General features: G+C 60.0%; 54 protein-coding genes and 1 pseudogene (1 of these 55 cut by a window edge). 20 read left to right on the forward strand and 35 right to left on the reverse strand.

From position 1 onward, the window contains the following. The 12 genes in view from tssK to tssA are tightly spaced (at most 59 nt apart) and all read right to left on the reverse strand, a layout consistent with a single transcriptional unit that may run on beyond the window. On the reverse strand, positions 1-446 hold the 5' portion of the coding sequence (gene tssK / locus ACDZ94_RS14200) for a type VI secretion system baseplate subunit TssK (RefSeq protein WP_221294562.1). Its footprint begins 883 nt before the window's first position; only the first 446 of its 1329 coding nucleotides appear in the window; its start codon is at positions 444-446; its stop codon lies off the left edge, out of view. 1 nt (position 447) lies between these two features. After that, complete coding sequence (gene tssJ / locus ACDZ94_RS14205; RefSeq protein WP_432750329.1) at positions 448-930, reverse strand: type VI secretion system lipoprotein TssJ; 483 nt, start codon at positions 928-930, stop codon at positions 448-450. A 5-nt stretch (positions 931-935) separates the two neighbouring features. After that, complete coding sequence (tagH, locus tag ACDZ94_RS14210; protein WP_432750330.1) at positions 936-2111, reverse strand: type VI secretion system-associated FHA domain protein TagH; 1176 nt, start codon at positions 2109-2111, stop codon at positions 936-938. Between the two features lie 14 nt (positions 2112-2125). Then, complete coding sequence (locus ACDZ94_RS14215) at positions 2126-2257, reverse strand: type VI secretion protein (RefSeq protein WP_407017359.1); 132 nt, start codon at positions 2255-2257, stop codon at positions 2126-2128. A 59-nt stretch (positions 2258-2316) separates the two neighbouring features. Then, positions 2317-3846: a sigma-54 interaction domain-containing protein gene (locus ACDZ94_RS14220; RefSeq protein ID WP_432750331.1), complete on the reverse strand. Its 1530-nt coding sequence runs from the start codon at positions 3844-3846 to the stop codon at positions 2317-2319. Beyond that, positions 3843-6398 (reverse strand): type VI secretion system ATPase TssH, encoded by a 2556-nt coding sequence (gene tssH, locus ACDZ94_RS14225; protein WP_432750332.1) that lies wholly within the window; start codon positions 6396-6398, stop codon positions 3843-3845. Before tssH ends, ACDZ94_RS14220 begins: the two co-directional genes overlap by 4 nt. 12 nt (positions 6399-6410) lie before the next feature. Next, positions 6411-7403 (reverse strand): type VI secretion system baseplate subunit TssG, encoded by a 993-nt coding sequence (gene tssG, locus ACDZ94_RS14230; protein ID WP_432750333.1) that lies wholly within the window; start codon positions 7401-7403, stop codon positions 6411-6413. Beyond that, positions 7367-9154 carry a type VI secretion system baseplate subunit TssF gene (tssF, locus tag ACDZ94_RS14235; RefSeq protein WP_432750334.1) on the reverse strand — a complete coding sequence of 596 codons (1788 nt, stop codon included), beginning with the start codon at positions 9152-9154 and terminating at the stop codon, positions 7367-7369. The genes tssG and tssF overlap by 37 nt, the downstream gene beginning before the upstream one ends. Further along, positions 9144-9545 carry a type VI secretion system baseplate subunit TssE gene (gene tssE / locus ACDZ94_RS14240; protein WP_432751502.1) on the reverse strand — a complete coding sequence of 134 codons (402 nt, stop codon included), beginning with the start codon at positions 9543-9545 and terminating at the stop codon, positions 9144-9146. Before tssE ends, tssF begins: the two co-directional genes overlap by 11 nt. A 14-nt stretch (positions 9546-9559) precedes the next feature. After that, complete coding sequence (tssC, locus tag ACDZ94_RS14245) at positions 9560-11035, reverse strand: type VI secretion system contractile sheath large subunit (protein WP_221294557.1); 1476 nt, start codon at positions 11033-11035, stop codon at positions 9560-9562. 27 nt (positions 11036-11062) lie between these two features. Next, positions 11063-11560 carry a type VI secretion system contractile sheath small subunit gene (tssB, locus tag ACDZ94_RS14250; protein ID WP_221294556.1) on the reverse strand — a complete coding sequence of 166 codons (498 nt, stop codon included), beginning with the start codon at positions 11558-11560 and terminating at the stop codon, positions 11063-11065. A gap of 32 nt (positions 11561-11592) precedes the next feature. Further along, on the reverse strand, positions 11593-13146 hold the full coding sequence (tssA, locus tag ACDZ94_RS14255) for a type VI secretion system protein TssA (protein ID WP_407017354.1): 1554 nt from the start codon (positions 13144-13146) through the stop codon (positions 11593-11595). Positions 13147-13623: 477 nt separating this feature from the next. Here tssA and ACDZ94_RS14260 point away from each other — a divergent pair, with 477 nt between their 5' ends. Then, positions 13624-14139 (forward strand): Hcp family type VI secretion system effector, encoded by a 516-nt coding sequence (locus ACDZ94_RS14260; protein WP_432750335.1) that lies wholly within the window; start codon positions 13624-13626, stop codon positions 14137-14139. Between the two features lie 57 nt (positions 14140-14196). Here the strand turns inward: ACDZ94_RS14260 and ACDZ94_RS14265 are convergent, their stop codons facing one another. Next, positions 14197-15018 (reverse strand): aldo/keto reductase, encoded by an 822-nt coding sequence (locus ACDZ94_RS14265; protein WP_221294555.1) that lies wholly within the window; start codon positions 15016-15018, stop codon positions 14197-14199. 106 nt (positions 15019-15124) lie between these two features. Between ACDZ94_RS14265 and ACDZ94_RS14270 the strand changes: the two genes are divergently transcribed. After that, entirely contained in the window at positions 15125-15619 is a 495-nt protein-coding gene (locus ACDZ94_RS14270) for a DUF1543 domain-containing protein (protein ID WP_262667713.1), read from the forward strand. Positions 15620-15623: 4 nt separating this feature from the next. Here the strand turns inward: ACDZ94_RS14270 and ACDZ94_RS14275 are convergent, their stop codons facing one another. Beyond that, positions 15624-16169, reverse strand: coding sequence for a GNAT family N-acetyltransferase (locus ACDZ94_RS14275; protein ID WP_432750336.1), 546 nt, complete (start codon positions 16167-16169; stop codon positions 15624-15626). A gap of 172 nt (positions 16170-16341) precedes the next feature. Between ACDZ94_RS14275 and ACDZ94_RS14280 the strand changes: the two are divergent. Beyond that, positions 16342-16704: pseudogene (locus tag ACDZ94_RS14280) on the forward strand (hypothetical protein). Between the two features lie 5 nt (positions 16705-16709). On the opposite strand, the gene ACDZ94_RS14285 reads toward ACDZ94_RS14280, so the two are convergent. Then, positions 16710-17918, reverse strand: a complete 1209-nt coding sequence (locus tag ACDZ94_RS14285; protein ID WP_221294553.1) for a TPM domain-containing protein — start codon at positions 17916-17918, stop codon at positions 16710-16712. Between the two features lie 133 nt (positions 17919-18051). On the opposite strand from ACDZ94_RS14285, the gene ACDZ94_RS14290 reads away from it, so the two are divergent. Together ACDZ94_RS14290 and ACDZ94_RS14295 are read left to right on the forward strand one after the other, a co-directional pair. Continuing rightward, positions 18052-18864, forward strand: a complete 813-nt coding sequence (locus tag ACDZ94_RS14290; protein ID WP_262667708.1) for an alpha/beta fold hydrolase — start codon at positions 18052-18054, stop codon at positions 18862-18864. Next, a complete protein-coding gene (locus tag ACDZ94_RS14295) occupies positions 18854-19987 on the forward strand; it encodes a PAS domain-containing sensor histidine kinase (protein WP_407017349.1) in 1134 nt (377 codons plus the stop codon). The genes ACDZ94_RS14290 and ACDZ94_RS14295 overlap by 11 nt, the downstream gene beginning before the upstream one ends. Here ACDZ94_RS14295 and dapF read toward each other — a convergent pair. After that, on the reverse strand, positions 19984-20787 hold the full coding sequence (gene dapF, locus ACDZ94_RS14300) for a diaminopimelate epimerase (protein WP_432750337.1): 804 nt from the start codon (positions 20785-20787) through the stop codon (positions 19984-19986). The genes ACDZ94_RS14295 and dapF overlap by 4 nt on opposite strands. A 109-nt stretch (positions 20788-20896) precedes the next feature. Between dapF and ACDZ94_RS14305 the strand changes: the two genes are divergently transcribed. Both ACDZ94_RS14305 and ACDZ94_RS14310 read left to right on the forward strand, forming a co-directional pair. After that, entirely contained in the window at positions 20897-21937 is a 1041-nt protein-coding gene (locus ACDZ94_RS14305) for an alginate lyase family protein (protein ID WP_432750338.1), read from the forward strand. 42 nt (positions 21938-21979) lie between these two features. Beyond that, the gene (locus ACDZ94_RS14310; RefSeq protein ID WP_432750339.1) at positions 21980-22477 is read left to right on the forward strand and encodes an AAA family ATPase; all 498 of its coding nucleotides are present in this window, start codon (positions 21980-21982) and stop codon (positions 22475-22477) included. Here ACDZ94_RS14310 and ACDZ94_RS14315 read toward each other — a convergent pair. Next, entirely contained in the window at positions 22474-24060 is a 1587-nt protein-coding gene (locus tag ACDZ94_RS14315; protein ID WP_432750340.1) for a L,D-transpeptidase family protein, read from the reverse strand. The genes ACDZ94_RS14310 and ACDZ94_RS14315 overlap by 4 nt on opposite strands. 40 nt (positions 24061-24100) lie before the next feature. Between ACDZ94_RS14315 and ACDZ94_RS14320 the strand changes: the two genes are divergently transcribed. Together ACDZ94_RS14320 and ACDZ94_RS14325 are read left to right on the forward strand one after the other, a co-directional pair. Then, positions 24101-24814 carry a murein L,D-transpeptidase catalytic domain family protein gene (locus ACDZ94_RS14320; protein ID WP_064452097.1) on the forward strand — a complete coding sequence of 238 codons (714 nt, stop codon included), beginning with the start codon at positions 24101-24103 and terminating at the stop codon, positions 24812-24814. Between the two features lie 30 nt (positions 24815-24844). Then, positions 24845-25591, forward strand: coding sequence for a creatininase family protein (locus ACDZ94_RS14325; RefSeq protein WP_064452096.1), 747 nt, complete (start codon positions 24845-24847; stop codon positions 25589-25591). Positions 25592-25657: 66 nt separating this feature from the next. Here ACDZ94_RS14325 and ACDZ94_RS14330 read toward each other — a convergent pair whose 3' ends face one another. After that, positions 25658-25999, reverse strand: coding sequence for a hypothetical protein (locus ACDZ94_RS14330; RefSeq protein ID WP_128590602.1), 342 nt, complete (start codon positions 25997-25999; stop codon positions 25658-25660). 45 nt (positions 26000-26044) lie between these two features. Next, complete coding sequence (locus tag ACDZ94_RS14335) at positions 26045-26689, reverse strand: ATPase (RefSeq protein WP_432750341.1); 645 nt, start codon at positions 26687-26689, stop codon at positions 26045-26047. A gap of 143 nt (positions 26690-26832) precedes the next feature. On the opposite strand from ACDZ94_RS14335, the gene ACDZ94_RS14340 reads away from it, so the two are divergent. Further along, a complete protein-coding gene (locus tag ACDZ94_RS14340; RefSeq protein WP_064452093.1) occupies positions 26833-27108 on the forward strand; it encodes a hypothetical protein in 276 nt (91 codons plus the stop codon). Here the strand turns inward: ACDZ94_RS14340 and yfcF are convergent. Next, positions 27083-27715 carry a glutathione transferase gene (gene yfcF, locus ACDZ94_RS14345; protein WP_407017345.1) on the reverse strand — a complete coding sequence of 211 codons (633 nt, stop codon included), beginning with the start codon at positions 27713-27715 and terminating at the stop codon, positions 27083-27085. The genes ACDZ94_RS14340 and yfcF overlap by 26 nt on opposite strands. Positions 27716-27891: 176 nt before the next feature. Between yfcF and ACDZ94_RS14350 the strand changes: the two genes are divergently transcribed. Beyond that, positions 27892-29331, forward strand: a complete 1440-nt coding sequence (locus ACDZ94_RS14350; RefSeq protein WP_432750342.1) for a hypothetical protein — start codon at positions 27892-27894, stop codon at positions 29329-29331. Here ACDZ94_RS14350 and ACDZ94_RS14355 read toward each other — a convergent pair. Continuing rightward, the gene (locus tag ACDZ94_RS14355) at positions 29328-29870 is read right to left on the reverse strand and encodes a DUF924 family protein (protein WP_064454922.1); all 543 of its coding nucleotides are present in this window, start codon (positions 29868-29870) and stop codon (positions 29328-29330) included. The genes ACDZ94_RS14350 and ACDZ94_RS14355 overlap by 4 nt on opposite strands. Positions 29871-29998: 128 nt before the next feature. On the opposite strand from ACDZ94_RS14355, the gene ACDZ94_RS14360 reads away from it, so the two are divergent. After that, positions 29999-30154 carry a hypothetical protein gene (locus ACDZ94_RS14360; protein ID WP_432750343.1) on the forward strand — a complete coding sequence of 52 codons (156 nt, stop codon included), beginning with the start codon at positions 29999-30001 and terminating at the stop codon, positions 30152-30154. A 28-nt stretch (positions 30155-30182) separates the two neighbouring features. Here the strand turns inward: ACDZ94_RS14360 and metE are convergent, their stop codons facing one another. The 3 genes from metE to ACDZ94_RS14375 all read right to left on the reverse strand — a co-directional run bounded on the left by metE (position 30183) and on the right by ACDZ94_RS14375 (position 34122). Next, positions 30183-32471 (reverse strand): 5-methyltetrahydropteroyltriglutamate--homocysteine S-methyltransferase, encoded by a 2289-nt coding sequence (metE, locus tag ACDZ94_RS14365; protein ID WP_432750344.1) that lies wholly within the window; start codon positions 32469-32471, stop codon positions 30183-30185. 103 nt (positions 32472-32574) lie between these two features. Next, positions 32575-33174 carry a LysE family translocator gene (locus tag ACDZ94_RS14370; protein ID WP_064452089.1) on the reverse strand — a complete coding sequence of 200 codons (600 nt, stop codon included), beginning with the start codon at positions 33172-33174 and terminating at the stop codon, positions 32575-32577. Between the two features lie 72 nt (positions 33175-33246). Continuing rightward, a complete protein-coding gene (locus ACDZ94_RS14375) occupies positions 33247-34122 on the reverse strand; it encodes a LysR substrate-binding domain-containing protein (protein WP_221294545.1) in 876 nt (291 codons plus the stop codon). A 116-nt stretch (positions 34123-34238) separates the two neighbouring features. On the opposite strand from ACDZ94_RS14375, the gene ACDZ94_RS14380 reads away from it, so the two are divergent. The 3 genes from ACDZ94_RS14380 (at position 34239) to ACDZ94_RS14390 (ending at position 38353) form a co-directional block, all read left to right on the forward strand. After that, positions 34239-35528, forward strand: a complete 1290-nt coding sequence (locus ACDZ94_RS14380) for an NAD(P)/FAD-dependent oxidoreductase (RefSeq protein WP_432750345.1) — start codon at positions 34239-34241, stop codon at positions 35526-35528. 19 nt (positions 35529-35547) lie between these two features. Then, positions 35548-36636 (forward strand): polyamine ABC transporter substrate-binding protein, encoded by a 1089-nt coding sequence (locus ACDZ94_RS14385; protein WP_432750346.1) that lies wholly within the window; start codon positions 35548-35550, stop codon positions 36634-36636. A gap of 73 nt (positions 36637-36709) precedes the next feature. After that, positions 36710-38353, forward strand: a complete 1644-nt coding sequence (locus ACDZ94_RS14390; protein WP_432750347.1) for a diguanylate cyclase — start codon at positions 36710-36712, stop codon at positions 38351-38353. Positions 38354-38509: 156 nt separating this feature from the next. On the opposite strand, the gene ACDZ94_RS14395 is transcribed toward ACDZ94_RS14390, so the two are convergent. From ACDZ94_RS14395 to ACDZ94_RS14430, 8 genes are all read right to left on the reverse strand, one after another. Then, complete coding sequence (locus ACDZ94_RS14395) at positions 38510-39829, reverse strand: OprD family porin (RefSeq protein ID WP_432750348.1); 1320 nt, start codon at positions 39827-39829, stop codon at positions 38510-38512. Positions 39830-39965: 136 nt separating this feature from the next. After that, a complete protein-coding gene (locus ACDZ94_RS14400) occupies positions 39966-40799 on the reverse strand; it encodes a phosphodiesterase (protein WP_259762634.1) in 834 nt (277 codons plus the stop codon). Between the two features lie 9 nt (positions 40800-40808). After that, positions 40809-41840, reverse strand: a complete 1032-nt coding sequence (locus tag ACDZ94_RS14405; protein ID WP_064452082.1) for an ABC transporter ATP-binding protein — start codon at positions 41838-41840, stop codon at positions 40809-40811. Further along, complete coding sequence (locus ACDZ94_RS14410; protein ID WP_064452081.1) at positions 41837-42631, reverse strand: ABC transporter permease; 795 nt, start codon at positions 42629-42631, stop codon at positions 41837-41839. The genes ACDZ94_RS14405 and ACDZ94_RS14410 overlap by 4 nt, the downstream gene beginning before the upstream one ends. After that, positions 42628-43446, reverse strand: coding sequence for an ABC transporter permease (locus tag ACDZ94_RS14415; RefSeq protein WP_432750349.1), 819 nt, complete (start codon positions 43444-43446; stop codon positions 42628-42630). The genes ACDZ94_RS14410 and ACDZ94_RS14415 overlap by 4 nt, the downstream gene beginning before the upstream one ends. After that, positions 43447-44451 (reverse strand): ABC transporter substrate-binding protein, encoded by a 1005-nt coding sequence (locus tag ACDZ94_RS14420; protein WP_064452079.1) that lies wholly within the window; start codon positions 44449-44451, stop codon positions 43447-43449. It lies immediately after the preceding gene. Then, positions 44435-45454, reverse strand: coding sequence for a LacI family DNA-binding transcriptional regulator (locus tag ACDZ94_RS14425; protein ID WP_064452078.1), 1020 nt, complete (start codon positions 45452-45454; stop codon positions 44435-44437). Before ACDZ94_RS14425 ends, ACDZ94_RS14420 begins: the two co-directional genes overlap by 17 nt. 164 nt (positions 45455-45618) lie before the next feature. Then, on the reverse strand, positions 45619-46002 hold the full coding sequence (locus ACDZ94_RS14430; RefSeq protein WP_082895873.1) for a c-type cytochrome: 384 nt from the start codon (positions 46000-46002) through the stop codon (positions 45619-45621). 489 nt (positions 46003-46491) lie between these two features. Between ACDZ94_RS14430 and ACDZ94_RS14435 the strand changes: the two genes are divergently transcribed. Both ACDZ94_RS14435 and ACDZ94_RS14440 read left to right on the forward strand, forming a co-directional pair. Further along, positions 46492-47589, forward strand: a complete 1098-nt coding sequence (locus tag ACDZ94_RS14435; protein ID WP_064452077.1) for a carboxynorspermidine decarboxylase — start codon at positions 46492-46494, stop codon at positions 47587-47589. Positions 47590-47617: 28 nt separating this feature from the next. Continuing rightward, positions 47618-48862 carry a saccharopine dehydrogenase family protein gene (locus tag ACDZ94_RS14440; protein WP_064452076.1) on the forward strand — a complete coding sequence of 415 codons (1245 nt, stop codon included), beginning with the start codon at positions 47618-47620 and terminating at the stop codon, positions 48860-48862. Positions 48863-49278: 416 nt separating this feature from the next. Here ACDZ94_RS14440 and ACDZ94_RS14445 read toward each other — a convergent pair whose 3' ends face one another. Continuing rightward, entirely contained in the window at positions 49279-49971 is a 693-nt protein-coding gene (locus tag ACDZ94_RS14445) for a M24 family metallopeptidase (RefSeq protein ID WP_407017336.1), read from the reverse strand. 367 nt (positions 49972-50338) lie between these two features. Between ACDZ94_RS14445 and ACDZ94_RS14450 the strand changes: the two genes are divergently transcribed. Continuing rightward, complete coding sequence (locus ACDZ94_RS14450; protein ID WP_262667688.1) at positions 50339-50674, forward strand: DUF6124 family protein; 336 nt, start codon at positions 50339-50341, stop codon at positions 50672-50674. 70 nt (positions 50675-50744) lie between these two features. Further along, entirely contained in the window at positions 50745-51248 is a 504-nt protein-coding gene (locus ACDZ94_RS14455; protein ID WP_407020839.1) for a signal peptidase II, read from the forward strand. A 44-nt stretch (positions 51249-51292) separates the two neighbouring features. Here ACDZ94_RS14455 and glsB read toward each other — a convergent pair whose 3' ends face one another. Both glsB and ACDZ94_RS14465 read right to left on the reverse strand, forming a co-directional pair. Then, positions 51293-52201 carry a glutaminase B gene (glsB, locus tag ACDZ94_RS14460; protein WP_064452073.1) on the reverse strand — a complete coding sequence of 303 codons (909 nt, stop codon included), beginning with the start codon at positions 52199-52201 and terminating at the stop codon, positions 51293-51295. Positions 52202-52255: 54 nt separating this feature from the next. Continuing rightward, on the reverse strand, positions 52256-52600 hold the full coding sequence (locus tag ACDZ94_RS14465) for a hypothetical protein (RefSeq protein WP_064452072.1): 345 nt from the start codon (positions 52598-52600) through the stop codon (positions 52256-52258). A gap of 91 nt (positions 52601-52691) precedes the next feature. Here ACDZ94_RS14465 and ACDZ94_RS14470 point away from each other — a divergent pair, with 91 nt between their 5' ends. Continuing rightward, entirely contained in the window at positions 52692-53039 is a 348-nt protein-coding gene (locus tag ACDZ94_RS14470; RefSeq protein WP_221294536.1) for a hypothetical protein, read from the forward strand. Positions 53040-53125: the final 86 nt, after the last annotated feature.

Raw genomic sequence — 53125 nt, forward strand, 5'->3', positions numbered from 1 at the left:
CGCAAATCAGGACGTGCACAACTGATCTGGCAAACAGAGTCCAGCCCGGCATTCGAGTCACCGACTTCGACTTCGCAGGCGATATAGCGCGCCAACACATCGGGCTCACCCTGCGTTCGGGTTTCAACCTGGTTGTTGGTCTCCATCGGTAATGCAAGGTAAACCGATTGTTTTCCCGAGTTGGCCGGGACTTCCAGCACCAGCGGCGCCATGGCGGTAGTCAGTTCGAAAAGACTGCCGTCCGGTAAAACTCCACTGGCCTGGTTGACCACCAGCTTGCCCAGGTTGAGGTACTGCAAGTCGACGTCCAGGGCCAGGAAACCCCAGGCGTCACGGCCAAGCAAGCGGGTTCGATTGAGCTGATGGTTGTAGTAACGGTCGTTGTGTTGCAGGTGCTGGGGGCGCAGCAACATGCCTTCCTGCCAGATGACTTTATGAACCTGCATATCAATTCTCCACCACGCCAACGATTGGGTCGGCAACGCGAACACCCGACTGGTCAAGCACCAGATGAGCTCGCGTCACTTGCTGCGGGGCCAGCGGTACCACCCATCGCCACTGCACGTGGGGCAAGTCGCGGTACGCCGCCACGACCCCCACGTAGCGACTTTGCGGTTGGCTCCTGAGCTTGATAGACACCTGCTCGCCGGGACGTAATTCCAGTTCCTCGCTGCTCACCCAGTCTTTGGGCAGCGCCTGCTCGGCACGGCCATAAAGACTGAAAAAATCCGCATGCTCGAATGCGACCGGGTGCTTCAGTTCAAGCAGGTGCACCACCACCGGCGAGGGACGCCCATGAAGGTCAGGGTTAACCTGTTCGCTGGCTGTTAACGTCAGGTCCAGCTTGGTTAACGTGGAAAACGGTGACACGCTGCTACAACCAACCAGCAGGCTCAGTACAACCAACAGGGGTAAGGCGACACGGGGCATGAACATCATCCTGGGTATCCGGCGAATAAAGCCGAGGCCAGGCGTACCTGTTCCTCATATGCCCTGGCAAAGTCGCCGTGCAATGGGCGTGCGCTCACGGCTTCTGCGTCGATCAGCCGTTGGTAATGACGCCGGTAGGCTCGCCAATGCGCCCTGTCGCTGAAGAACCTCGGCGCCTTGTCATGGCGCTCAAAGCTGAGCAGCAGGTGGCCAGGTGCAAACGCCGCCTGTTGAGCACGCATCGCCGTGCGGCACGCCACCAGCAAAGCAACCTGATGCACTTGCAATTGCCGATAGAGCTGAGCAATTGCGTCCTCGGCGCTGGATTGCCCCAGCTCGCTCATTTCCAGCAACGATGCCAAGGCTGCGTCGATGCCCGCGCTGTCTTTAAAACCGTTCGGGATCTTGATTGACGCGCCAATACCCAGGCTCCACTCGTTGCTCAGTTCATCGTGAGTACGCAGGTTCTGTTGCAGCCCACTGATAGCGTACCTCAGCAAACTCGCCACCTTGATCGCCAACGCCTCACGGCCAGAGGCATCCAACGTGACACCCAGCGCTTCGGCGAACTGCGCCCAGAACGCCTCATCGACGGGGGCCGAATGCACAGCAGGCTGAATGGGCTCTACCACGTCTTCGAGAGGGTTCGCCGGTGTCGGTATAACCAGATGATCCTGCTCCACAGAACCGCGATACATCCATGCCTCAGGAGCGTCTGTTGTGTCATGCAATGCATCCAGCTCATACGACGACGCTCCGTGCATCTGCTTACGGTCCAGCTCGCGGACAGGGTCCAGGCCCAGATAGGCATCGTCGGGTATCACCTGGCTCTCGGCGGACTGCACCTGACGGTGAGATGCCACTGGCTCATTCAATCGCGCCCTTACAGCGAATGGCCCCAATTGGAAGACATCCCCATCAACGATCAAGCGCGCCTGCCCCTTTTGCAGAGCCTCGCCGCTGCTCACCTGGCAGATACCGTTGCTGCTGATATCCGTCAGGAAATACCGCTCGTCACGGTAACCAACCAACCCGTGGTGGCTGGAAAGCAATCGACTGGGATCAGGGATAACCCAGTCGCAACCCACCCCACGGCCGACTACGCCGCCAATACCGTCGAACACCTTGCGTGTTGGCGGCTGACTGCACCCGTCGTCACACACCTCAAGCACTAATTGCATGGCAGGCTCCCTTTTCACTGACCACGACGGGTCGCTTGGGGGTCACCCAAAGGACGGTAGTCAGCATCATCAAACACGTAATTGGCGTTACAGCCGGTCAACAAACACAGCACAAGCGCCATGACTTGCCATGGACGGTCAGGCATCAGGTTTCTCCCAGGAAGATAAGGCAGGCGGCGAATCGCAGCGTCCACAGGTACGCCATTCAGCATTCCCCACGGGACGCGCTGAAAGGGATGTTCAAACGCGCAAGCCGGTAGAGCAGCGTGCGACGAGCGACCCCGAGTTCCCGAGCAGTACGTGTTCGATTACCTCGGTTCTTGTGCAGGCAATCAATCAGAAATACCCGCTCTACCCGCTCCAGACGCTGGCGTAGCGTGGCGTCGACAGTTGCATGAGCGGGCGCCGACAACAGCGACAGATGGGCAGGCAAAACCACACCGTCATCGCACAGCAACACTGCGCGTTCGACCAGGCATTTGAGTTCACGGACGTTGCCTGGGAACGCATGACTTGTGAGCTGATCAAGCGCAGCGCTGGACCAACTGACCACGGGTTTTGCGAGCGCTGCACACACATTTTCTGCGAAGTGTCGTGCGAGCAGCAGTACATCACCCTCCCGTTCCCGCAACGCCGGCAATTGGATTGGAAACTGCGCCAATCGGTAATACAGGTCCTCGCGAAACGTACCCTGGCTCACCATTGCCTTCAGGTCGCGGTGGGTCGCGGCGATAATTCGGACATCGACTTTGTGGGCGGTATTGGCACCCAGGGGACGCACCTCGCCCTCCTGTAAAACCCTCAGCAGCTTGGCCTGCAAGGACAGTGGCATATCACCAATTTCATCCAGTAGCAGTGTGCCGCCGTGGGCTGCGTCAAACAGCCCGGCATAGTTACGTTCCGCACCGGTAAACGCGCCTTTGCGGTAGCCGAACAGCTCACTCTCCAGCAAGCCCTCGGGAAAGGCCGCGCAGTTTTGCACCACAAACGCCTGCGTACTGCGTGGGCCCGCGGCGTGAATGGCGCGGGCCACAACCTCTTTGCCAGTGCCCGTTTCACCACTCAACAGAACGGTAAACGGAGCCCGCAAGACCTTGCCGATCAAGCGGCAAGTCTCATCCATTGCCGTGCAGTTGCCGATCAAGCCATATGCGTCGGTGGCGGGTGTGTTGCGCTTTGGGGCAGTCGTGACGTGCCCTGGTCGGCTACGCCGCCATATGGCTAATTGGCTGAGGGTAAAACTACCCAGTTGGCCCAACGATGCGGCGTAGCCCTGCAATTGCGCTGGATGCTGGCTGGCATACAGCACCACACCGCAAACCGCCTTGCGCCGATTGAACAGGGGCAGGCATGACAGTGAATGCCAGGGCTGCGCCGCCTCAGGCAGGAAACTGCTGTCATAGGCGCTGTTGCGCAGATCATCAATGGTCAGGGAACGACACTGGTTCAGAACATAGTGCAATAACTGTTCGTTCTGAAAGTCCACGTTTGCTGCCGGGGAGTCCAGTGATGACGCGCCCGCGCAATGCTGAGCGATCAACCCAAGCCGGCCGGTCGTCTCATCTCGCCAGTACAGTTGGCAAAGTTCGCACTGGCTCAGTTGCGCAATCGCCGTGGCACAAAGTTCTGCCAGCGTCGAATCATCGCTCTCGATACCCAGGCGTGTGAACCAGTTCAGCAAGCGGTCGGCGTAGACCAGAGGATCGGGCAACTGGTTAAACAGATTGTCCATCATTGGCTGAACTCACAGACCGGTACACCGTTGCCATCCAGCGTTGCATGGGTTACTGACAGGGATTCGCCAACGGCCATCGCACTGAGTAGACGATCCACGATTGGCGGCAGCAGGTGTGACTCGATCCATTGGTCGATGTACCGCGCGCCACTGTCATTGTGAAGGCAGCGCTCAACCATGTGTGTGACCAGCTCGGGGGTATAGCTCAACACCAGCTTGCGCTGGTGCAACCGTTGACCGAGGCGCTCCAGCTTGAGCCTTGCCACATCCTGTAGCAGTTCGCCTGCAAGGGGGTAATACGGCACAACGCGCATACGAGCGAGCAAAGCTGGCTTGAAGTGGGCGCGCAACACTGGGCGAATCGCTTCTTCCAGGACCGCGGAATCAGGACGACGGCCATCGGAGCATAGAGCCGTGATGCAATCGCTTCCCAAGTTGGACGTCATCAGGATCAGCGTATTACGGAAGTCGATTTCCCGGCCTTCACCGTCATTGGCCAAGCCCTTGTCAAAGACCTGGTAAAACAGGTTCAGCACTTGCGGATCCGCCTTCTCGATTTCGTCAAGCAGCACCACTGAATAAGGGCGTTGGCGCACGGCCTCAGTCAGCACCCCGCCCTCGCCGTAACCGATGTAACCGGGCGGCGCTCCGATCAAGCGGGACAGGGAGTGTTGCTCCTGGTATTCCGACATGTTGAGTGTGGTGACAAACCGCTCGCCGCCATACAGCAAATCCGCGAGTGCCAGGGCCGTTTCGGTTTTTCCGACACCACTTGGGCCTACCAGCAAAAATACGCCCACGGGTGCTCCTGGGGCGTTGAGGCCCGCAGCAACCGCACGCAGGTTGCGATCAAGCGCCTGCACTGCCGGCGCTTGCCCCAGAATTCGCCTGCCCAAGGCATCGGCGAAACCCAGAACCCTTTCACTGTGCTCAAGGGCCAACTGTTCAACGGGAATGCCGGTCCAGCCACTGATGACCTGTGCCACCACCCGTGGGCATACCTCATGGCTTATCAGCCGCCGCTCGCTGAGTGCCTGGCGCTGTTCGGCCAGTGGCAGCTCAACGTGCTCAAGCCCCTCCCCTGCACTGCACGCATCAACCCTTGGCTGACGCGAGGAGCGTGTTCGCTCGGCCAAGGCTCGTTGTTGAGTCCAGCAATGCTCGGCTTGCTCCCGCTCAAGCTCAATGGATTCCAGGCGCTGGCTCAGCGCCTGCAAGGCCTGCCTGTCAACAGGCAAGCCTGCGCCACTATCCCGCTCGAGCGCCACGCGCTGCCGCATGCCCTCTGCCAACTCGGCGCACAAGCGTTGCAACGGTTCAGGCGCCGCCGTCAGGCTTATACGCACCTGTGCGCAAGCCGTGTCCAATACGTCCACTGCCTTGTCCGGCAACTGGCGTCCTGCCAGGTATCGAGCGCTCAGCTGCGCGGCCGCCACGACTGCATCGTCGCGTACGTAAACACCATGGCTGGCTTCATAAACCGGGACAAGCCCACGCAAAATGGAGATTGCCGCCTCCACGCTCGGCTCGGCCACCCGTACCGGCTGGAAACGCCGCGCCAATGCGGGGTCTTTTTCAATATATTTTTTGTACTCGGACCAGGTCGTGGCCGCGATCGTGCGCAACTGTCCGCGCGCCAGGGCAGGCTTGAGCAAATTGGCAGCATCGCCTCCGCCCACCTGAGCCCCTGCGCCCACCAAGGTATGTGCCTCGTCGATAAACAGGATAACGGCCTGCGGTGAGGCGTTGACCTCGTCGATAACACCTTTGAGGCGCCGTTCGAACTCACCCTTGATGCTGGCGCCTGCCTGCAGCAAGCCCATGTCCAACGTGAGTATTCGTACGCCCTTGAGTGGCGCCGGCACCTGTGAGGCAATCACTTGCAGGGCCAGCCCTTCGACGATGGCTGTTTTACCCACCCCGGCGTCTCCGACAAGGATGGGGTTGTTCTTGCGCCGACGAACGAGGATGTCGATCAATTGGCGGATTTCTGCGTCTCGACACAGAACCGGGTCGATGCGTCCTTCTCGAGCCTGACGCGTCAAATCGTGGGTAAAGCGCTCCAACAGCGATTCACCCTGTGGCGAAGGAATGGCTTCAGATCGCAGGTTCAACACAAGATCACGCACACGTTGCGCGTCCAAACGACTCAATAATTGCTGATAACCACTGCCCGCGTGCTGCAACGGATGACGCAGGAGTGCCAGTAATACCGCCCCCTGATCCACCTCGACTTGCCCCAATTCAAGGTGGGCAACCATCAACGCTTGTTGCAACCACTGCACGAGTGTCGGCGCAAACACCGGGCTACGCGATGCGCCTTGCTCTCCCTTGAGTAGCAACATTGCCTGCAACTCGTCGGGCGCAATCTCCGCGTCCGCCAGCGCCCTCACCAGAGGACCATCGTGCTGCTGCAGCAGCGTCAGCAGAAGGTCCTCGACGAGCACCTCCTTGCCGCCGCGCGTCACGCATCGCTCGGCGGAGCGCTCCAGGTCCAGACGCGTCGCAGCCGTCAATGTCCGAATCAATTGTTGCAGGTCTACATTCATCATAATCATCAGTCCCTAATGAGAGTTGCTGGCCAGCGTGACCACGCCGTCAGCACGCTCGTACCCCAACCAACTGGTCCAACCGAGACGGCAGACGTTGCGTTCACCCAAATGCAGCGGCTTCACTTCCCCGTCGGCCAACACCAGGCGCAGGTCATAGTCCAAAGGGGCTCGTACCGTCAGGCGAACCAATGAACACAACGGGCTGTAGTCGTTGCCGGTGGGCAGGAACTCGTGAAAGCGCTGCCAGCTCAAGCCCTTGATATGCATTCTGAACTTGCCACTGCGGTCTGCGACCTGAAGCCCCAGCATCAGGTCCTCGCCGAGCAGGTTGTTGGCTGCGCCAAGTCGGTTGCGTTGTTGAAGGGCGATGGTCACGGAGCGACCGACCCATTGCTCGATGAACACACCGCGGTGCTTGAAGTAGTGACGCAATACCGCCTCAATCAGGGCGGCCGAATGCGCCCGCAGGCTCAACAACCCCAGACAGGGCAACAGCCGCTTGCAATCCAATTGCGCAGCGTCACGAATCTCGCGGCTGCCCAACCCAACCAGAGCGAACATCTGCTCGGAAAAAGCATCGCTGGCCCCCGTGCGAAAACTCGCTCGATAGCGATATTTGCGCCAGATCGGCAGCATCAGCCTGTGCAGGCGGTGGTGAAATACATCAAGGAAGTCACGGCTGACATTCCCACCCGCCTGCTCTTGATAAAACGCAGGCAATGGCGAGCCGGCACCAAACAGACCGAGCACATTGAGGCGAAGACTCGCCCGTAATTGGTCGCGCTCGACGAAAAATTCCACCCGATCAATATCGTGCCCGGGGAACCCCAAGCTGGGGTTGGCCTGGAACTCGACCTTCTCGTAGAGCTCGTCATCCTCCAGCAATGGGTAGCTGTCGCGTAAACGCTCGATCACCTGCAGCACCGCCTGGTAGAGCGAATACTCACGAATCGTTTGCGATAGTGCAGTCAAAGCAGGGCCTGCTGACCCATCCGGGGTGGCCATAGATACACGTCTCCTTGTGTGCTGGTAACCCGCAGTTCGTGGTACGAATTAAGGCTGGCGTAAAGGGCAAAAAACTCATTGAGTGCCGAGGCGAAGACAAAGATGTCGCCCCGGCCGACGAACCCATTGGGGTCAATGTTCAAGTCGACTCGCACGCCACGTATTGGCAACCCACGATGCATTCGGTCGACGGCCTCATGGCTGACAGATCTCAGTGCATCCAGTCTTCGCTGACTGATGTTGTGCGCCTGTCGATCGTGATAGCGCGGCAAGTCGTAGGTTTGGAGGATGACCTTCAAGGCCCGTGTGTCGGTCAATGACAGGTAATTGAGCGACATGTTGCTGATCAACTTCCAAAGGAAGTCCTGGTCCAGCGGCGGGGCAAAGCTCGCCGTCGGCGCGCAGATATTGCGAAACGTAAGAAACTCCGGAGTCTGTTCACACGGCTGGTTGATCTCACCAACCTGCAGCAACCGTGGCAAGTCGTGGTTGGTGCACGTCAGCTCGACTGACAGTGTCTCCTGTTGATCTCTGTGGCCAATGCCGAAACTCAACCAGGTATCAAGCTCGGCGCTCTGTACCGAGGAGCGTTGACGAATACTGTAGCTAGGGGCTTGCATCGAAACGCCACTGTCGCTGTCATGTTCGAAGGATTCGAATGGCACGTACGTCTGGTAGCCCAGCCCACCCGGACGCCATCCAGTAACACGGTCAACGGAAAAAACAGCAGCGTTGCCCCGTGCAATTCCACCCGGGAGCAGCAGGTAATCATCCTGCTTGCCATCCAGGCGAATCGGCACCGCATCCTGCTTGAACAGGTTAGCGATCGGCGTGCAATACAGCTTTACGTTATCCAGAGTGGGGCGATGTGGCTCATGCTCCCGGGTGCGCAATTTAAAACGCAGCTCTACACCCATGGCCTGCTTGAGAAATTCGTTGGGTAACGCCTGCAATGCATCGAAACCCAGTACGTCGACAAACAGATACTTGTCCGCAAATGCAAAATATTCTTGCAGGTGGCGGTAGCCGCTGAAGGTGTTCGCCGGATAGGGAATCAGTGCATGATCTTCGTCAAACCCTACTGGCTTTACTTGGCTAGCGGAAAGTCGCAGCGATAAAACCTGCCCATCGCGACCCTTGATCGCAAGCCCATCATGGTCAAAGAGCAGCACCTCAATGCCTTCGAGATGACGTAACAGACTCAGGTACAACCCTTGACTCACTTGTCGATCACCCGTCAGGTGCAAGCGCAATTGAGTGAATGCCCACTGACTGAAATTACCCTCGACGCTCATCTCCAGGCGCAGGTTGAGCAACGCCCATGTTCCCTGAGACAGGTATTCCAGGCTGCTCAGTTGCAACGGCATGACCTGAGTGGCGTAACACGTTCGGAAGCGGCAGCGTTCACCATTGACCACCACGCTTTCGACCGGCGTATCCCGATCAACACTCACCGTGGTGCACGCGTGCTTCAAGGGGTCAAACTGCAAGATGCTGAAGGCCGGCAATGGCCGCATGTAGTTGGGCCACAGCAAGTGCATCAACGAATGGGTCAACTCAGGAAGCTCATCAGCAAGCTTCTGGCGCAAGCGCCCGGTGAGGAACGCAAAGCCCTCCAATAGACGCTCTACGTCCGGGTCCTGGCCTGAATCGGCAAGAAAGGGTGCTAAGGCGGGATTGCGTTCAGAAAAACGCCGCCCAAGCTGGCGCAACGCACTGAGTTCACTTTGGTAAAAGTGGTTAAAGGACATCAGGTAATACCTCGACCCGTCCACCACCCAGCAGGTGTGCATTAAACACCACCGGTTGCATGACACCGTCGATGACGACGGTTGCCTCAATCACAAACGCCAGTACCAAAGGGTTGTAAGCACCCGCTCCCCGCCTGACACGTATATTTCCCAAGCGTGGCTCGTACGCCTGGATAAAACGTTCAATCGACAAACGCGATTGGCTGAGTGATTCATGCAGGCTCAAGCGCATGTCATTGAGGTCGGGCAGCCCGTAATCGGGCAGCGCCTGGACACTGCCAGCGCGCGTGCTGAGCATTCTCTCCAGATGCACGGCAATAGACGCCACGCTGTCAGTCCTGGCGGGAGCCAGACCTTCGAGACGCTCAAAAAGGCTGCGATAATCGGGTATCCCCTGACCCTTCCTCATTCTTTGTCGAGTTTGCCGACGAGGGACAGCGTGAAGTCCGCCCCCATGTACTTGAAGTGCGGTCGCACGCTGAGGTTGACGCGGTACCAGCCAGGTTCGCCCTCGACATCACTGACTACGATACGAGCAGCTCGCAATGGACGCCGCCCACGAACCTCGGCGCTGGGGTTCTCTTGATCTGCGACGTATTGGCGAATCCACTTGTTGAGCTCCAGTTCCAGGTCGGTACGTTCCTTCCATGAACCCAGTTGCTCACGCTGCAACACCTTGAGGTAATGAGCCAGGCGATTGACCACCATCATGTAAGGCAGCTGGGTACCCAGGCGGTAGTTCAACTCAGCTTCCTTGCCTTCGATACTGCCCCCGAAACTTTTAGGCTTCTGTACCGAGCTGGCAGAAAAGAATGCCGCGTTATCACTGCCTTTGCGCATGGTCAGAGCAATGAAGCCTTCTTGCGCAAGTTCGTACTCGCGGCGGTCAGAGACCAGTACTTCGGTCGGGATCTTGGTTTCGATTTCCCCCATGCTCTGGAAGTGATGCAGGGGCAGATCTTCCACCGCGCCACCGCTTTGCGGACCGATGATGTTCGGGCACCAGCGAAACCGGGCAAAACTGTCAGTCAGTCGAGTGGCAAACGCAAAGGCAGTATTGCCCCACAAATAGTGCTCGTGGCTGTTGACCACGTTTTCCTGGTAGGCAAATGTCTTGACCGGGCATTCAAGGGGATCGTATGGGGTTCGCAACAGGAACCGCGGCACGGTCAAGCCGATGTAACGAGCATCCTCGCTCTGGCGAAAGCTTTGCCACTTGGCGAATTGAGGGCCTTCGAAATGATCCTTGAGATCCTTCATGTCAGGCAGACCGGTAAAGCTTTCCAGACCGAAAAAGTTCGGGCCCGCGGCAGCAATGAACGGCGCATGGGCCATGCAGGCAACACTGGAAGCGTACTGCATCAGCTTCACATCCGGTGCGCTTGGCGAAAGAGAGTAGTTAGCGATAATGGCGCCCACGGGCTGCCCACCAAACTGACCATACTCGGCACTGTAGATATGCTTGTAGAGCCCGGACTGAGTGATTTCCGGCGAATCTTCGAAGTCATCCAGCAGGTCCTGCCGTGAGACATTCAGTAGTTCGATCTTGATGTTCTCGCGAAAATTGGTCCGGTCGACGAGCAATTGCAGACCTCTCCAGGAGGCCTCCAGCGCCTGGAAATCCGGATGGTGGAGAATCTCGTCCATTTGCTGGCTGAGCTTCACGTCAATCTCTGCAATCATTCGATCAACCAGGCGCTTCTTGACCGGCTCGCCGCTGTTGTGCGGCTTGAGCAGCTCTTCGATAAACGCCGAGACACCCCGCTTGGCAATGCCGTAAGCCTCGTCATCCGCACTCAGTAGTGTCTGGGCAATGATGGTGTCTAGGATGCTGTGTTCTTCGGTGACTCGTGTGGTTAGCGGATGCTGTTGGATCGTCATGGCGTCAGTGTCCTTTTACTGAAAATGTCAGGCGGTGGGATCGCTCAATCCCAACTCAGCCAATACCCGGGCTCGGGAACCGTCATCCGCCAGAGCCCGCTCTATGGCCTTGCGAAAACTCGGTGTGTTGCCCAAGGGCCCTTTGAGCGCCATAAGCGCTTCACGCAGTGCCATCAGTTTTTGCAACTCCGGAATCTGCTCGACCAAATTCGCGGGGCTGAAATCCTTCATCGAATTAACCCGAACCTGGATAGCCAATGCGTCAACATCCGCAGACTCCTGGAGCCGATTGGGCACACTCAGCGTCAGCGCCAACGCCTGTTTGGCCAGCACGTCGTCAAAGGTGCTCTTGTCGATGCCAATAGGCTTGCGGTCTTCGAGCTTGCGTTGATCCTCGCGCTGGGTGAAATCGCCCAACACCAGCAGTTTCAGCGGCAGTTCGACCTCTTCCTGGGCACCGCCAACGGCTGGCTTGAAGGTGATATTGATGCGTTCCTTGGGTGCTACCGAACCTTCTTTGGCCACGGTAAATCTCCTTTTTCGAGTGGATCGAAAGCCTATTCAAGTACCGCTTCAACATCGAAGTGGCACAGCCTTCGGTGGGTATCTTCCTTACGCTCACGTACGGTTTGGCTTTGCGGCAAAAGCTCGCAACAGCGGTACAAAAGCTGTGCTACGTGGAGGGCCAGCTCCGGCTCCCAGCGATCCAGCCCCGCACGCTGCAGTTCATGATCCAGGCCTTCGAGCTGCACCTTCGCCAGCTCTTGCTTGCCCGCCAATACACACAACCGAGCCAGGGCCAGCCGCCAATGAAAACGAGCACGTTCGCTGCGAGCGGCGTGCATGCCCTGCTTCAGTTCGCACACCGCCGCCTTGAGCCCGTCCTTGCGTAACGTAGGCATAACGTCATGCAAGGCTGCTTCCCAGGGTTCGGCTTTGGCATCAACGACCACGCCGGACGGCGCAGAGGGTTGTAAGTGGCGAGCGACGTGCAAAGTGATCCAGTCGCGGGTGGCGCTATCAGCAAACGGCACGCCGTCGTGGAACCTGAACTCAGGCAGATGTGGCAAACGCTGCAGTAACAGCGCGAAGCTCACTTCCAGTTCGGTCATTGCCAGGGGGGCCTGCAGGGCTTCAAGGCACTCCCAGACCCTGCGCAAACCGTCAAACCAGAACAATGCGCCTGCCAGGCTGGTCTCAAGTTCAAATAACAGTTCGCCGTATTGCCCCTGGGCAAAACGCTCCTCGTAGCGTTTGAGCTTGTCGGGCGCCGGGCCACGAAGAACCGTGAGCCGCTCGCTGTCAGCGTCCGGGTAGCCGTTGAGTGCCAGCCAGGTCAGTGTCCGGCTAAGGCGCAAGGCGCGCAGGTCGGTGGCATTCTGGCGCAGCCACCAGGTACACAAGGGGCGGGCTTGTTCCTGCAATGTGCGCAGTAACTTATGCGCCTCTTTTTCGTTTTCTACCGAAGGCTCGGGGCTCAGCAACCGGGTCGCCGCCTGCTTGACCTGAGCCATCACGCCGGTTGAGCCCACAGCATGGGCCTCACCTTGCTCTGCATGCGCCAACCGCTGCGCCAATTGCCGGCGCATGGGCAACAGCAGCGGAGCCTCATCACTCATGCGCGCAGACCAGAGATCATCAAGGTGTGTCAGGTGCTCAAGCATGCATCGGAACAATGGCTGCTGATCCTTGAGCGGCAAGCTTTGCGCAAACAACTGCTCAAGCCGCAGTACCAACCAGCCAAATGCTGCGCCACGGGTACGCAGCTTTTCGGGGTAGGCAACCGCCCAATGGTGCTCACAGAGATGACGCAACAACCCCAGACCCGCCAACAGGCCAGGGAAAGATTCACGCTGATATAACGCCCAGGTCAACCAGGCAGCCACACGTAAATCCTTGGTGTGCTGGCGCAGCAGACACTCACTGACTTGCGTGACTTTGTGCCAGTCCGGCTGAGCGGTGAGATGAATCGATTGCAGCTTGCCAAGCTCGGACTCAAGGGCTTCATATTCACTCGAAAAGCGCATATCGCTGCCCGCAAAGTTAATGTGCGAGCAAGGCAATAAAGCAAGTTCAAGGTAATAAGCACACAAAGCGCCTGAGTAAACCATTTTGAGCCATGCACCTTATAAAAAATAAAAACCGCCGAACCCAGCACACTTATGCGCATAACTAACCGCTGTCTTAACCGCACTCATCCTTCCACGATGTTTGCAAACCTTAGCCATGCGTAAAACATTCAGCAAGCATCAACCCTGCACTTAAGGATTTTCCTACACCCTCCGCAAACAAAGACCTGCGCATCATTTTGCGCAGCCCCAGCCTGACCAAAAACTTAATTAACCCGCACAACCAACCACCGCACAGAAGAATGGCATGAGCAACTTAATGCACACTTCTGCGCAAACTATTTCACTTAAAACCCAACAGAACCACTGGCCACTTAACGGAAACTATCCCTTTATCACGCTACCCTGCCGTTTTTATTAGGCCGCCTATTTTCAGGCACGCTTTTTGTTATAGGCATTTGCCCGGCCGGCACGATCGCCGCAGGGAACCACCTCAACTACCAGGCAAGGAAACCCGTCATGCCAACACCCGCGTATCTTTCAATCACCGGTGTCAAACAAGGTCTGATCACGGCAGGCACATTTACTCAGGACTCGGTAGGCAACATTTACCAGGAAGGCCATGAAGACCAGATACTGGTCCAGGCATTTGCTCATCAGGTGATTATTCCCCGTGATCCGCAGTCTGGTCAGCCAACGGGCCAGCGGGTTCATAAACCGTTGATGATCAGCAAGGTCTTCGATAAATCATCACCTCTGCTGTTCAGCGCGTTGACCAGCGGCGAAGAAGTCAAATGCCGACTGGAGTGGTTCCGTACCTCTTCGGCTGGAACCCAGGAGCACTACTTCACCATCGAGCTCAAAGGGGCGACCATCGTGGATATTCAGTCGCGCATGCCCAACTGCCAGGCACCTGAAAACGCGCACTTCACGCATTTGGAAGACGTGCACTTCACCTATCGCAAGATCATCTGGACTCACGAGGTGGCAGGTACTTCCGGCTCTGATGACTGGCGTAGCCCGGTCGCCGGCTAACCCTGGGGGATGCTGGAATCGGCGCCATGGAGGGCGCCGGTTCTGCCAGGCTGGCTGTTACACCATCGACAGCGGATGCTTGCGCTTGGGTGCGCCAAACACACGGTCGATTGCGTCCAGATCGTGCTCGTCCAGCACCAGTTTCGCGGCGCTGGCGTTGAGCCGCACATGCTCGGGACTCACTGCCTTGGGGATCGCAATCACGCCCTCCTGGCGCAGTACCCAGGCCAGGGCGATTTGTGCGGGTGTGGCCTCATGTCGATGGGCAATCTGCTTGAGCGTCGGGCTGGACAGTAGCTCACCGCCCTGGGCGATTGGGCAGTACGCCATCAACGGCAAATGGTGCTGTTGCCACCATGGCAGGAGGTCGAACTCGATACCACGCTCTTCGATGTTGTAGAGCACCTGGTTGGTGGCACAGGCTGGGGAGGCGAGTTCCTGCAGGTCGGCGACGTCAAAGTTGGAAACACCCCAACGGCCGATCTTGCCCGCCTCGCGCAGACGCTCGAAAGCTTCGACGGTTTCTTCAAGCGGGTACTGGCCGCGCCAATGCAACAGGTACAAGTCAATGTAGTCGGTGCCAAGGCGCTGAAGGCTGGCGTCACAGGCACGGGGAACGCCCTTGTGGCTGGCATTGTGAGGGTAGACTTTACTGACCAGGAACACCTGATCGCGCCTGCCGCGAATGGCCTCGCCGACCACTTGCTCGGCGCCGCCTTCACCATACATTTCGGCGGTGTCGATCAAGGTCATGCCCTCATCGATACCCAGTTGTAACGCGGCGACTTCGGCGCTGCGCTTGTCCGGGTTTTCGCCCATTCGCCAGGTTCCCTGGCCGATGACAGGGACGGGAACACCGGCCAGATCAATGGTACGCATAACAACCTCCTGATGAGTTCGCGGATTAACAGTGTGGCACTGACCGGACAAAAGGGTTCAATCGAAGTATGGTTAGCCTTTTCCAAGTCGCCAGGACGGACCTGCAATGCTGTTTGTCGTCATGCTCGGGGGCAAGCACCCACGGGCTAAAATCGAAGTTCACGATGTGGTATTCGCAGTCGCGGATACACTGCAACACACCTACGCACAATTACGCGACGGCTGGTTCGGCAGCCCGAAGGGTGTGCACATCGATGCGTGGATGGCCGTCGATGGCGTCGACGGCTGGAAAGTCGAACTCAGCCAGATGGCGCCACCTGCCGGTGCGCATCACCTGTACTTCATCAACCTCGGCGGCTATGAAACCCACGCTTTTGGCGAGGCCCATCATTACCTGCTGGTGGTCGCCCGTGACAAGCAGGAAGCCAAGCGCAAGGGGCAGCGGCAGATGTTGCAGCACTGGTCCCAGGCCCACACCGATGGCGTGATGGATATTGACGACTGCCTGCCCATTGATCTGGTGGACGGTCGCTATGTTCACCTGGTGCAAGGCTCGCACCAGCCGATCATCCAGCAGAACGCCTACATCATCCTGCCGTGAGCCCTCACGCGTTGGGCATCAGGGCTTTACCAAACAGGCGATTCCCATGGGTTTCCCCCTGAAAGGTATACGTCGGTGAACCCAGTACCTCATAACCGCGCCGAGGGTAAAAACCCAACGCGCGCTCATTGCCCTCCCACACGGTCGCCCACAATAACGAGGCGCCGCCAAGCTTGGCGCGGTGCTCTGCCGCTTGCAGCAACTGATAGCCAATACCCAGGCCGGTAAATCGCTCCTGGATATACAGGCGTTGCAGTTCGGCAACGTCAGACGCCTTGATCATCGAATGGCTGGCGGTGAGTTTGACCTGGGCAAAGCCCACGAGATGGCCGTTCGACTCAGCCACCACCAGCGAGATGTCTGGCTGCGCCATCAGTTGGGCGATGGTCTGCGGCGCAAAGGCCTGCAGCGCTTCATTGGCAATCGAGCTGCGAATACCCTGTGTCGCGTAGGTATCCAGAAAGACCTGCATACCCAGCACGCCAATGCATAAGGCGTCCTCGGGAATGGCATTGCGAAGCGTGATTTCTGGGGGGTTGGCAGCAGCCATTGAGCCTCCGTGCTGTGGGGTCCTGAAGATCGACGTTTTACCATGAATACAAGTGACTGCAATTGCCACTGCCAAATTGCCACAGTAGGGCTTATCCCCCGCCCAACCCGCAGGAGCCCTGCTTGAGCTTTTTTCCGACCCCGATGCCGTCGCTCGCTACGCCGAGGGGCCTGTGCGCCTGGGGCCGGGTTTCGATGGCATGCAACGCATGACCACCCTGCTGCTGCGCGAACAGGTTCCCGCCACAGGCAATGTGCTAGTGCTGGGCGCTGGGGGCGGCTTGGAGTTGAAACGGTTTGCCGACGCAGAACCGAGCTGGCGTTTTGTAGGCGTTGAAGCACTATGCGGCGTTTGCAGTGGACTCGGGGGTGCCGGCGGCGGATGCCGAACGGCGATTACGGCGATCTGTGCGCAACTGCCGGTGCGGTCACCCGAGCAGAATGCAGCCCTGATGCAGGACGCCGGGTTCGAAGACGTGGAACTGTTCTACGCAGGCTTCAGTTTCAACGGATGGGTGGGCTACAAGCCACGCTAGCCGCGTTACCAACTGCCCGACGCCCCGCCGCCGCCACTGGAACCGCCGCCACCGGACGAACTGCTGTCGGAACTTGAGCTACTGGAACTTGAGCTGCTGTCGCTCGAACCGCTACCGCCGCCTGAGCCTGAACTTGCAATGCTCTGCACAAAGAGAATAAACGCTGCGAAAGAGGCCACCGGTATCGCGACTATCCAGCCCTGGTAACCGCGCCCCAATAGCCAACCGGCCATCACATAAATCGCCACGACCACCAAGGCACGTACGAGAAAGAAGCGCGGGCTGTTTTTCCAGGACGCCTTGATGACGAAAAACAGCCCCGCGTACAGACCCAGAATCAAAGCGCCGCCTAATGGCCATACCAGCCAATGGATCAAGCTGACGTCCATAAACCGATCCGCCACCAATACCCCGACGATGTAAGCCAGCAGTCCGATTACGCTGTAAAACACCGCGCGCGCCATCCACAGCGCACCGAAGGTCGCACCACCAATCAGCAGGGTCAGCGGCAAGACCAACAGGTAGATCGGCCAGTCCCGGCCGCCACCATAAATCGCCAGTAGCACCGTCACCACCAGCGTGGCAATCAACGCCAGGCGCCAGTGCAGTTTGCCGGCAGCGATCAGCACACCGCCAACGGCACCGGCGATGAACGCCAGCAACACCGCGATCGCTTGATGATTAATCCCCGGCTCGGCCACGTTGGGCAGGTCGCCTCCGTCTACCAGCACCGTCAGATCGTTGACCGCCTGTTGAATCCCGCCCACGTAGTCGCCCTGGCGAAACGCCGGGGTAATGTGTTCTTCGATAATGCGGTGCGCCAGCAGGTCAGTGACGGTGCCTTCCAGGCCGTAGCCCACTTCGATGCGCACTTTGTGGTCACTCTTGGCGACCACCAGCAGGATGCCGTCATTGACGTCCTTGCGCCCCAGTTTCCAGGCGCGGAACAGTTGGTTGGCGAAGTCTTCGATGCTCGCGCCGCCGGTGGTGGGCACCAGCAGCACGGCAACTTGCGCACCTTTGCGTTGCTCCAGGGCAGCGAGCTGAGATTTCAGGCGATCGGTGGTGCCGGTGTCCAGCGTATTGGTAAGGTCGATCACCCGCTGGTCGAGGGTCACCCTGATTGGCGAGGTGTCGGCCAGGGCCGTGTTGAACAGGCCAACAACGAGTAAGGCCAGCAGACTCAAAACAGATTGCCGCAAAAACAGCCTCATACTTTGTTACCTAAAATTTCTTCCTGAAGGCACTGACTTTACCTTATCGGCGCTATAACGCGTGACCCCGCGCCTGTGACTATTTAAACTGCTCATTACGCCAACATAGCAAAATGCCACCTATGAGAACGCCATGAACCTGAAACATCGCAACAACGTCAGTGTGATGGGCAGCGGGTCGGCGACCCTGGTGTTCTCCCATGGTTTCGGCTGCAATCAGGCGATGTGGAATTACCTCGCGCCGCCATTCATCGACCGCTTTCGCGTGGTGCTTTATGACCTCGTCGGCGCCGGGTTGTCGGATGTCAGTGCGTTCGACAAGGCCAAATACAGTGCGTTGGATGGCTACGCCCACGACTTGAACGAGATTATCGACGCCTTCGCCAGCGGCCCGGTGATTCTGGTCAGCCATTCGGTCAGTGCCATGATTGGCACCCTCGCCGACCGCCTCGCGCCCGGCCGTATCGCCGCCCATGTGATGATCGGCCCTTCGCCACGCTACATTGATGACGTGGATTATGTCGGTGGTTTCAAGCGCAGTGATATCGACGACCTGCTCGACACCCTCGACAGCAACTACCTCGGCTGGTCCAGCGCCATGGCCCCGGTGATCATGGGCGCCCCCGGGCAACCAGGGTTGAGCGCCGAACTCAGCGACAGTTTCTGCCGCACCGAACCCGATATCGCCAAGCAATTTGCGCGAGTGACCTTCATGTCCGATAACCGTCAGGACGTGGCCGGCCTGACCACGCCCGTATTGATCCTGCAATCGAGCGACGATCTGATCGCCCCGGTAGTCGTGGGTGAGTACCTGCACGGCGTGCTCCCCAACAGCACCTTTTGCCTGGTAGACAACGTCGGCCATTGCCCGCACATGAGCGCGCCGCAGGCCTGCGCGGCGGCAATGGAAAATTTCCTGGGGCCGTGGGTGGCCCATGCCGGCTGATCTGTTCGACAGCGCCGCCTGTGCCCTGGCCGTCACCGCTGAGGACGGCACGATCCTGCGTGCCAACGCACGACTCGGGGAATGGCTGGGGTTGAGCAACGCCGAGTTGCATGGGCGGCGTTTCCAGGACCTGCTGACCATGGGCGGGCGGATTTTCCACCAGACCCACCTGGCGCCGATGTTGCGCATGCATGGCAGTGTCAGCGAGGTAAAGCTCGACATGCTGCACCGCGATGGGCACAAGGTGACCGTCCTGCTTAACGCCAGCAAGCGCGATCAGGCAGATGCCGTGGTGCATGACCTGGCGTTGTTCGGCACCACCGACCGCGACAAGTACGAACGCGAGCTGCTCAATGCGCGCAAGCTCGCCGAAGCCTTGCTGCAACAAAGAACCACTGCCGAAATGGCGCTGCAGCAGGCCCAGGCCGAGCTGAGCGAAGCCTATGCAGTCGCCCAGCGCCGTGCCTTGTTTGCCGAGCAGATGATGGCGATTGTCAGCCACGACTTGAAGAACCCCCTCACGGCCATCCGTATGGCGTCCGACTTTCTCAGCCGTAGCGAGCGCACGTCCAAGGAACGCCAGTTGCTGGGCCATATCGCCCAGTCGTCCGAGCGCGCCCAGCGGATGATCGCCGACTTGCTGGACTTCACCCAGGCCAGGGTCGGCCACGGCATCAGCATCAAGACCACCTCGTTGGACCTGCACGCGGTGATTCAACACGCCGTCGATGAACTGCGCATGGCTTTCCCCAATGCCACGTTGAAGCACCACACCGAAGGCACGGGAGTTGCGTGCCTGGATGCCGACCGTGTGCAGCAGGTCATCGGCAATCTGGTCGCCAACAGCGTGGCGTATGGCGACTTACTCCTGCCGATCACCATCACCTCGCGCCTGGCCGACAAGGGCTGCGAAGTGGCGGTGCACAACTACGGTGCGGTAATTCCTGAAACCCTGCTGGCCGGGCTGTTCGAGCCCATGACCCGTGGCACCGACCAGGGCAGCGAGGTGCGCAGCGTGGGCTTGGGCCTGTATATCGTGCGCGAACTGGCCAAGGCGCACGGTGGCGATGTGGCAGTGAGTTCCTGCGAGAACACCGGTACAACCTTTACCGTGACGTTCTAGAGCACGTAGGCCGCGCCCTGCATGATCGGCTCCACGCTGCCGGTCAGGATCACGCCGCCCTGCCCGTCCCACTGCACGGTGACCGCCCCGCCGTCGCACTGCACGTGCACCGTATCATCGAGCAACCCGCGCCGGATCCCATTGACCACCGCCCCGCAGCAGCACGAACCGGAGCCCAACGGCACGCCACCGCCACGCTCCCAGATGCGCAGGCGGATATGCCGGCGGTCCAGCACCTGCACGAAATGCACATTGGTCTTGGCCGGGAACAACGGATGAGTTTCCAGCGCTGCGCCCTGGGCCGCCACATCAAAGGCGCTGAGGTCATCCACGAAATACGTGCAGTGCGGGTTGCCCATGCTGCACGCCGCAGGCGCGCCGTCGATGGGCAAGGTGCGGGTGTCCATTGCCTCGGCCAGCGGCACTGCCGCCCAGTCCAGTGAAGGGGCGCCCATATTCACTGACACCTGCTGCCCCGCCGCCCGCACACAGGTCAACAAGCCCCGGTCGGTGCGCACTACCACCGACTGACGGCCGGTTTCATGCATCAAGCGGTCGGCCACGCCCCGGGTGGCGCTGCCGCAGGTTTGCAGCGGTGTGCCATTGGGGTTCCAGAACTTGATACGCGCGGCGGCGTCGGTGCAGTCGAGTACCACAGCCAGTTGGTTGAAACCGATGCCGGTATGGCGGTCACCCAGGCGACGGGCGACCTGCGCGGTAATCGGGTCGTCCTGACCGCGGCGGTCGATGATGATGAAATCGTCGCCATGGGCATGCATCTTCACGAAGGGCAAGGTCATGGGCTGTCCTGGATTCGAGCAGGGTTGGCAGGCAAGCATACGGGAGTTTCATCAACCCCGATTCGGCTGCATGCTAGCGTGGGCGCGATCCCGTCCGGCAGAGCCCGCCATGAAAACCACCAACGTCGCCTTAACCGCACTGCTGGCCGTGCTTTCCCACGCGGCCATGGCGGCTGCGCAAACACCGAACCTGTGCCAGCCGGCCGCTTCGAACTCGACGGCCAAAGCGCTGCTGGCCGCCGCCCAACGGCACCTGGCCGACCCGCCCGCGCCGTTGCCCCATTTACACACCGAAGGCACGCTGCCAAACCAGGGCATCCGCGCGCAAAGCATCGCCGCCGAGAAAGACTGGCCGGTGATGCGCCAGGCGGCGCTGGCCTGGCGGTTGAGCGGCGACCCGCGTTACCTCAAGCAAGTCGACGACTACCTCGCCGCATGGGCCGACGTGTATCAGCCGGACTTCAACCCCATCGACGAAACCAACCTCGATATGCTGATCAATGCCTACGCGCTGACTGCCGATCACTTGCGCCTGGAAACCCGCGCGGCCAGCCGCCGCTTGATCAGCACGCTGGGCAACGGCTATATCGCGCATATCCAGCAATTCCATGGGCAGAAAAAAGGCACCCAGACCAATAACTGGCAGAGCCATCGCGTCAAGTTGGTCACCGTGGCCGCCGCCGCCCTCGGCGACCAGGCCATGCTCGAGCAAGCCCATCAATTATTTAAACAGCAGGTCGCCGACAACATCCTGCCCGACGGTTCGGTCACCGACTTCCAGGACCGTGACGCCCTGCATTACGTGGTCTACGACCTTGAGCCCCTGGTGCAAGCCGCGCTGGCGGCCAAGCCCTACGGTGGCGACTGGCTGAACCTCAAGGCCAATGGTGCATCCCTGGGCGCCGCGCTGGACTGGCTGGTGCCCTATGCCAATGGTCAACGCAGCCATCAGGAGTTCGTGCACACCCACGTGCAGTTCGACAAAGACCGCGCCGCCGTGGGCGAAGCCGGTTACAGCGGCACCTGGGAACCCAAAAGCAGCGCGACGCTGTTCTGGCTGGCCGCGCAACTGGACAAGCGCTACCTGCCCACGGCGACGCAATTGGCAGCGCACCCGGCAGACTGGATCAGCGCCTGCTATTTGCAGTAAGCACGGCTAGACTGGCCGGGTTCTCTCTTCAAAGGATTGACCATGCTAATTGTATTCAGCGGCCTGCCTGGCACCGGCAAAACCACGATTGCCCGTGAACTGGCGCGGCGCACCCGCGCGGTGTACCTGCGCATCGATGTGATCGAGCAGGCGCTGCGGGAGTCGGCGGTACTGGCCGGCGATGTCGGCGCCAGCGGCTACAGCGTGGCGAATGCGCTGGCGCTGAGCAATTTGCGCTTGGGGCAGACGGTGATTGCGGACGGCGTGAACCCGGTCAAGGAAAGCCGGGATGCGTGGAAAGCCGTGGCGGCGGCAGCCGATGTTGAGTGGGTGAATATCCAGGTGGTGTGTTCTGATCAACACGAACACCAACGCCGGGTGGAAAGCCGCGCTGGGGATATTCCCGGGCTGGTACCTCCCACTTGGCAATCCGTCTCAGCGCATGAGTACGAGGCCTGGGAAGAACAGCCGTTGACGCTCGACACCGCGCTGATGACAGCTGATCAGGCTGTCACTCGGGTCTTGGCACATATCGCTTAGAGCAATGCGCCCATCGCCTTCATCAACACCGGGTCACGCCCATAAATATCCGGCGCATACAGCAGCCCGCCCTGGCGGTCGACCTCCACTGTCCAGTACCCCAACAGCACCGGCACGGGCGTAGCCAGCCGGAATTCATGGGTCACGCCGGTAGCCAGCAACTCATCGGTGCGCGTGCGTTCGGCCGGGGTTACCAGTAAGTCGCGCAGCAGCATGGGCTGCTCAACCCGCACACACCCCGAACTGAACGCGCGCGGGCCTTTGGTGAACAATGGCTGGCTCGGCGTGTCATGCAGGTAGACCGAGTACGGGTTGGGAAAGCGCATCACGATCTTGCCCAGCGGGTTGCGCGGGCCGGCTTCCTGGCGCAGGAGAATATTGCCGGGGCGCGACCAATCCACCTGGTCGGCCGTGAGTGGGTGACCTTGGGCATCGAGCACTTGCAGGTTTTGTTGGCGCAGGTATTCGGGGTTGAGGCGGATGGCCGGGAGCTTGTCCTCACGCATGATGGTAGGCGGGATGGTCCAGGTGGGGTTGAGCGTCAGCCGGGTAATCCGTGACTTGAGCAACGGCGTCTGACGCTCGGCCCGCCCGACCTGCAAGCGGGTTTGCCACACCGGGATACCGCTCTGATAAACGCTCAGTTGTGCGGCCGCGACGTTGACCACCACCCCTTCGGGCTCCAGGTCCTGGGCCAGCCAACGGAAACGTTCGAGGTTGATCCGCAGCTGGTCGCGGCGCATCGCCGGGCTGATGTTGAGCTCGGCCACGGTGCCGGCACCGATCACACCGTCTGCCTGCAACGAGTGGCTGAGCTGGAAGGCCTTGACCGCCTTGACCAGCTCGTCACGGTATTGCGTGCCGTTGCCGGCTGGCACTTTGGCCAGGTACCCACCGTTGTAAAGACGCCGCGCCAGTTCGGGCACACGCGGGTCTTCCATGCCGGGACGCAGCAACGGGCCGCCGGCGACCGAGTCCCAATGGGGCAAAGGTTGCAGGCGCACGGTGGCATACGTACTGCGCAAACTGCGGTAGAGATCGGCGCTGGGGCGCGCCTGGTCAAACGCCTGGGCCAGGTCGTGCAGGCCAGTCGCGGCGAAGGCCAGCACTTCGGCATTGGGGTCATGGAGCGGTGGTTGGGAATGCCACAGTGGCTCGAATCGCGACTGCTGCAAACGCCCGTAGTGCAAGTCCTGCAGGGCTTGCAGGTATTGCTGGCTGGTGCCGATGTCGCTGCACAGCACGTTGGCCGTGGCGTCTGTTGCGGGCAGGCTATAGTGGGTGGGGTCCAGGCCATCGTCAGCCAGCATCCGCAATTGGGCTTGCAAGGCTTGGCGGCGATCATCGGCTGACCACAGCGGACTATCACCCTGCTGCTGGTAAAACGCTTGCAGGCGCAATTGGGCCGCTGCGTCTATTTGTGGGGCAAGGCCTGGGCACACGCTGGGTAACTGCGCGAGGGCCTGTTGCACCGGGCTGATTGAAACGGGCGGCACGGCGTCCACCGGCAGCTCATCAGCTGTCGCGACCAGTGGTGCAACGAGCAGGCAAATGCTCAAGTAACATGCGTGTTTTTTGAACAATTGACTTAACTCCAACCCACAGCGGGGGGATGTACTGTAGATGCTGACTTTTATAGGCCGCTTCGGTTTAATCACCGTGACCCTGGCTACGCTGAGCAATGTTGCGCTCGCCGCCAATCCCACGTCTCCTTCTTTGTATAGCAGCCTGGCGCGCTCGGCTCCAGAACTCAATCCCACCGTACTGAAAAGCGCCTTGAGCGCAGTGCAGTGCGCAGTCAATAACGGCGAGGAACGCTCGGATCGCCTGGCCGTTATTGACTACTCCCAGCCCTCAACCGCTCGTCGGCTATGGATCTTCGATTTACGCAAAAAAACCCTGGTACTGCGCGATCTGGTGGCTCACGGCGCCAAATCCGGGGAAAACTTCGCCACCCAGTTCTCTAACCTCGAAGGCAGCCACCAATCCAGCCTGGGCTTGTTCCGCACCCAGGAAAGTTACCTCGGCGCCCACGGTTACTCGTTGCGCATGGACGGCCTGGAGCCGGGTTTCAATGACCAGGCCCGCGACCGCGCGCTGGTGATTCATGCCGCCGACTACGTCAACTCGGCGTGGAGCAAGCGCGAAGGCCGTATCGGCCGCAGCCAGGGTTGCCCGGCCGTGCGCCCGCAGGTGGCGCGCCAGGTGGTAGACAAACTCAAGGATGGGCAGTTCATGTTCTCCTGGTACCCGGACCAGCGCTGGTTGAAGTCGTCGACCTACCTCAACTGCAAGCCCCAACAAGTGGCGAGTAGTCGTACAATCCGTGGTGGTTAGCCTGTCCCCACCGATAAAAGAGAGCGTCGCATGCTTCTACATAAATCCACCTGGATCGAGATCGGCCAGTTTCTGGAGCGCAGCCGCACGGTGGTGATCCCCATCGGCTCCAACGAGCAGCACGGCCCCACCGGCCTGTTGGGCACTGACTGGATGTGCCCGGAGATCATCGCCCATGAGGCGCAGCAGAATGCCGACATCCTGATCGCCCCGACCTTCAATATCGGCATGGCCCAGCACCACCTGGGCTTTCCCGGCACCATTTCCCTGCGCCCGTCCACGTTTATTGCCGCGATTGGCGACTGGGTTCGGTCGCTGGCCGGGCACGGTTTCGAGAAGATCCTGTTTCTGAACGGCCACGGCGGCAACATCGCCACCATCGAGGCCGCCTTTTCCGAGCTGTACGCCGAAGCCAGCTATGCCCGCCGCCCGGCCGGGTTCGCGCTGAAACTGGTGAACTGGTGGGATCTGGAAGGCGTCAATGACCTGGCCCACCGCCAATTCCCGGTAGGCCACGGCAGCCATGCCACGCCGTCGGAGATTGCGGTGACGCAGTGGGCCTACCCGGAATCGATCAAGTCCGCCGAGTATTCCCCGCAAATCGCCAACACCGGCCCGATTCGCGAAGCGCTGGACTTCCGCGCACGCTTCCCCGATGGTCGCATGGGCTCGGACCCGGCCCTGGCGACGGTGGAAAAAGGCGGTGAGTTGGTGGCGTTGGCGGCTCAAGGGCTGGTCAAGGTTGTCGACAGCTTCAGCAGCGAAGCAAAACCTTAAGCCGAGCGCAAAAAAATGTGGGAGCGGGCTTGCCCGCTCCCACACTGGGTTCTGTGGGGTGTGGCGTTACTTGCAGTCCTGCGCCGCCAACTCAAGCCGCGACGGCTTGAGCGCCGACGCCAGCGGCTTGCGCTCGTACACGAACACCTTGCTGCCCTCTTGGGACTTGTAGGCTTCCAACACATCATCAGCCGCAAACTTGCTGGTCAACACGACTTTGGCGTGGCGCGAATTCTGGGTCACGGTCGAAGTGATGCCGTATTTTTCAAGCTTGGGCAAGACGCACTGCAGATAGCCTTCAGGGGTCTTATCGGTTTGCAACGTCAAGGTCGGAGCATTGGGAGCGGTGATACAACCGGTCAGCAACAAGGAAGCAAAAGCCAGGGCCGGGACGAAAAAAGAGCGCATAAACATTCCTGAAAATAACCAATAGGGTTCACATCAATCCACGCGTCAACCTGCGCGAACCAGGGCCTTGAGCGACACATCAAACTGCTTCAAGGCGTCAAGCTGTACATCACGCTGCTGTTCAATCTGCGCGGCTATCTCGGGCGCCGCCTTGTCCAGCACCCATACCGACGGCACCTGCTTGAGCACCGCGCCTTCGGCCTTGGCGATGTATTGCAGGTTCGCATCATAAAACCGCGCCACAAAACGCGCTTCGACCACGTCGTTGCGCTGGGTCAGCAGTTGGTTATGGGTATCGAGCACCACCACCACGTCCGGGTGAGCCTGCACCAGCTCATCCAGGCTGCTATAGACAGTCACGATACGAAAAGTGCCCTGCAGCGAGCTCATCAACCAATCAATCGCCAATTCCGGGTCGGAGCTGGTGACGAACGCCTCGCGGATACGCCCGTCGAGGGCATCCTTGGCGCCGTTCATGGCCTTGGCGTGGTAGCGTTCAAGGTAGTTGAGGTTGTCGCGGGTGTTTTCGCTGTACAACACACCCACCGATTGCGCGTGCTGCAGGGAGTCTACGCTACCGACGAGTGGCAGCAAATGGCTCGCATGCACATCATCGGCAATGGCCGGGTTGGCCAGCAGCGTTGTGCCGAGCATCAGCATGATTAAACCCAACTGGATCATCGTCCTCATCGCGCATTTCCTTGAACAGCGTCTCGATGGCGTGATTGTCCGCTTTTCGCGTAAAAACAGAACTTGCGATCCTTGATGGTGACTATCATTTGAACCGATAGTGTCGCCTACCCCGACCGCTATAAAACGATAAGGACCACGCCATGAAGCCCCACCAGAAAACCTTCGACCGCATCCGCGACGCCGTACTGCCGGAGTTTCGCGAGCGGGTCGCCGATTACCTGGTCGATTATGAACACGTGTTGCAGGATGAAGCGGCGGACGCCGAAAAGCGCTATGCCAGCGCCCAGCAACTGCGCGGTTACCTGCGCGGCTTGAACACGACGCGGGTGCTGGGCATGGCGGATTGGGAAGACCTGGACCGGCGCGTGACCCAGGAATGGCAAGAAACCGCTACAGCGCCGGGCGTTGCAGGTTGACCCATTCCTGCACCGATGGCCGCTGCCACTGGTGCCGGGCGTAGGCGACCAACTCGTCAGGCACACTGTCACCGCCCAGGATCAAGCGATTGAGCATCACGGCCAAGTCCACGTCAGCAATGGACCACGCGCCGAACAGGTTCGTCGGGTTGCCAGCCAACAGCGCCTGCGCTGCATCGATCAACTTGCGCGCCGCCGCTTGCGCCACGGGCGACAACGGCGGGGCCTTTTGCCCGTAAAACACCACCAAGGTCGAGCGCTCCTGGCGAATCGGCAACAGGTCGCTGCGCAACCACGCCTGGACCTGTCGCGCCCTCGCCCGCTGTCTTGGATCTGCCGGGTACACCGCTGTTTCAGGGTAGGCCTGATCCAGGTACTCACAGATCGCCGAAGACTCCGACAGCGCGAAGTCTCCCTCCACTAACGTCGGTACGCGTTGGGTCATCGACAGCCGGGCAAACTCCGCGGTCTGGTTGTGCGCCGCTTCAAGATCAAGGCTGACGGTCTCGAAGGCCAGGCCCTTTTCCCGCAGGGTGACGAACACCGACATCGCGTAAGGGCTGGTGAACATTGAATCAACGTAAAGGCGCAGCGGGCCATGGCTCATGAGCAGTCTCCCTGGGTGAGCCCTCACGCTACGAGATCTGCGCCGATAAAGACAATGCAGGGATTTTATGGGGGCATTCCTGGCGGGAATAGCAGCAATGATGGCAAGATCATAGCGATTAGCTACTCTGCGAAATCGGCCCTGCCTTTCGTAGTTCTTCAAGGAATGATCAGCTTATGAAACAAGCAGTTGTCGTCATCCACGGCATCGGCGAACAGCGCCCGATGGATACTTTACGCGGCTTCGTGGAAGCCATGATCCCGACGGACACGCCCGGCGGCACTCCGTTCTACTGGAGCAAGCCGGACCGGCTCTCGCGCAATTTCGACCTGCGTGTTCTGAAGTCGTCGGGGCGTACCAGCACGGATTTCTACGAGTATTACTGGGCTCACAAGATGCAAGGCACCAAGGTCGGCCATCTGCTGGGCTGGCTGTGGGATATCTTCAAGCGCCCGCGCCGCGACATTCCCGACGCCATCGTGCCGATCTGGCGCACCACCCGCTGGACGGTGATGGTGCTCCTGCTGCTGGTCGCTACCGGCACCCTGGCCACGGCCTGGGGCCAGTTCGATCACAGCGACAACCCCTTCGCACTGGTTCCACTGCTGGTCGGCGCCATCGGCCTGGGGTTGCGCTATTCCGCGCTGTCCTATTTGGGTGATGCGGCCCGCTACCTCAGCCCCAACCCGCAGAACGTAGTGGTGCGCGAACAGATCCGCGCAGATGGCGTGGAGTTGCTGCGCGCCCTGCACAAAAAGGGCGACTATGACCGCATCATCGTCGTCGGCCACAGCTTGGGCAGTGTGATTGCCTACGATATCGTCGGCTACCTGTGGCATGAACATCACGACCAACTGACCCAAGTCTTCCCCAGCAACCGCGAGCTGGCCAGCCGTTATGCCGACCACGCAGCACTGCAACCGGTGATCAAGGAAGCGCTGCCCAACGCCGGCGCGGCCCTCGACGGCAGCCTGGGCCGTACTTTGAGTTTTCGCGAGCAGCAGGCCGAAGCGTTTATCGAGCAGCGCGGCCTGGGCAACCCGTGGCGCATCACCGACCTGGTCACCGTCGGCAGCCCGATGGCGCATGCCAGCCTGCTGCTGGGCCGCAGTGTGAGTGACTTCAAAAAACGCATTGAGCGCCGCGAAGCCCCGGCCTGCCCGCCCACCGAGGACACCAAGGGCTACGGCTACAACGCCCGCCAGCCAGTGATGCTCGGCCAAAAACCGTTCACCCCGCAGTACCTGCATCATGCAGCGGCATTTGCCGTGACGCGCTGGACCAATCTCTACTTCCCGGCGCCCTTCGGCCTGTTTGGTGATGTCGTCGGCGGCCCGGTCAAGCCAGTGATGGGCGCAGGCGTGCTGGACCTGCCGGTAACCGTGGGCAAATGGAAAGGCTGGCTCGCCCGCTCCTGGCTGAGCCACACCCATTACTGGAGCGAGCGCGGCGGCGCCCAGGGCTACCTCGGCACGCTGGGCGAGGATGACAACGCAATCAGCCACGGCCCGCGTCCTTCGGCCACCGAAGCGTTGCGCTGGGCGGTCGACCTCAAGGGTCTGCGGCGCTTTCGTCCAGCGCCCGCCAAGGTACCCCTGGCGCAGGCCGAAGCCTAGCCTGCGAAGCCGCCGGCCTGGAGAAATGCCTGTTCCTGTGGCGTGGTTACCCTGGCCAGCACCGCATTGCGATGGGGGAAACGCCCGAACCGTTGGATGATGTTCGCGTGCTCATTGGCCCAGTGGCGGGTGCTGGCATCCAGGTGCTGGTTCAACGCCACCGAACGCTGCTGATCCGCCGGGTCTTCCGAATGCTCAAACGGCAAATAACAGAACGCGCGTAGTTCGGGCTCGACAAGCTGGTCGAGCCCGCCCTCGACCATGCGGTGTGCGTACAAACGCGCCAGCGGGTCGGTGGCAAACATATGCGCGGTACCGCGAAACGCATTGCGTGGGTATTGATCCAGCAGGATCAGCAACGCCAGCGCGCCATGGGCTGAACCCAGCCAGCCTTCCAACTCGCGCCGTGCCGCCTGCATGTGGGTCGCGTGAAACCCGTCGCGAAAGGCTGCGTCAAATTCGTCGTCCTTGGCGAACCAGCGCTTGGGCCCGGCCTGCTTCCAGAACTGAATCACCGCCTCGATAGACTGCCCATTCATGCCTGCCATCTTTCTCTCCACTCAACCTGCCTATTTCATTATCGACGCCGACAGAATCGATTAAGTTTCTCAACCTGAAGCCTTAACCGCTTCGAAACGACCGCGCCACTGCCCATAGGGTGTACCTGATGATCCACCGTCTTGCCCAGGTTTTCAGTGATTCCAATAGCCATGTGCGTGCCAAACTGTTTGGCATCTACGGGATCTTTATCGCCAGTCGAGCCCTCTCGGGGATGCTGTATCGCTGGAAGGGGTTTGACCGCATCGAGGTCAACCCCAAGTAAGGTTGGCCCCGTCGGTCAGAGGTTTGGATCACGCCAGTTCAGCGCGCAGTTGACGCGCCGCCGCGACCATGTGGATCAGCGCCGCTTCAGTCTCAGGCCAGGCACGGGTCTTCAAACCGCAATCCGGGTTGACCCACAGACGCTCGGCCGGAATCCGTTTGGCCGCCTTGCGCAGCAAGTTAACCATTTGTGCAACATCCGGCACGCGTGGCGAGTGGATGTCGTAGACACCCGGGCCGATTTCGTTCGGGTAAGCGAAGGCTCCGAACGCGTCCAGCAACTCCATGTCCGAGCGCGACGTCTCGATGGTGATGACGTCGGCATCCATGGCCGCAATGGACTCGATCACATCGTTGAACTCGCTGTAGCACATGTGGGTGTGGATCTGGGTTTCATCGCGCACCCCGCAGGCGCACAGACGGAACACTTCGGTCGCCCAGTCCAGGTAGTGCTGCCACTGCGCCTGGCGCAAAGGCAGCCCTTCACGGAACGCGGCTTCGTCGATTTGGACGATCTTGATGCCGGCGGCTTCCAGGTCGACCACCTCGTCACGGATGGCCAAGGCCAGTTGACGCGCCTGCACTTCGCGGCTCACGTCTTCCCGTGGGAAAGACCACATCAGCAGGGTCACCGGGCCGGTCAGCATGCCCTTCATGACCTTGCTGGTCAGGCCCTGGGCGTAGCGGATCCACTCCACCGTCATGGCTTTGGGGCGGCTCAGGTCGCCGAAGATCACCGCCGGTTTCACGCAGCGCGAACCGTAGCTCTGGACCCAGCCGAAGCGGGTGAACACGTAGCCGTCCAGTTGCTCGGCGAAGTATTCAACCATGTCGTTGCGCTCGGCTTCACCGTGCACCAGCACATCCAGGCCCAGGTTTTCCTGCACTTCAACGGCGTGTTTGATCTCGCTGTGCATGGCTTCGACGTATTCGGCTTCACTCAGCTTGCCGGTTTTGAAGGACTGGCGCGCCAGGCGGATCGAGGCGGTTTGCGGGAATGAACCGATGGTGGTGGTCGGGAACAGCGGCAGGTTCAGGCCGGCACGCTGTTTGTTGATACGCTGCGCGAACAGCGACTGGCGCTGCGTGTCCTTGGCGGTGATTGCCGCCACACGGGCTTGCACGGCCGGCTTGTGAATGCGTGGCGAAGCGGCGCGGGCCGCTTGTACCGCGCGGCTTTGCGCCAGGGCGGCGAGCACGTTCGGTGCTTCGGGCTCAGTGACAGCCTGGGCCAGCACCGCGACTTCCGAGCACTTCTGCAGGGCGAACGCCAACCAGCTTTTCAGTTCGGCATCCAGCGTGTCTTCACGGTTCAAGTCAACCGGGCTGTGCAGCAGCGAGCAGGACGGTGCCACCCACAGGCGATCACCCAATTTCTCATGCGCATGTTGCAAAGTCGCCAGGGCTTTTTCCAGGTCGCAACGCCAGACGTTACGGCCGTTGACGACCCCCAACGACAACACTTTATAAGCCGGCAAGCGGTCGAGGATCGTCGGGTATTGGTCCGGCGCACGCACCAGGTCGATGTGCAGGCCGTCGACCGGCAGGTTAGCGGCCAGGCCCAGGTTCTCTTCGAGGCCGCCGAAGTAAGTGGCCACCAGCTTTTTCAGCGGGTCACGCTGGATCAGGTTGTAGGCACGCTCAAAAGCGTTTTTCCACGCTTGTGGCAGGTCCAGCACCAGGATTGGCTCGTCAATCTGCACCCACTCAACGCCCAGGTCAGCCAGGCGCTGGAAGATCTGGCCGTACAGCGGCAGCAGGCGCTCGAGCAGGTCGAGCTTGTCGAAGTCGCCGCCCTTGGCCTTGCCCAGCCACAGGTAAGTCAGCGGGCCGATAATGACCGGCTTGACGTTATGGCCCAGGTCACGGGCTTCCTGCACTTCTTCAAACAACTCATCCCAACCCAGGTGGAACTGCTGATCGGCGCTGAATTCGGGTACCAGATAGTGGTAGTTGGTGTCGAACCACTTGGTCATTTCCTGAGCGTGGGCACCGCCGCAGCAGCTGTCACTGGCGCCACGGGCCATGCCGAACAGGGTATGCAACGTGGCTTTGCCATCCGCCGGGCGGAAACGCTCAGGGATCACGCCGAACATCAGCGAATGTGTCAGTACCTGGTCATACCAGGCGAAGTCACCGGCGGGCAGCAATTCGATACCGGCCTTTTTCTGCAGGTCCCAGTGGGTCTTGCGCAGGTCACGGCCGACGGCACGCAGGCCCGCTTCGTCGAGTTCACCCTTCCAAAACGCTTCCTGCGCTTTTTTCAGTTCACGATCGCGTCCAATGCGCGGAAATCCAAGGGAATGAGCGACTGCCATGACATACAACTCCAACGTAGGTATTTATGGCAGCCATTGTCGACAGATGCTGATAGTGAGACAAACTCATTTTATTTCAGACGAACACAAGATTTGCTCATGTTTAAATCAGGTGCAGGTAGAACGCGTGAAACATGAAATACGCACACGCGGCCAGTGCTATCCCCATGCAGCGGTTGAAGACGGTAAACGCCGACGTCCCGCTGATTCGCCGTCCCAGCACCGCCCCAAGCAACGCGTAGACCCAAGGCGCGCCGAACGCACCGCACGCCAGTAATGCCGACACTCCAGCAATGGACGCACCGCTGATATGCGCCGCCGGCAACATCACGCTGGTGATCGGCAGTACCGCCATGATGCCTTTGGGATTAAGCAACTGAATCACCAGGCCGTTCCAGAACGTGAGGGTTTTACCCGGCTCACGTGAAGCGTCCTCGACAACCGTGCGCGCGGTGAACACCTGATAGGCCAGATACAGTGTGTAAACGCCGCCGACCAGCGAGATATACGGTAGTGCCGCTTGGGAAATGATCGCCTCGCCGGTGTAACCAAACAGTACGAACAGCAACAGCATCGCGCAGCCTACGCCGATGAAGAAACCGGTGGAGCGGCGGAATTTGCCGGTGAGCCCGGCATTCAGGCCCATGAAATTTACCGGACCCGGGCTGTACATGACGCTGAAGGCGTAGAGAAAGATGTCCATGGAAAACCTGCCGTAGAAGAAGTGCGGCGAGTCTACCGAGGCGGTTTGCGCTGAATCTTGTACGTTTGTGGTTCACTGCTGCGCCTGTCGTGCAAACCACTCCATGACCACTGCACAACCGGGGTGAGACGCCGCCATGGGTTGCAGGCACAGTGCATACACCCCACCGGTCTCCAAAGGTTCGCCCAACGGCACCACCAGCACGCCCCGCTCGATGGATTCGACGGCCAGCGTCAGGTCGGTCATCGCCACACCCAACCCACGGGCGGCGGCGTCCAGCGCCAGTTCATCGAGGTTGAACGGAATATGGCGGTATTCCTCCAGCGCGCCCGCACCGTTGGCGGCCAGCCACACGCGCCAATCCTGCTTGTCCACCGAACGGTGCAGCAGCGCCATGTGGCGCAGGTCGTCCAGTGTGGTCAGCGGCCCCAGCCCGGGAGCGCACACCGGCACCAGTTTTTCCTCGAACAACGTCAGGCACGCCGGATCGTTCGGCGGCTGGGGCAGGTATTGGATGTAAGCATCACTGTCGCCGGCAGGCTCGACCGCTTCGGTGGCGACGGTCTCGATGGCCAGCGAAATGTCTGGGTGCAGCCGGTAGAAATCACTCAGCTTCGGCAGCAGCCAACGCACGGCCAACGACACATGCAGGCGAATCCGAAACGGGCGTTTCTGCGGGGAGATCCGGTCCTCCAGCACCTTGAGCTGCGCGAGGATACTGCGCGCACATGCCAGCACTTGCTCGCCTTCGACAGTAACGCGCAGGCTGCGACTGGTGCGGGTGAACAGCGCCACGCCGAAATGGCTTTCCAATTGCTGGATTTGGCGACTGACCGCGCTTTGGGTCAGGCACAGCGTATGCGCGGCCTGAGTGAAGCTGGCGCTGTCACTGACTTCCACCAGCGCCTGCAGGCCTTGCAAGGACGGCACGTGACGAATCTTATCCATGCGTTTTCCGAATAACTGGATGATTTTATAACGTTGGTTGTATCACCCAACTCCCTATAAATTCTAGCCATCGACTTAAATCATCCATGCAATCAACGCATGCAGCCGAGGCAAACGTGGACAATACCTGTGGCTGGATAGACCAAACCGACCCCCTACCCGCCCGGGACGCCTTGAAGGGCGCGCAACAGGCCGATTGGCTGGTGATCGGCGCCGGCATCACCGGGCTGTGTGCCGCCCACAGCCTCGCGGCCCTGCACCCTGAAGCACGCATCGTGATCGTCGACCGTCAATACGCTGCACAAGGTGCCTCGGCGCGGAACTCGGGGTTTGTGGTGGCCCATGAACACCCGGCTGAAAACGAGTTGTTGGGCCGCCCAGAGTTCGCAGGATTCGAGGTGGACACTGCCATCTCTCGGGCCGCCAGCGACGAGGTGCACCAGCGCATCACTCGCCATGGCATCGACTGCGACTTTCGCGACAATGGCTACTTCTTTGCCGTGCATGACGCCGACAAACTCAACCAGGTCGACGACAAACTTGCCACCCTGCGCGCCCTCGGTGCCTCTGCGCAATTTCTGCAAGGCGACGTACTGCACCAGAAGCTCGGCACCGCGCATTACCAGGCCGGAATCTGGTGTGGCAACGGCAACGCCCTGCTGCAACCGGCCAAATATGTGAAGGGTTTGCTGGCGGCGTTACCTGCATCGGTCAGTCTGTTTGAAAACACCGATATCACCGGTATGGAACGCATGAGCAACGGCGCCATTCGCGCGACCAGCCGGGCCGGGAGTATCGAAGCACGGCACGTGCTGGTGTGCCTGAACGCCTTTATCCCCCGCGTCGGCCTGGACCACAGCGCCACCTTCCCCATGGAACTGAGCGCGAGCCTCACCCGCCCGCTGACGGAAAAAGAATGCGCCGCCGAACCCTGGGGCGTGCTGTCAACGCGACCACTCGGCGCAACGGTCCGCTTGACCCCGGACCGGCGCGTGATGATCCGCAACACGGCCGAGTACCGCACGCGTGACTTGTCCAATGGCGACTTACTGCAACGGCGCCACCACCATGTGCGTGGTTTGCAACGACGCTTCCCGTGGCTCACCGAGCAGGACATTCAATACACCTGGACCGGTCACCTCAGCGCGTCGCGGTCCGGCCAGCCCTACTTCGCCAAGGTCGAAAACAACCTGTACGCCATTGCCGGCTGCAATGGTTCCGGTGTTGCGCGCGGCACGTTGTGGGGGCGGCTGATGGCGGAGTGGGCCTCGGGGCAAAGCTCGCCGTTACTGCAATCGGTCATTCAGCGTGCGCAACCTGGCTGGTTGCCGCCGCGCGCGCTGTTTGACCTTGGTGCCCTGTTGCGCATGCGCGTCGAAGCCGTGCGTGCCCGTTCAGAAATTTAAAACAAAAAAGGTGAATGCAATGCACATCAACCGATTGTCCGTGGCCGTTTTGCTCAGCACGTTTTCAGTGGCCAGCTATGCCGCCGAAGAGGTCAACATCTCCAATTGGAACGGCTATATTGCCGACGACACCCTGCCACGTTTTACCCAAACCACCGGTATCAAGGCCACCTACGACATTCATGACAGCAACAAAGTGCTCGAATCGAAGTTGATGACCGGCAACACCGGCTACGACGTGGTCAGCCCCTCGAACCATTTCCTGTCGCGACTGATCAAAGCCGGAGCCATCCAGAAGCTGGACCGCAGCCAGTTACCGAACTGGAAAAACCTCGACCCGGTGCTGATGAAAAAACTTGAGGTCAACGACCCGGGCAATCAGTACGGCTTCCCCTACATGTGGGGCACAGCGGGCATCGGCTACAACGTCGAGAAGATCAAGGCGATCTTTGGCAACACCGACGTTACCCGCTCGTGGAAGATGTTCTTTGATGAAGACACCCTCAAGAAACTCAGCACCTGCGGCGTAGCGATCATCGACAACCCCACGCAGATCCTGCCCATCACCCTCAACTACCTCGGGCTGCCCCACCACAGCCATGAGCCCGCCGACTATAAAAAAGCCGAGCAGGCGCTGTTGAAGATCCGGCCTTACATCCAATACTTCCACGCCTCCAAATACATCAGTGACCTGGCCAACGGCAATATTTGCGCGGTTATCGGTTTCAACGGCGACGTGGTGCAAGCGGCCACCAGCGCGAAGGAAGCCAAAAACGGTATCGAGATCGCCTACTCCATCCCCGAGGAAGGCTCGACGCTCTGGATGGACATGGTGGTGATGCCCAAAGCCGCACCCCATGAAAAGAACGCCTACGCTTACATGAATTACCTGCTCGACCCCAAGGTGATCGCCAACATCAGCAACAGCATCCACTACGCCAACCCCAATAGTGCGGCAGATGAATTTCTGACGCCTGCGGTGAAGCAGGACCTGGCGATCTATCCGCCGAAAAGTGTGATGGACAAGTTGTTTATCGTCGAAGACTTGCCGCCGGCGATAGCACGATTGGCCACACGGCTGTGGACCAAATTGAAGACCAACACATAAGCGCAGCCACCGCTGGCCGTACCCCTTGGATTGCGCATAACATGGATAAAAACAAACACTAAAATGAGCCCTCATGATCAAAGCCAGCCTGCGCAGTCACCTGACCCTTTGGTTTGCCGGTTTGTCGTTGCTCACGCTGCTGAGCGTGGGCTTGTATGTCGGCCATATCGCCACGGAGCAGATGAAGCAGGCCAGCGGTAATACGCTGCTCAGTACGGCGCGCTCGACGGCCGCGCTATTGGCTGTGCAACTGCGCGAGCGCCAGCTGGAAGTGTCGGTGTTGAGCAAGGCACCGATCATGCGCAGGGGCAACCTGGACGCGCCGGATATCCTGACCTTGATGCAACTGCGCACCCAATCGCGCGTCGACTACGCGTGGATGGGTGTGGTCGACACCGAGGGGCGCGTGCGCCAGGCGGTCAACGGGCTGCTGGTCAATCAATCGGTGCAACAGCGGCCGTGGTTTCAGGCAGGCCTGCACGCCGAGTACACCGGTGATCCCCACGAAGCCGTCTTGCTCGCCAAGCTGCTGCCCGGCACGGCGAATGGCGAGCCGCTGCGCTTTATCGATTTCGCCGCGCCGATTCGCAATGCCGACGGCGAGACCATCGGCGTACTGGGCGCCCATGCCCACTGGAGCTGGGTTACCCAGATCGTCGATTCCGCCGTGATGCAAAAGGATGCTATCCCCGATATCGAGGCGCTGATTGTCGACGTCGATGGCAAGGTGCTTTACCCCGAATTGCTCGCAGGCGAGCACATGCCGCCCGACGCATTGCTCACGCCCTCCGGCTGGTCCACGGGCAACGGCTATGTCACCGCCTCGGTCGCCGTCCCGAGCCCGACAAATGCCAAAATGACCTGGTACATCATGGTGCGCCAACCGTTGGATGTCGCACTCCAACCGGCGCATACCTTGCTCTACAAGTTACTGATACTGGGACTACTCGCAGCGATTATCTTCGTACTTGCCGCTTACTACATCGCATCATCACTCAGCCGTCCCATCGAGCGCCTGGCCAAGTCAGCCAAGCAAGTGCAGGACCAACAGCCCGGCGCCGTCTTCCCGCAGGAACATTCGGTGCTGGAAATCGCTCAACTGGGCCGGTCCATCAGCAGCATGACCCAATCGCTGCTCGCCAAAGAGCGCGAACTGCAGGAAGCCAACGCCTCCCTGGAGGCCACGGTCGCCCAGCGCACCGCCGACCTCACACAAGCCAATGCCGACCTCTTGAGCCTGGCCACACACGACGCGCTGACCGGCGTCTACAACCGCCGCCGCTTCGATGAAAAACTCGCCGAGAACAGCCTGCTGTTCCAACGCACCGGCCGCACCTTCGCCCTGCTGCTGATCGACGCAGACTACTTCAAGCGCGTCAACGACACCTACGGCCACGCGGTAGGCGATGACGTGTTATGCCAACTGGCGACGCTGATCCAGAGCAACACCCGCGCCACCGACTTTGTCGCGCGCTACGGCGGTGAAGAGTTCGCGGTATTGCTGCCGGAAGTTGAAAAGCCCGACAGCCCCGACGTCGTCGCCGAGAAAATCCGGGCCGCCGTGGCTGCGGCGAAATTTCCGACGGCGGGCCAAGTCACAGTGAGTATTGGCGTGAGCATCGCCCAGCCTTCGGACCGGGATTCTTTGGCCCTGCTCAAGCGCGCCGATATGCAGCTGTATGAGGCCAAGGCTGCGGGCAGAAATCGGGTGGTGTGAACGAGGCTAATCAATCCACAACAGCGGTTGATTCAGCACAGTTTCAGTTGCATTGAGTCCAGGGGCGCCTGGTATAGCGGGTAGTCTTAGTGATACAGGCCAGCGAAGACAAAGCACGCGCCTCAAAAGAACCTTGAGGCGCGGTGCGTCTGCCACCTACATTAATGGAATCGAATAGCTCACAAACACCCGATTCTGATCCTGGTCGCGCGCCACGTCGCTGCGCGACATACCGTTGCGCCAGCCGAACCCGACGTTCTTGAACGTACCGCTCTGCACCACGTAATCCAGGGAGATATCCCGCTCCCATTCGCTGGCATTGTTGCCGGCGGTGGTGAGGATATGGTCGCCCTTCAAATACATCACTGACGCCTTCAGGCCTGGCAGGCCCAGCGCGACGAAGTCGTAGGCATATTGCGCGAAGGCAGTACGCTCACCGGCCTGGATGAAGGTCTGCACCGTGCGGTCGGTGTAGAGGTACAGGCTGGAGCCACCCTCCCCTTTGTTCACCAGGCCACCCTGGTTGAGTTGGGCGAAGTTGCTGTCGTCGGAGACTTGCTGGTAACCGGCGGTGATCGCATGGGGCCCCAGGGAGTAAATGAAGGCGGCACTCCAAGTGTTGTTGTCGATTTCGCCGTCGCCGTTCTTGGTATAGCCGCCGAACTTATAACCTTCGGCGCGCCCGGCAGCGCTGCTGTTTTTGCCGTCGGTGGTGGTCTTGAAGTAACGCAGGTCGGTTTTCAGTGAGCCGTAGTCGCCCAGCGGCAACACATGGATCAAACCGGCGAAGTGCTGTTGGTAATAGTCTTCAAGGTTGGCGTAGTAGTACTGGACCAGCAGGTCCTTGTTCACTTGGTAGTCGGCACCGGCGTAGTTGAATTTATTGCTTTCCCGGGTGCCGCCCGCCGCTGCCAGGCCACTGCTGTCGCTGGAGCCACGGCCGGTGGTGCGTTGCAGTTGACCGCCGATCAGGGTCAGGTTGTCGATGTCTTTACTGGTGACCTGCCCGCCTTCGAAGGATTGCGGTAACAGGCGGCCATCGTTGCTCACCAGGATCGGCAGGTTCGGCCGCAGGTAGCCGTAGCGCAACTCGGTCTTGGCGAAACGCGCCTTGGCCGTCGCGCCAGCACGTGTCCAGCTGTCCGCCGCTTTGCCGTCATCGTTGGGGATCATCGAGCTGCCCACGTGGCGGCCAGCGCCGCTGTCGAGGGTCACGCCGAGCATGCCGACGGCGTCAAGGCCAAAACCGACGGTGCCCTCGGTAAAGCCCGACTGGTAGTTGAGGATAAACGCCTGGCCCCACTCTTCGGTCTTCGACGGTGCGGCGGCGCCGTCACGGTTGTCGTTATTGAAGTAGAAGTTGCGCATGCTCAAGTTGGCTTTGCTGTCACTCAGGAAGTCGGCGCTCGCCAAGGGGCTCAGGGCAATGCCCAGGCCGCCGGTCAATACGCTTAATACATTCAACGTGGCTTTCATCAGGACGAACTCCGGCGCGGAATCCAGGTTCCGGGCGCAAAAAAAGGCAGCAGGAAGCACGCGGCCCCATTGAGTGGGCCGGTGCACTAACGAGCGTTTAAGTACTTAGTTGAGTGAAGTGAACCTCCGTAAAACCTCAGTCAATCAATCCATGAGCGTCATAAAACGGATACGGCCCCGGGTAATCCCCGAACACGCCGTTGTGGCTGATCAACCCTTGCTGTTCATCCCAGCGGTGCAGCAGGTAACCCGCCGGCTCCAGGTTGAAATGCGCGGGCGCGGCGTCTTGCAGGTCGAGCACGATCTGGTGGGAAGTGCCGGGGCACACACAACTCAAGCTACCGCCGAAACGCCGTTGCATGGGCCGATGTAAATGCCCGCATAACAGGCGCTCCACCTGAGGGTGGCGGGCAACGACGCGCTCCAAAGCGGCGGCGTTGATAAAGGCTTCGCGGTCCATATGGCCAATGCCGCTGATAAACGGCGGGTGATGCAGGATCAACAAGGTCGGCGCAGCGGGACGCAGCGCCAACTGTTCGTCGAGCCACTGCAACTGGCTGTCCAGCAACTGGCCGCCATGGCCACCGGGAATGGTCGAGTCGAGGCCGATCAGACGCAGCGGATGTTCGTCCACTACCCAATCCAAAGGGCCCTCTGCCGAAGCGGGTAAATAAGCGTGATCGCGGAAGGCATCCAGCAACGGACCGCGCGTGTCATGGTTGCCGGGCACCAGGTAGCAAGGCATCTGCAGGCGCGCCAGCTCAGGGTGCAGCACGGCGTATTCGTCGGCGCGACCGAAGTCCACCAGGTCGCCGCTGACCACCACAATATCGGGCCTGGGGTAGCTGGCGTTCAGATGATCGACGGCACGGCGCAGCGCGCCCAGGGTATCGACAACGCCATAGGTCAAGCGATTGCCGGCTTTAAGGTGCAAATCGCTGATCTGCGCAACAAGAAACGGACGGTTCAAAATAAGCTCTCACGCATTCAGGGTGAACAACATGTGCGGCGCAATGGCCAGGGCAATCGGCGCGCCGACGCTGTGCAACTGGTTGTCGCTGCTGTCCACCAGCAGCGGTTGTGGGCCGCCGACATCCACCAACAAACGGCTTTGTGCGCCCTGGAAGAACTGCGCCAACAGGTGGCCGTGCAAGTGCCCCTCGCCCTCCATCACGCGCAGGTGTTCGGGGCGGCAGTACACGGTGCCGGGGCGGTCGGCGGCGTGCCACGGCAGTTCACCGCCGCAGACTTTCAGGCCATGGGCGGTGCGGTCGAGTACCACGAAGGCATTGAGATTGCCGACAAAACCGGCGACGAAGGCGTTGGCCGGTTGCTGATAGATCTGCCGTGGGCTTGCCAGTTGCGCTACACGCCCCTGCTCCATCACCAGGATGCGGTCGCCCAGGGCCATGGCTTCGCCCTGATCGTGGGTGACAAATACCGAGGTGATGCCGAGCCCGCGCAGCAGTTGGTCCAACTCACTGCGCAACCGCTCGCGCAATTGCGCATCGAGGGCGGCCAGGGGTTCATCCAGCAACAGCACTTTAGGTCGCGGAGCCAGCGCCCGAGCCAGGGCCACGCGCTGACGCTGCCCCCCCGAGAGTTCATGGATGCTGCGCTTGCCGTGGTGCTGCAAGCCCACCAGTTCCAGTAACTCTTCACAGCGCTTGTTGCGCGCCGGCGCCGACACACCGCGAATCTTCAAGCCGTAGACGATGTTGCCGGCCACATCCAGGTTAGGAAACAGCGCGTAGTTCTGGAACACCATGCCCACATCGCGACGCTCGATGGGCAGGCGGGTGACGTCTTGATCGCCGAAAAACACCTGGCCCACGTCCGGGCGCTCCAGGCCGGCAATCAGGCGCAGGGTCGTGGTTTTGCCACAGCCGGATGGGCCGAGAATGGCCAGGGTTTCACCGCCCTCGACAGTCAAGTTCAAGTCATGCACGGCCACGGTGCCGTCGGCGAATGCCTTGCGACAGCCCTGCAACCGGATAGTGATAGCGGTCATCGACGCTCTCCACGGGACAAACGAGCACTGATGGCCTGCAGCGCAATCAGCAGCGGCACGATCATCAGCAAAAAGATAAGGGTGTAGGCGCTGGCGATTTCCAGGCGGGCCGAGGCGTAGCTGTCGGCCAGGCCTACGGGCAGCGTTTTGGTCATGGGTGTATGCAGCATCCACGTCAGGTTGAATTCACCCAGGCTCAGGGTCACCACCATCAGCACGCCGGCGAGAATCCCCGCCCGGCAGTTCGGTACTACCACGCTGAAGAAGCGCTTGATCGGCCCTGCACCGAGGCTCGCCGCCGCCTCCTCCAGCACCGGCAGTTGCTGGCGTTGCATCACGGCCATCACCGGGCGCACCAGAAACGGCAAGGTGAACAGCACGTGGCCGACGAGGATGAACAGCCAGCTGCTGCGAAACGTGCCGAACTGGCCGTAGGTCAGCAGCAACGCCAACGCACTGGCCAACCCCGGCATTGCCACCGGTAGCACCATCAGCTCTTCGAAGGCGCGACTGAAGCGGTTGTTCATCCGCACCAGGGCATATGCCGCAGGTACGCCGATCACGCAGACGCATACCGCGCAGGCCAGGGCCAATTGCAGTGACAGCCACACGGTCGGCGAATAGGCCTGCCACACCTGGATCAGCCAGTCGAAGGTCAACCCACTGGACAGACCTACAAAGAAGTTGCGGGTCAACCCGGCCAACAATGACATCACCACCGGCACCAACATGAAGGCGCACACCAGCAGGGTAAACAGCAGTTGAATCACAAACAGCGAAGAGCGCTTCACAGGACTGTCCCCGCGTTTTTCACCAGCCGCCGTGTCAACAGCAACACGGCCCAGGTCACCGCCCCCAGCACCACTGACAGCGCAGCGGCGACGGCAAAGTTGGCGTAGTTGGTGAACACGTTGTAGATCGCCACCGGGGTGACGTTCAGTCGCGTGCCCAAGGTAAAGGCTGTACCAAATGCGCCCATTGAGGTGGCAAAGCAGATCGCCCCGCAGGAGGCCAGCGCGGGTGCCAGGCCCGGCACGATGACGTCGCACACCACGCGCCAATGGCCTGCCCCCAATGAATGAGCGGCTTCTTCGAGGCTACGGTCGAGGCTTTCGCACGCCGCCATCACCGTGAGAATCACCCGTGGAATCGAGAAGTACAGGTAGCCCACGAACAGCCCGGCCAACGAATACGCAAAGATCCAGCGCTCACCGGCCAGTTGCAGACCCAAGGCAGCGAACAGGCCTTGGCGCCCGGCCAACAGGATCACCAGAAAGCCCACCACCACCCCGGGAAACGCCAGCGGAAAGGTCAAGAGCGCCACCAGCGCCGAGCGCCCGAAGAACTGCTGACGCGCAAGAAAGACGCCGCTGATGCCGCCGATCAGTAACGCGACCAACGTCACCACCAGCGCAAGGATCACGGTTTGCCCCAGGCTGCCCAGGTACTGCGCACTGCTGAGCACCTGCCAATAACCGCTGCCTTGGCTGTCGCGGCTTTGCGCGCCGAGCACCACCAGGTGCGCCAGCGGCAACAGCCAGAACGCGAGCAGCACCGCAAAGGCCGGGGCCAATGCCCAGGCGGCGTGTTTTGCCGATGCGGCCACTTACTTGACCTCGTTCAGGTAACGGGCGGCGAAGGCTTCCTGCACAGCGGCCATTTTTTCGTAATCGACCACGCCGGCACGCGCGTAGTCGCTGTCAGGCAGGAACTGCGCGGCCACATCGGCCGGCATTTTCATCGGCCGTACAGGGCGCAGGTAGGCCTTGGCCCAGAGCGCCTGGCCTGCGTCGGACAGCACGAAGTCGAGGACCTTTTCGGCATTCGCGCGATGCGGCGCGTTAGCCACCAGGCTCATCACGTACGGCACGCTGATGCTGCCCTCTTTGGGGATCACGAAGGCGACATTGGCGTTGTCCTTGTAACGCGCGCGGTAGGCGTTGAAGTCGTAGTCCACCAGGATCGGCAGCTCGCCGGACAGCACCCGCGCATAGGCCGTCTGCTTGGGCACGATGGGCGCGTTTTTCGCGAGCTTCTGGAAGTAGTCGATGGCTGGGGCGAAGTTATCCAGGTCACCGCCCAGCGCACGGTTGATCGCCACGGCCGAGACGTAGCCCACAAACGCACTGGACGGGTCCAGGTAACCGACCATGCCTTTGTACTCAGGTTTGAGCAGGTCGGCCCAGCCTTGCGGCACAGGCAAGCCGCCCAGCGCGTCGACGTTGACCATGATGCCCAAGGTGCCGGAGTGAATCGCAAACCAGTGGCCGGCCGGGTCCTTCAACCCGGCCGGGATCTGCTCCCAGCCTTTGGGTGTGTAGGTGTCGACCACCTGGGCTTTTTGCGCCTGCAGGCCGAAGGTCACGCCGTAATACACCACGTCCGCCACCGGCGCGGCTTTCTCGGCCACCAACTGCGCCAGGGACTGGCCGGAGTTCTTGTTGTCCAGCGGCACCTGCACGCCGGTGCTGGCGGCGATGGCCTTGAGTTGGCTGCCCCAGTCCGCCCAGTCGGGCGGGCAGTTGTAGCAAATCGCGGTTTCGGCGGCGTGGGCCAGGCTGGCCGCGCCGCACAGCAGCAAGGCTGCCAAGGTTTTACTGAACGCGCGCATCAAGCGTCTCCTCATGGGGTTGAGTGCTTTCGCCGGGCCGGATATGGCAAGGCAGGCAATGGGAAATCGGGGAGTTACCGGCGATCTGCGCCAGCAGTTGATCAATCACGGTGCTGGCGAGCAGCGCGATGGGTTGCACCACGCTGCACAGGGTCGGGTGCATCTGGGTGCCAAGCGATATGCCATCAAAGCCCATGACCGAGAGTTGCTCAGGCACATTCCAGGCGTTGCGGCGCAACTCGGCGATCAGGCTGATGGCAAGAAAATCGTTGGAGCACACCAGCGCGGTCGGTGCCTGGGGGCCTTGCAGAAAGGGCTCGATGGCCGCGAACTCGGCCTGGGTGTGGGCCGGCATCTCGATGACCGGGCGGCTGTCGAGCCCGTACGCTTTCATCGCGTCGCAATAACCGGCGTAACGCAGGCGAGCGCGATCAGACTGCAATGCGGGGCCGGCGACCATGCTGATGCGTCGGTGCCCCGCTTCCAGCAAATAACGCGTGGCCAGGGCCATACCCGCGCGGTTATCGACCGACACCGCGCTGTAGCCGGGATTGCTCGGTTGGTGATACGCCAGCACGAACGGCGTTTGTTCGGTGGCGAGGCTGTTGAGCACGCTGTTGCTTTCGGCGTCGGTCACCGTCAGCACCAGGCCGTCGACGCGTTGGCGCAACAACTCTTCCACCACCACGCTTTCGCGTTCGCTGCTGTAGTCGGTGGTCGCCAGCAACAGGCTGTAGCCGCGCAACCGTGCCGCACGCTCCATGGCCTGGAACTGTTCGGCGAAAACCGGGTTGAGCAGGTTGGGCACCACTACGCCAATCAGCTGGGTGGTTTGCAGGCGCAATTGGCGGCCGAGCAAATTGGGCCGAAAGCCCAGCTCACGAGCGGCGGCGAACACCTGCTCACGGGTGGCCGGGCGCACCTGGTCGGGTGAGGCAAAGGTGCGGGCGGCGGTGGCGCGGGATACGCCAGCCAGCCGTGCAACGTCTTTCAAGTCAGTCATTGTCACTCGCTTGAGATCGATCTCATTGGCGAGGACAGTAGCGAGGGAATGTGGCAGGAAGGTGGTGGGCAGATGACGGTTTGATGTCAGTGCTGTCCGCTTCAGTTGAGGCGGCTTTTAACCGAGAGTGTTCATTAACGATGCACCCACCTCACTTCTCACCCTCATCGAGTGTTTGAAATCACACCCCGCATGTATTGATTTAAATCGCGAAAATCCTGAACCTTCCAGGCAAAGGGCGAGAGCTTTACTCCGTTCTCTTGCAACGTCCTTGGGATCAAGTCTCCATTGGGACGAAGTATTATCGATGACACAATAACGCCCGGATAATCGTTGAGCCGTTTCTTGAAAGCAGACGTTGTAAGGTCAGGTGTAGGCGGATTGCTCTTATGCGCCAAGGGCCCTGTTCCCTTGAGGTCTGTTCCGTGGCACATCACACACCGCTGCGAATAGAGGTTTTTACCATTGGTGTTATCTGCGGCGGAGGGTGAAGTTTGAATGAGCGATAACATGCCCAGCGACGCGATGAGTACTATTTTTGTTTTCATGTTTTATGGGGCCTTGTTGTAAAAATAAGCGCTGAACCAAGGGCAAAAGCCGCAAGGCTATTGCAACACTTAATATCCTCGATAACGTTTGAACTGCGGCTCCCAGGCGCTGACTTCGCGGGACGTGACGTTCAACTCAAACGGTGTTTCGCCTGGCCTGCCCAGCGCGAAAACAAAACTCTAAGCTATTGATTCAAATCAGAAATAACTTTTAAGCTGGTGAGAGATCCGTCATTCTCCATTGCGTTGCCCTTGCTGGCAAGGATCGCCCAGAGAGGCTTATGAGCAATCTCGGCTCAACGTGATGTGTGCGCTTCATCAAGGCAGTTGCGCTCACCGTCGGTCGGTGTCATACCCCTGGACAGTCATATTCAGGCGCTATCCTTGGAAACCCGGCGCGCAAAATCCGCCCGCTAACCTTTCGATTCGATCCAAGTGCGGGCACAATGCGTGTCCTTTTTTGGCAGGCACCGCCGCAGGCTCTCAAAAATGATCAAAACGCCGTACTACCTCATCGATAAACAGAAGCTTCTGGTCAACATGCAGAAGATTGCTTACGTGCGCGAACAGTCCGGCGCCAAGGCCCTGCTGGCGCTCAAGTGCTTTGCCACCTGGTCGGTGTTCGACTTGATGCAGGAATACATGGACGGCACCACCTCGTCGTCGCTGTACGAGTTGAAGCTCGGCCGCCAGAAGTTCGAAGGCGAGGCGCACGCCTACAGCGTGGCCTGGGCCGACGATGAAATCGAGGAGATGCTGGATAACTGCGACAAGATCATCTTCAACTCCATCAGCCAGCTGCAGCGCTTTGCCGAGCGTTCCGAAGGCAAGACCCGCGGCCTGCGTGTGAACCCGCAGGTGAGCAGTTCCGACTACCTGCTGGCCGACCCGGCGCGCCCGTTCAGCCGTCTGGGCGAATGGGACCCGGTGAAGATCGAAGGCGTCATCGAGCAGATCTCCGGCTTCATGTTCCACAACAACTGCGAGAACGGTGACTTCAACCTGTTCGACCAGATGCTCAACACCATCGAGGAACGCTTCGGCGCGCTCCTGCACAAGGTCAACTGGGTCAGCCTCGGCGGCGGCATCCACTTCACCGGTGAAGGCTATGCCATCGACGCCTTCTGCCAGCGCCTCAAGGCGTTCTCGCAGAAGTACGACGTGCAGGTGTACTTGGAACCCGGCGAAGCGGCGATCACCAACAGCGCCTCCCTGGAAGTGACCGTGCTCGACACCCTCTACAACGGCAAGAACCTCGCCGTGGTAGACAGCTCCATCGAAGCCCACCTGCTGGACCTGCTGATCTACCGCCTCAACGCCAAGCTGGCGCCGAGCGAGGGTGAACACACCGTCATGGTGTGCGGCAAATCCTGCCTGGCCGGGGACATCTTCGGCGAGTATCAATTTGATCGTCCGCTGGCCATCGGCGATCGGCTGTCGTTCATCGACACCGCAGGCTACACCATGGTCAAGAAAAACTGGTTCAACGGCCTGAAAATGCCGTCCATCGTAGTGAAACAACTCGACGGTACAGTCGAGGTGGTTCGTGAATTTGGTTACGACGACTACCTGTCCAGCCTTTCGTAAGCTGGCGGATAAAGGAGAGATAAAGCAATTGAAAAAGAACGTTCTTATCATTGGTGCAGGAGGTGTCGCCAAGGTGGTGGCCCACAAGTGCGCGCAGCACAACGACGAACTCGGTCGTATTGCTATCGCGTCGCGCAACATCTCCAAATGCCAGGCCATCATCGACAGCGTCAAGGCCAAGGGTAGCCTCAAGGTTCCCGCCGAGATCCAAGCCTTCGCGCTGAACGCCCTGGACGTGGAAGCGACCAAGGCCCTGATCCGCGAGACTGACTCGCAGATCGTCATCAACGTAGGTTCCGCGTTCCTCAACATGTCGGTGCTGCGCGCCTGCATCGATACGGGCGTTGCGTACCTCGATACCGCCATCCACGAAGAGCCGGGCAAGGTCTGCGAGACCCCGCCGTGGTACGGCAACTACGAATGGAACCACCTGGAAGAGTGCAAACAGAAGAACATCACCGCCATCCTTGGCGTGGGCTTCGACCCGGGTGTCGTCAACGCGTATGCCGCGCTGGCGCAGCAACAGCATTTTGACCGCATTGATTCGATCGACATTCTCGACGTCAATGCCGGCAGCCATGGCAAATACTTCGCCACCAACTTCGACCCGGAAATCAACTTCCGCGAATTCACCGGGCAGGTGTGGAGCTGGCAGAACAGCCAGTGGACCAGCAACACCATGTTCGAAGTCAAACGCACCGACGACCTGCCGGTGGTCGGTTCGCAGAACCTGTACCTGACCGGCCACGATGAAGTGCACTCGCTGTCGAAGAACCTCGACGTGCCCAACGTGCGTTTCTGGATGAGCTTCGGCGAACACTACATTAACGTGTTCACCGTACTGAAAAACCTCGGCCTGCTCTCCGAAAAGCCGGTCACAACCGCCGAAGGCCTGGAAGTGGTGCCGTTGAAAGTGGTCAAGGCCGTGCTGCCCGACCCGTCTTCGCTCGCCCCTGGCTACACCGGCAAGACCTGCATCGGCGACCTGGTCAAAGGCACCAAGGACGGCCAGCCGCGTGAGATGTTCATCTACAACGTGGCGTGCCATGAAGAAGCCTTCGCTGAAACCGACAGCCAGGGCATCTCCTACACCGCTGGCGTGCCACCGGTGGCCGCTGCGCTGCTGGTTGCGCGTGGCGAGTGGGATGTAAAACACATGGCCAACGTCGAGGAGCTGCCGGCTGAGCCGTTCCTCAAGGCGCTGGATGTGATGGGGTTGCCGACTCGGATCAAAGACGAGAACGGTGACCGTGCTTGGGATGCGACTGCTTGAATAGGCGTTAGCTGACTGAACAAAAAAATGCGCCCCACGGGGCGCATTTTTTGTTTGGGTAAATGGGTATCCAGAAACCAATGACGATCCAAATGTGGGAGGGGGCTTGCTCCCGATGACGGTGTGCCAGTTGAAAATTCTGTAACTGACCCACTGCAATCGGGAGCAAGCCCCCTCCCACATTTTGATTTGCGGCGCGCCTGGTACTCCTGAGTTGCTCAGCGCCCGCAAGCATTGCCACCACCGACCGATCATTCAAAGCCAATGAAGATCAGAATGTGGGAGCTGGCTTGCCTGCGATGGCGATGGGTCTGCCAACACATCCATCACTGAAAGACCGCTATCGCAGGCAAGCCAACTCCCACAGTACATTTACACCTCCAGGATTTTCGCACCGCTTCACGACCGCGTTTAGCTCACAACTCGCAGGCGTCACCCTTGTCATTGAAGAAATAGATATTCTCGTGCTTGTAACCCCACCGCCCGCCCCGTTCGCGGACATGCGGTTCGAAGGTAAAACACGCCACCTCACCAAGACGCCGCTGATTGCCCGCTTCAATGTAAAGCCGCTGATCACGCCGCTCGCAGAGGCTGTGGCCAACATTGGCGGCAAAATCCAGGTTCTCGAAATCGGCCGTCTCGATCAAATCATTGGCAAATTCATACAGCGCATTGAAGGTGATTTCAGGCCGCACAAACCGCCGCATCCGCTCATGCAATTCGCGTTCAGTCGCATGGCCACGGCTGAATTCAACACCGATCGGCACCGCCCGGCAAACGCCCTCTTCCATGTAAAACGACCGAGCACAATCGCCCCAAAGGCTGCCTGACCTTGGGCTCAGGTCCACCGTTATCAGGTTGTGGGTTCCCACCGGTTCCTCTGCAGGCCGATAGTCACGGCCAGACACGGAAAGCAGGCTGCGCGAACCGAGCAATACAAAGGCCGGGCAGTCGTAATACCAAGTGTCCGGGTAGCCGGCTTCGGTGAGTAACTGTGTGGCAATGCGGGCGATGGAGCTTTCTGTCGAGTCGGGCGTGATGCACGCGATGAGCTGCTGCAACACCTTCTTTGCTGCGGTTTGGACGACATCATTCAGCGGTTTGGGCATGGTCGGCATCTTCCTTGAGTCGGTGCAGCTTACGCGATTGCAGAGTGCTCGGCGCAGGGTGATCCCGGACATTTCCCACAGTGGTTTCAGGTTGTCGGTCGGAAGTGCGCTGATTAACCTCTGTGCCGTCGCTGCCAACTCAGTGACCGGACTTGACCGTCCGATTAATTAGAGGACTGCTACAGCCAGAACCTATTTCAGGCGTTTTTTTTACGCCTGAGGTATCGTGTCGCGGTAGCTGTACGCGGGATACCTTCGGGTATGCCGGATTTCCTTTGATTGCCGGTCGGTCAACCCGCGTACGGCTGCCACCCTCTTCGCTTGACCGCGAATGTTGGCAGCGCCACTTAATCTTAGGAAGTTCACCATGATTAAAGACAGCCCAAATCCCCCCGGCCATCCAGACTTCGACACCAGCACCCTGCACGAAGTGGCCTACCGCGCGATCAACCATTACCTCAACCCCGGCAAGCCCATTCCCGAACCCAGCGATGGCCTCTTCACCTTGCGTGCCGACCTGGGCACCGAAACCTTGCTGGTCAACGCATCACAAGACCTGGCGTCCATCAGCGACATTGCCAATCACCTGGCCTTCGAAATCGACGGTTCCCAACGCAATGTCGCGCTGGGCATCTGCCGAATGCTCGAAGGTGTGCAACTGCTGGTCGACAAAGCACTGAATGTAGCCCACCCGACGGCTTGAGATGGACGAGGTAGAGCGCCTGAGCTATCTTCGGGCGCTCTATCGAAAGCCCGGAACAGGAAGTTACCGCTTGAGCACGTCGCCCCTACTGCGAGGCCGCACCTTCGCCCTCCTCGCCGGCCTCGCCTTTATTGCCGTCGACCAGCTAGTCAAACTGCTGGCCCTGGTTTCACTACCAACCAACAGTTTCAAACTCGGCTCCAACCCTATCAACCTGGTGCTGGAACTGAGCCTTAACCCCGGCGCCTTTCTCAGCCTGGGCGCGGCGCTGCCGCCGCAGGTCAAACAACTGATTTTTATCGTCGGTGTGGCCATCGTGGTTGCGTGGGCAATGGGGTGGTCGCTGTCCAACTGGAGCCTGCCGCTTCGCAAGGTCCTGCCGCTTTATGCGATCGCCTTGGGCGGTATCGGCAACCTGATCGACCGGGTATTTCGGGACGGCCATGTTGTTGATTACATGGTGCTGAACGTGGGGCCGACGCATACCGGCGTGTTCAATATTGCCGATATCGCGATTACTGCCGGGGCGTTGTTCTTGATGCTCGATCTGTTCGTGAAGCCGCGCAAAGCTTAGGCATAAATGGAGATTTACGGCCACCGCCGTAAACCCCCAGACCCTCAAAACACCGACCACCCAATCCGTTCACTCAACAACTCCAACGCCTTCATCCCCGCCAGCGAGTTGCCCGCCGCATTCAGCTCCGGCGACCACACGCACACCGTAAACTGCCCCGGCACGACCGCGACAATCCCGCCGCCGACCCCACTCTTGCCCGGCAGACCGACGCGATAAGCAAAATTGCCCGCCTCGTCATACAGCCCGCTGGTGGCCATGATCGAGTTGACTTGCTTGGTCTGACGCGCGGTCAGGATTTGCTCGCCGCTGTGGGCGCTCGTGCCTTCGTTGGCGAGGAAGCTGAATGCCTTGGCCAAATCCAGGCAGCTCATCTGCAATGCGCAATAGTTGAAATAGCTGTGCAGCACCGCGTCCACGTCGTTGTGGAAGTTGCCGAAGGACTTCATCAGGTACGCCATGGCCGCGTTGCGCGCGCCGTGTTGGGCTTCGGATTCGGCGACGACGCTGTTGACCAGAATCTGCGGGTTACCCGACAGGCGCCGCACAAAGTCGCGCATCGAGAGGATCGGCACGGCAAAGCGCGACTGGTTGATATCGCAGATCACCAAGGCACCGGCGTTGATAAACGGGTTGCGTGGGCGGCCGCGTTCGAATTCCAGCTGCACCATGGAATTGAACGGTTGCCCCGAAGGCTCGTGGCCCAAGCGTTCCCAGATGGTTTCGCCGCCGTGGTCGATGGCCTGCACCAGGCTGAACACCTTGGAGATACTCTGCACCGAGAACAGGGTGTCGGCATCACCGGCGCAGTAGGCGGAGCCGTCGTTGCCATACACGGCAATGCCGAGTTGATTGGCGGGCACATCGGCCAGCGCGGGGATGTAGTCGGCGACTTTGCCCTGGCCGATCAGTGGACGAACTTCGTCGAGGATCGACTCGAGCAGTGCCTGCATGTCTTGTCCGGTCATGTTTCTTTGAATCAGTGATAGCGGGGCGCGGAGGATACTTCAATGCGCCCGAAAGCCCCACACTATCTCTACCACCCGCTCGGCAATCACCAGGTAAACCAGGATCAGCAACAGCTGCAACGCCAGGTGATAACGCAGCTTGGCGAGCCGGCGAATGCCGTCGCTGATGTTCAATAACATCAACACTGCCGACAGGATAATCAGGCCCCAGCCGGCCACACTGGAGGCGAACATCCCAATAAATAACTCACGTTGCCCGAGCAACGTATTGGTCCCCGCCGCAAACAGCAGCGCGCACACCAACAGGTTCTTCACGTTGTCGAAGATCTGCGTGCTCAAGTCGTTTTCCAGCCAGCTCAAATAGCGTTTCCATAACGTTTGCATGCGTCAGTTCCGGGTAGGGTTTGCTCGTCAATCAAAGTAGCTTAATAGCCCGTACACTGCACCGCTGCGCTGACTCCTCGAGGACTTTTGCATGAAGTTGATAATTGGCCTGACCGCCCTGCTGCTGGTATCGGCTTGCACGACAACCGCTCACACCCGGCCACCCGCACAGGACGCCACCGCCTCCACCTGCCTGGCGGGCGGTGGCGCAATGAAGCAAGTCGGCAAGTTGCAGCGCTGGACGTGCATCACGCCCTACAAAGACGCGGGCAAGGCGTGCACCGATTCAAGCCAGTGCGACGGTGAGTGCCAGACCAGCGTGACCACGCACGCCGGCAACGGGCCTGTCACGGGCGCCTGCCAGGTGGATAACAGTCACTTCGGCTGCTCGGCAACGGTCGAGAAAGGCCAACTGGGCCGGGCGATTTGCGTGGACTAATGCGCGCCACTTAACCCCTGTGGGAGCTGGCTTGCCTGCGATGGGGCCGTGTCAGCCACCATCAAGGTGCTGACCCACCGCCATCG

The organism is Pseudomonas sp. UBT (assembly GCF_050915955.1).
Taxonomy (GTDB): domain Bacteria; phylum Pseudomonadota; class Gammaproteobacteria; order Pseudomonadales; family Pseudomonadaceae; genus Aquipseudomonas; species Aquipseudomonas antarctica_A.

Bases quoted from the DNA above. Each gene is read 5' to 3' on its own strand.
- tssJ (WP_432750329.1), bottom strand. From the start codon at position 930: ATGCCCCGTGTCGCCTTACCCCTGTTGGTTGTACTGAGCCTGCTGGTT.
- tagH (WP_432750330.1), bottom strand. From the start codon at position 2,111: ATGCAATTAGTGCTTGAGGTGTGTGACGACGGGTGCAGTCAGCCGCCA.
- ACDZ94_RS14215 (WP_407017359.1), bottom strand. From the start codon at position 2,257: ATGCCTGACCGTCCATGGCAAGTCATGGCGCTTGTGCTGTGTTTGTTG.
- ACDZ94_RS14220 (WP_432750331.1), bottom strand. From the start codon at position 3,846: ATGATGGACAATCTGTTTAACCAGTTGCCCGATCCTCTGGTCTACGCC.
- tssH (WP_432750332.1), bottom strand. From the start codon at position 6,398: ATGATGAATGTAGACCTGCAACAATTGATTCGGACATTGACGGCTGCG.
- tssG (WP_432750333.1), bottom strand. From the start codon at position 7,403: ATGGCCACCCCGGATGGGTCAGCAGGCCCTGCTTTGACTGCACTATCG.
- tssF (WP_432750334.1), bottom strand. From the start codon at position 9,154: ATGTCCTTTAACCACTTTTACCAAAGTGAACTCAGTGCGTTGCGCCAG.
- tssC (WP_221294557.1), bottom strand. From the start codon at position 11,035: ATGACGATCCAACAGCATCCGCTAACCACACGAGTCACCGAAGAACAC.
- tssA (WP_407017354.1), bottom strand. From the start codon at position 13,146: ATGGTTTACTCAGGCGCTTTGTGTGCTTATTACCTTGAACTTGCTTTA.
- ACDZ94_RS14260 (WP_432750335.1), top strand. From the start codon at position 13,624: ATGCCAACACCCGCGTATCTTTCAATCACCGGTGTCAAACAAGGTCTG.
- ACDZ94_RS14265 (WP_221294555.1), bottom strand. From the start codon at position 15,018: ATGCGTACCATTGATCTGGCCGGTGTTCCCGTCCCTGTCATCGGCCAG.
- ACDZ94_RS14270 (WP_262667713.1), top strand. From the start codon at position 15,125: ATGCTGTTTGTCGTCATGCTCGGGGGCAAGCACCCACGGGCTAAAATC.
- ACDZ94_RS14275 (WP_432750336.1), bottom strand. From the start codon at position 16,169: ATGGCTGCTGCCAACCCCCCAGAAATCACGCTTCGCAATGCCATTCCC.
- ACDZ94_RS14285 (WP_221294553.1), bottom strand. From the start codon at position 17,918: ATGAGGCTGTTTTTGCGGCAATCTGTTTTGAGTCTGCTGGCCTTACTC.
- ACDZ94_RS14290 (WP_262667708.1), top strand. From the start codon at position 18,052: ATGAACCTGAAACATCGCAACAACGTCAGTGTGATGGGCAGCGGGTCG.
- ACDZ94_RS14295 (WP_407017349.1), top strand. From the start codon at position 18,854: ATGCCGGCTGATCTGTTCGACAGCGCCGCCTGTGCCCTGGCCGTCACC.
- dapF (WP_432750337.1), bottom strand. From the start codon at position 20,787: ATGACCTTGCCCTTCGTGAAGATGCATGCCCATGGCGACGATTTCATC.
- ACDZ94_RS14305 (WP_432750338.1), top strand. From the start codon at position 20,897: ATGAAAACCACCAACGTCGCCTTAACCGCACTGCTGGCCGTGCTTTCC.
- ACDZ94_RS14310 (WP_432750339.1), top strand. From the start codon at position 21,980: ATGCTAATTGTATTCAGCGGCCTGCCTGGCACCGGCAAAACCACGATT.
- ACDZ94_RS14320 (WP_064452097.1), top strand. From the start codon at position 24,101: ATGCTGACTTTTATAGGCCGCTTCGGTTTAATCACCGTGACCCTGGCT.
- ACDZ94_RS14325 (WP_064452096.1), top strand. From the start codon at position 24,845: ATGCTTCTACATAAATCCACCTGGATCGAGATCGGCCAGTTTCTGGAG.
- ACDZ94_RS14330 (WP_128590602.1), bottom strand. From the start codon at position 25,999: ATGCGCTCTTTTTTCGTCCCGGCCCTGGCTTTTGCTTCCTTGTTGCTG.
- ACDZ94_RS14335 (WP_432750341.1), bottom strand. From the start codon at position 26,689: ATGAGGACGATGATCCAGTTGGGTTTAATCATGCTGATGCTCGGCACA.
- ACDZ94_RS14340 (WP_064452093.1), top strand. From the start codon at position 26,833: ATGAAGCCCCACCAGAAAACCTTCGACCGCATCCGCGACGCCGTACTG.
- yfcF (WP_407017345.1), bottom strand. From the start codon at position 27,715: ATGAGCCATGGCCCGCTGCGCCTTTACGTTGATTCAATGTTCACCAGC.
- ACDZ94_RS14350 (WP_432750342.1), top strand. From the start codon at position 27,892: ATGAAACAAGCAGTTGTCGTCATCCACGGCATCGGCGAACAGCGCCCG.
- ACDZ94_RS14355 (WP_064454922.1), bottom strand. From the start codon at position 29,870: ATGAATGGGCAGTCTATCGAGGCGGTGATTCAGTTCTGGAAGCAGGCC.
- ACDZ94_RS14360 (WP_432750343.1), top strand. From the start codon at position 29,999: ATGATCCACCGTCTTGCCCAGGTTTTCAGTGATTCCAATAGCCATGTG.
- metE (WP_432750344.1), bottom strand. From the start codon at position 32,471: ATGGCAGTCGCTCATTCCCTTGGATTTCCGCGCATTGGACGCGATCGT.
- ACDZ94_RS14370 (WP_064452089.1), bottom strand. From the start codon at position 33,174: ATGGACATCTTTCTCTACGCCTTCAGCGTCATGTACAGCCCGGGTCCG.
- ACDZ94_RS14375 (WP_221294545.1), bottom strand. From the start codon at position 34,122: ATGGATAAGATTCGTCACGTGCCGTCCTTGCAAGGCCTGCAGGCGCTG.
- ACDZ94_RS14385 (WP_432750346.1), top strand. From the start codon at position 35,548: ATGCACATCAACCGATTGTCCGTGGCCGTTTTGCTCAGCACGTTTTCA.
- ACDZ94_RS14390 (WP_432750347.1), top strand. From the start codon at position 36,710: ATGATCAAAGCCAGCCTGCGCAGTCACCTGACCCTTTGGTTTGCCGGT.
- ACDZ94_RS14395 (WP_432750348.1), bottom strand. From the start codon at position 39,829: ATGAAAGCCACGTTGAATGTATTAAGCGTATTGACCGGCGGCCTGGGC.
- ACDZ94_RS14405 (WP_064452082.1), bottom strand. From the start codon at position 41,840: ATGACCGCTATCACTATCCGGTTGCAGGGCTGTCGCAAGGCATTCGCC.
- ACDZ94_RS14420 (WP_064452079.1), bottom strand. From the start codon at position 44,451: ATGCGCGCGTTCAGTAAAACCTTGGCAGCCTTGCTGCTGTGCGGCGCG.
- ACDZ94_RS14425 (WP_064452078.1), bottom strand. From the start codon at position 45,454: ATGACTGACTTGAAAGACGTTGCACGGCTGGCTGGCGTATCCCGCGCC.
- ACDZ94_RS14430 (WP_082895873.1), bottom strand. From the start codon at position 46,002: ATGAAAACAAAAATAGTACTCATCGCGTCGCTGGGCATGTTATCGCTC.
- ACDZ94_RS14435 (WP_064452077.1), top strand. From the start codon at position 46,492: ATGATCAAAACGCCGTACTACCTCATCGATAAACAGAAGCTTCTGGTC.
- ACDZ94_RS14445 (WP_407017336.1), bottom strand. From the start codon at position 49,971: ATGCCCAAACCGCTGAATGATGTCGTCCAAACCGCAGCAAAGAAGGTG.
- ACDZ94_RS14450 (WP_262667688.1), top strand. From the start codon at position 50,339: ATGATTAAAGACAGCCCAAATCCCCCCGGCCATCCAGACTTCGACACC.
- glsB (WP_064452073.1), bottom strand. From the start codon at position 52,201: ATGCAGGCACTGCTCGAGTCGATCCTCGACGAAGTTCGTCCACTGATC.
- ACDZ94_RS14465 (WP_064452072.1), bottom strand. From the start codon at position 52,600: ATGCAAACGTTATGGAAACGCTATTTGAGCTGGCTGGAAAACGACTTG.
- ACDZ94_RS14470 (WP_221294536.1), top strand. From the start codon at position 52,692: ATGAAGTTGATAATTGGCCTGACCGCCCTGCTGCTGGTATCGGCTTGC.